Source organism: Methylocystis sp. WRRC1 (assembly GCF_020733155.1).
Classification (GTDB): domain Bacteria; phylum Pseudomonadota; class Alphaproteobacteria; order Rhizobiales; family Beijerinckiaceae; genus Methylocystis.
In genome coordinates this window covers 500046-554701 of the sequence record NZ_JAJFZJ010000001.1, presented here as the reverse complement: position 1 = coordinate 554701, position 54656 = coordinate 500046, and the positions used below count along the sequence as shown (strand labels likewise).

The window sequence follows — 54656 nt, the reverse complement described above, 5'->3', positions numbered from 1 at the left end:
TGAGTCGGGCGTTGAGGCCAGCGCATTGCGGTGGCGGCGGATCGCCGAAGAACAGGAATTGTTCGCGGTCGCAGCCCATGGCGCGCCCGCGCGCGGCGAGCCGGCCGTATTCCGCGCGCTGCTTCGCGGCGGCGGCGCGGTAGCGGGCGGCGGCGCCGTCCGCGGCCGCCCGTGCGATCTGCGTCCGCAGATCGGCGCAATAGGCGCTCTCGGCGCGCGCGCCGCCCGTCGGCGTTCCGGCGGCCGCCATCATGGTCGCAAGCCATGCGACGACTGAAAACCCGTGGGAAAACCTCGGCCCCAAGTTTGGCCTCATGAATTTCTCTGGCTTCTGAGGGATGGCGACCGGTTGGGGCCGGACCTCGCAGGACAGGGCCGTCCGGGTGACGCGCCCACCCGCCGCGCGAATCGCCAAATCGCTACGCTTTTGTTCATACTCGCCTAATCGCGCCTCGCATGATAGCGGCCATGATTGTCACGCGCATCATGTCCGCAAAAAGGCGAGGCTCGCGACAGGTTTCGTCACCCGTGTTCCTGCGGCGGCGCAACAATTTTTTTGTCTCCCCGAAGGTTCGGGCTCTTCCCTTGCCGCTCGAACTCGCCCATATCCGCGGCGTCGACTTGGAGGATTAACCTATGAAACGTTCCGGTTTCGCTGCAATTTTTTCGATCGCCGTCGCCGCGCTGGCAAGCGCAACCCATGCCGACGCGCAAAACGGGCCGGACCTCATCTTTCGCAAGTCGACCGATTTCAAGCTCCTGACCCCCAACGACAAACTCGCCACCTATGGCGTCGACGACCCCCTCGTCGAGGGCGTGGCCTGCTATTACACGGCGCATGAAAAGGGCGGCGTCGCGGGCATGTTCGGGGTCGCCGAGCAGACCTCGGAAGTCTCGCTCTCCTGCAGCCAGTATGCGCCGATCAAGTTCAAGGAAAAGTTTGGTCAGGGAGATTTGGTCTTCAGCGAGCGCCGGTCGTTGCTGTTCAAGCGCATGCAGATTGCGCGCGGCTGCGACGTGAAGCGCAACGTCCTTGTTTACATGGTCTATTCGGACAAGCTGGTAGAAGGCTCGCCCGAAAATTCCACGTCCACCATCGCGATCCAGCCGTGGGGCGGCCAGACCGACATTCCGAAATGCGCCGACTTCGTGAGGTGAGGGGCTGATCAGTCCGTGCAGGAGACGACCGCCGCGCCGGCCTGAGCCGGCGTGCGGGCCGTATCCGAATGAATGGCGGCGGTGACGTCCTCGGCGCGGCCATAGGCGCGCGCGGGGCCGTGGCCGTGGGACTCGCACCAGGCGTCGGCGACGATCTTGCCGCATTCGGACTGCTGCGTGAGACACTCCAGCACGCCATAGCCGTCCTGATCCGAAATCACATAGGTCGCCGCGGTCTCCGCCTGGGCGCCGGATTGATAGGCTGCGCTGACCAGCAGGCCGGCGAGCAGGGGCGCGAGCAGACGCGGCCAGACCGAACCTTCGAATTTTGACGGCATGAACATGGGGGGCCTACTTTAAGCCGCGAAAACAAGGGCGCGGACGGCCTCCAGAGTTAGCGGGACGCGGTAAAATATGCGTTAAGTCGCCACGATCTCGCCTTAATGCGGCGGCGGGTCGCGCTTGACGCGGATGCGCTCCGGGCGCATGGTCGCGTCATGACGCTCCGTTTCCGAATTTGTGGCCGGATTATTATCAGCTAGCGCCCACCGCTGGCCGGAGCCGTCACGTCTCATCAAACGACATGAAACGACGCCCCGGCCGGTATTGGCCTATTGGGGAATTGCATGTCGCAGACGCTCAGGATCTACAACACGCTCGCACGCGAGAAGCAGGAGTTTCGCCCGCTCGACGCGTCCAACGTGCGCATGTATGTCTGCGGGCCGACGGTCTATGACTATGCGCATATCGGAAATGCGCGTCCGCTGATCGTCTTCGACGTGCTTTACCGGCTGCTGCGCCATCACTACGGCGCCGATCACGTCACCTATGTCCGCAACATCACCGACGTCGACGACAAGATCAACGCGCGCGCCGCCGAGCGTGGGATTTCCATTCGGGAGCTGACCGAGGAGACCAACAGGGTCTTTCAGGAGGACGTTCGCGCGCTCGGCTGCCTCGAGCCCACGGTGCAGCCGCGCGCGACCGAGCACATTGCCGAGATGATTTCGATCATCGAGAGGCTGATCGCGTCTCGCCACGCCTATGCGGCCGACGGCCATGTGCTGTTCGACGTGCCGTCGATGAAGGATTACGGCCGGCTGTCGCGCCGTTCGCTCGACGAAATGCTCGCCGGCGCCCGCGTCGACGTTGCGCCCTACAAGCGCGGCGACATGGATTTCGTGCTGTGGAAGCCATCGAAGGAGAACGAGCCGGGCTGGGACAGCCCGTGGGGCAGGGGCCGTCCGGGCTGGCATATCGAATGCTCCGCAATGTCGTGGAAGCATCTCGGCGAAACATTCGACATCCACGGCGGCGGCATCGATCTCGTCTTTCCACATCATGAAAACGAGATCGCGCAATCACGCTGCGCCTTCGATCACGACGTGATGGCGAATTACTGGATGCATAACGGATTCCTGCAGGTCGAGGGCGAGAAAATGTCCAAGAGCCTGGGGAATTTCGTGACGATCCACGAGTTGCTGCACACGGAGAAATTCGGCGGGAGGAAATGGCCGGGCGAAGTACTGCGCCTCGCGATGCTGCGCACGCATTATCGGCAGCCGATCGACTGGACAGTGAAGGCGCTGGAGGAGGCGGAGACGAGTTTGCGGCGATGGGCGGAGTTTATTGAGGCTGGCGAGACTACTGGCGATAGTGGTGACTTCTTTGGTCAATTCGTCGGTGCTCTGAAGGATGACCTCAACACCCCTCTCGCCATGAGTTTCCTTCATAGTGTGTTCGACCCCCGCCTGCTTGATGACGCATTGATGCTCGTCGGCATTGACGCTCGAAGCTACGTGCAATGGATCGAACGCGAGACGCGACGGGGGGTGGACGCCGCCGCCATTGGCGCTCTTATAAATGCCCGCCTCGCCGCTCGCGCGGCAAAAGACTGGGCCGAGTCCGATCGCATCCGCGACGAACTCGCCGCCATGGGCATTGCGCTCAAGGACAACAAGGACGGCACGACGACATGGGAGGTGAAGCGGTGAAAGCTTCCTTCCATCAATTCTGCAAACGTACCAATGGAGCGTAGACATGTCCAATAACGACTGGAAAAAGACGCTGCCGTTCAAGCGCCATTGGCTCGTCTATCTTATTTTCAAACTTCTCGTGCTCGCCTTCGCGGCGTTCATCGCGTGGCATCTGCTGCGCGCATTTGATGTCGTCTGACAATGGCGCATAGTGCGACGACGCCCGGATTGCGGCCCTTTCTCCCCGCCGATGCGGCGCCGCTGGCGGCGCTGTTTCGCGCGAGCATAGAGACGCTTGCCGCCGACGATTATGACGACGATCAGCGCGAGGCCTGGGCGTCTGCGGCGGATGACGAAGCGGCGTTCGCCGCGCGTCTTGCGAGCGGTCTCACGATCATCGCGCTCGTCAACGGCGCCATCGCAGGCTTTGCGTCGCTCAAGGACAACAGGCTTTTCGACATGCTCTATGTGCGTCCGGATCTCGCGGGTCAGGGCGTCGGCTCGGCGCTTGCGGAAGCGATCGAAAAGCTCGCGGGCGCTCGGGGAGCGAAGAAACTGACGGTCGACGCCTCCGACGCCGCACGGGACTTTTTCGCCGCGCGCGGTTACGTCGCGCAGCAACGCAATACGGTGACGGTCGCCGGGCAATGGCTCGGCAACACCACCATGACCAAGGAACTGGCGGCGCCGGCCGCCGGGAGAGCGCATTGATGACGAAGCAACGCGTGACGCTTTACGACACGACGCTGCGCGACGGCGCGCAGACGACGGGCGTCGATTTCTCGCTCGACGACAAGCGGCAGATCGCCGCCATGCTCGACGAGCTCGGGATCGATTACGTCGAAGGCGGCTATCCCGGCGCCAATCCGCTGGACACGGAGTTCTTCGCGGCGCGGCCGAAGATGCGCGCCCGCTTTTCGGCCTTCGGCATGACGCGGCGACAGGGGCGCTCGGTCGAGAACGACCCCGGCGTCGCGGCGCTGCTGGACAGCTCCGCGGACGCCGTGACTTTTGTCGCCAAGAGCTGGGACTATCAGGTCAAGGTCGCGTTACGCTCCACGGAAGAGGACAACCTCGAGGGAATTACGCAATCCGTAAGAGCGGCGGTCGCGCGCAGTAAGGAGGCGGCGGTCGATTGCGAGCATTTTTTCGATGGTTTCAAGGACAATCCCGAATATGCGCTCGCCTGCGCCAGGGCGGCATATGACGCGGGCGCGCGCTGGGTTGTGCTTTGCGACACCAATGGCGGCACGCTGCCGCATGAGGTCGAACGCATCGTTACGGAAGTTGTAAAAGTCATTCCGGGCGAGCGCGTCGGCGTGCATTGCCACGACGACACGGGGCAGGCGGTTGCAAATTCTCTCGCCGCCGTGCGCGCCGGCGCACGGCAGATTCAGGGAACGCTCAACGGGCTCGGCGAACGCTGCGGCAACGCCAATCTCACGACGATCATCCCGACGCTGCTGCTGAAGGACGAGTTCGCTTCGCGCTTCGAGATCGGCGTGACGCGCGAGAAGCTGACACACCTCACCCGCATCAGCCACGCGCTCGACGAATTGCTGAACCGTGCGCCGAACCGCCATGCGCCCTATGTCGGCGCCAGCGCCTTCGCGACCAAAGCCGGCATTCACGCCTCGGCCGTGCTGACCGATCCGCGCACCTACGAGCATGTGCCGCCTGAGACGGTCGGCAATACGCGCCGCGTTCTGGTGTCGGATCAGGCGGGGCGCTCCAACATCATCTCGGAGCTGACGCGTCTCGGCGTCGCGCTCGACAAGGACGACCCGCGCCTGACGCGCCTTCTCGACGAGGTGAAGGAGAAGGAGGCGCAGGGCTATGCATATGAAGGCGCCGATGCTTCATTCTTCCTGCTCGCCAAGCGCGTGATGGGCGAGGCGCCGCATTATTTCGACATCGAGCGCTACAGCGTCGCGGTGGATCGCCGTTTCGCGCGCAACGGCTTCGAGGACAGGGGCGCCGAGGCGATCGTCAAGATCAATGTGCATGGGGAGACGCGCATCTCGGCGGCCGAGGGCAATGGTCCCGTCAATGCGCTCGACCTCGCATTGCGCAAGGACCTCGGGGCCTATCAGCGCTTCATCGACGACGTGCGGCTCGTCGATTATCGCGTGCGCGTCTTTCAGGGAGGCACGGACGCCGTGACGCGCGTTCTGGTGGAATGTGCGGATGACGAGGGCAATCGCTGGTCCACCGTCGGCGTATCGGCGAATGTCATCGACGCGTCTTTCGAGGCGCTGGTCGACGCGATCAATTACAAGCTGATGATGTCGGGCGCACGGCCCGACGAGCACAAATATACGGCGTCAAAGCACGATCCGCTCTGGGGAACGATCTAGCGAAAGTCCCGCCCTGTCCCGCGTCGGCGGGGAAGGGGCCCGATGACAGCCTACATCCTCTCGGTCACCGCCGTCGCAGCAATCTCCGGCGTTCGGCGCGCCGCCGCGAAGATCATCGGCAAGACGTCCTCGATGCGCTCCGCCACCATGTAATGGACGTCATATCCCTCGCGGATGAAAGCCGTATTGCGCATATGCGCGAGGAGCGACAGCAGCGGGCGCCAGAAGCCGCCGATGTCGGCGATGACGAGGGGCTTGGTGTGGCGGCCGAGCTGGATCCAGGTGAGCTGTTCGGCGAGTTCCTCCAACGTGCCGACGCCGCCAGGCAGGGCGACGAAAGCATCGGAGCGCTCGAACATCACACGCTTGCGCGTGTGCATGTCCTCCACGACAAGGAGCTCAGTGAGACCCTCCGCCGCGATTTCGCGGTCGTCGAGGAAATCCGGGATGACGCCGGTCACGCGGCCGCCGGCTTCGAGCGTCGCGCGCGCGGCGATGCCCATCAGGCCGCAATTGCCGCCGCCATAGACGAGGCCGACGCCCGCGCGCCCCAGCGCGGTCCCGAAAGCCTCAGCAGCGGCGGCGTAGCGGGGGTCGTCGCCCTCAGCTGAACCGCAATAAACGCAAATATTTTTTATGTCGTGCATGTCGTGTCTCATGTAGCGCCTTGTCGCGCGCTGAAGCCGAAGGCGTCAAGCGGGGTGCGAAACCGGCCCAAACGTCATATATGACACCCTAGGCCTCGACCGAGGCGTTTTCATCACCAGCACCGGAACCCGAATGCTCAGAATTGGCCAGCGCGACTCGAGCGCTCACGGCGCTCCCGCGGACGCGCCTCTGTCGGAAGCCTCGCTCTTCACGACCATCCGCCATTTGTGGCCCTATATATGGCCGCGCGGGCGGCGTGATCTGGAGCGACGCGTCGCGATCGTCTTCGTGCTGCTGTTCATCAGCAAGATGTTCAACGCGCTCACGCCCTACGCCTTCAAATGGGCGACGGACGCGCTGGCCGCTGGCGGCGATGGCGTGGTTGCGGCGGTGGGGCTCGGTGCGGTCGGCTTCACGCTTCTCATGGGCGGCATCCGCATCACCGCGGTCATTCTCATGCAGGCGCGCGACGGCATTTTTGCCGCGGTGGCGATGAACGCGGTACGTCGTCTGGCCACGGACCTGTTCGTGCATATGCACGAATTGTCCCTGCGCTTTCACATCAGCCGCAAGACCGGCGGGCTCACGCGCGTGCTGGAGCGCGGGCGCAACGCCATTGAAACGCTCTCACGGCTCATCATGTCCACCGGCGCGCCGACGCTGATCGAGATGCTGCTGGTGCTCGGCGTGTTTCTTTATCAGTTCGACTGGCGCTACGGCCTCGTGCTGATCACGACGCTTGCGGCTTATTTCGCCTATACGACGATGGCGACCAACTGGCGCATCGCCATCCGGCGCCAGATGAACGAGAGCGACACGGACGCCAACCAGAAGGCGATCGACAGTCTTCTCAACTACGAAACCGTGAAATATTTCGGCGCCGAGGCGCGCGAGGCCGCGCGCTACGACAAGTCGATGATCCACTACGAGAAGGCGAGCACACATTCCTATGTGTCGCTCGCGGTCCTAAACGCCGGACAGACGGTGATCTACATCATCGGCCTGACGATGATGATGGTGATGTGCGTCTACGGAATCCGCGACGGCCGCAACAGCATCGGCGACTTCGTGCTCATCAACGCCATGATGATCCAGCTTGCCCAGCCGCTGAATTTCATGGGCACATTCTATCGCGAGGTGCGGCAGGCGATCATCGACATCGAGACCATGTTCTCGATCCTCGCGCGCAGCCCGGAAATTTCCGACAAGCCTGACGCGCAGCCGCTCGTCGTGCGCGAGGGTCACATCGTCTTCGATAATGTGTTCTTCCACTATGACGCCAACCGCCCGATCCTGAAGGGCGTCAGCTTCGAGGCGGCGCCGGGCAAGACCATCGCCATCGTCGGCCCTTCAGGCGCCGGCAAGTCCACCATCTCGCGTTTGATGTTCCGTTTTTACGAACCGCAGGGCGGGCGGATCACCATCGACGGGCAGGACATTCTCGACGTGACGCAGGTCAGCCTGCGCGCGGCGATCGGCATGGTGCCGCAGGATACGGTGCTGTTCAACGACAGCATCGGCTACAACATCCGCTATGGCCGCTGGGACGCGACGGACGAGGAAGTGCGCGAGGCGGCGCGGCTGGCGCAGATCGACCGTTTCATCGAGAGCGTGCCGGGCGGCTATGACGCGCAGGTGGGCGAGCGCGGCTTGAAGCTCTCCGGCGGCGAGAAGCAGCGCGTCGCGATTGCGCGGACGATCCTCAAAGGTCCGCCGATCCTCATTCTCGACGAGGCGACCTCGGCGCTCGACAGTTTCACGGAGCATGAAATTCAGGAGGCGCTGCGCCGCGTCTCCAGAGGCCGCACTACGCTCGTCATCGCGCACCGCCTTTCGACCGTCGTGGACGCGGACGAAATCCTCTTCCTCGACCACGGCCGCATCATCGAGCGCGGGACGCATAGCGATCTGCTCGCGCTCGGCGGCCATTACGCGGGTATGTGGAATCGCCAGCGCGAGGCTGCGGAAGCCCGCGCGAAGCTCCTGGAGGCCGAGCGGGAGGAGGTCGACTGAGGCCGCGCGGCCTCCCGCCGACGCTCCATGTTGGCGGATTTGCGGCGGCTTTTGGCGAAAAACGCACTTTGATCGAAGTCAAGCGGCGCTGCACGCTGGTCATTCGCATCCTCGCCATGCGGGGATGTTGGATGCCTTGAATCGGGAGCGTCTGATGCTGAAAACACTTCTGTTCGCTTCGCTGGCGGCGCTCAGCGCCGTTTCCACGGGCGCCCAGGCCCAGATCAAGGCCGAGCATCCCCGTTTTTGCGTCATGAGCGTCGGGCCGACGCAAATGATGTTCAGCGCCTTTCAGGAGAACAAGAGCGACGAGATTTTCTGCCAGCATGTGCCCGGTACGGGACCGACCATGCTCATCCTCGACGCGCGGCAGCCGGAGCTGCGCGACATGAGGATCGAGGTCCGCGTGCTCCGTGACGTCGGGCAGAAGGACTGGCGAGACGATCTCGACGTTAATACCGTCGCTATGCTTCCGGCGGGCAAGCATCTCGCCAAAACGGGCACGGCGAGCTTCACGCATAACTTCGCCGAAGAGGGCGATTACATCACGCTCGTGCGCGCGACGAGCGAGGACGGGTTGAAGGAATATGTCGGCCAGTATCAGTTCTCGGTCGGCGAATCGACGGAATGGGTGATGGCTGGCGGAGCGCTCGTCGCATTTGCGGCCGCAGCCGGGTTTGGCGTCTGGCGGCGCGGCAATGCGACGAGGAAGCCGCCGCAGCCTAAAGCCCAACCGGAGGATTCAGAGGCCAAGCCCGAGACGTCACCCGTTCGTCAGTCGACGTAAGTTCCGCTTGACCCGTTTCTTGTAGACGGCCATCGCGCGGCCCGGCGCGCGATGCGCCTGCCCGGTCAGGACGCTCTGCGCAGCCTGCAGCGTCGCCTCCGCGGCGGCCTCCACTTTCTCGGTCACCATGAGCCTGCTTTCGCGCGTGGCGTCGACGCCGCCAAAGGCGATCTTGGTCAGACGCATGGCGATGACCGTATGGGCCGCCCAGCTCATCGCGACGGTCTCGGTGAAGAGATTGGTCAATTCGCTCTTGCCCTTGCGCATGTCGGTCGCTCTCTCGTCAGGCGGTCGATGACAAGTCTAGCGCGTGAGGGCGCTCAAAAGCAAAGTCTGTGGCGTCCGGCTTCCATCTCCGCGCCATAGGCCCCATATTGCGGCCATGTCCAAAGCTCCCAGGAAAGACGCTCCGAAGAAGGACCCCGCGCGGCCGACCCGCGCCAAGGCGGCGAAACCCGAGGTCGCGCCGCTCGCGCCACATCTGGCGCAGTTGCTCAATCCCGCGCTGGCGCCCGGTTTTGGGGACATTCCGCAGGCGAGTTACGACGCCACGAATCTCACGGGGCTCGACGACGAGGAAATACCGAAATGGGTTTTGGGCGACTCGCCGCCTCAGGGCGGGGGCGTGCAGGCGACGGCTGACAGTCTCGCCGACTTGCTTCGCCTCGGCGACCCGAATCTGCGCGACAAGAAGCCCTGGGTTCCGCACAGGCCGGAACGTCCCGAGAAGTCCGAGGGCGGCGTTAGGTTCGAGCTCGTGTCCGACTACACGCCAAAGGGCGACCAGCCGGCGGCGATCGCGGAGCTGGTGAAGGGTATCGAGGCGCAGGAGCGCGATCAGGTGCTTCTCGGCGTCACGGGCTCCGGCAAGACCTTCACCATGGCGAGCGTCATCGCCGCGACGCAGCGCCCGGCGCTGATCCTCGCGCCCAACAAGACGCTGGCGGCGCAGCTCTACGGCGAGTTCAAGAGCTTCTTCCCCAACAACGCCGTCGAATATTTCGTCTCCTATTACGACTACTACCAGCCCGAAGCCTATGTGCCGCGCTCGGACACCTACATCGAGAAAGAGTCCTCGGTGAACGAGCAGATCGACCGCATGCGCCACGCGGCGACGCGCGCGCTGCTGGAGCGCGACGACGTCATCATCGTGGCGTCCGTGTCCTGCATTTACGGCATCGGCTCGGTCGAAACCTATACGGCCATGACCTTCTCCGTGCAGCTCGGCGAGAAGCTGGAGCAGCGCCAGCTCGTGACTGATCTCGTCGCCCTGCATTACCGCCGCGTGCAGGCGGATTTCACGCGCGGAACCTTCCGCGTCCGGGGCGACACGGTCGATGTTTTCCCGGCCCACTATGAGGACCGCGCCTGGCGCGTCAGCTTCTTCGGCGACGAGGTGGAGTCGATCTGCGAATTCGACCCGCTCACGGGCAAGAAGACCGTCGATCTCGAATTCGTGAAGATTTACGCCAATTCGCACTATGTCACGCCGCGGCCGACGCTGCTGCAGTCGATCAAGGCGATCAAGGATGAATTGCGCGCGCGGCTCGACGAGCTGAATCGTTCCGGCCGCTTGCTCGAGGCGCAGCGGCTCGAACAGCGCACACGCTTCGATCTGGAGATGATGGAGGCGACGGGCGCCTGCGCAGGCATCGAGAATTATTCACGCTATCTCACCGGCCGCAAGCCCGGCGAGCCGCCGCCGACGCTCTTCGAATATCTGCCCGACAATGCTCTCGTCTTCGCGGACGAAAGCCATGTCTCCATCCCGCAGATCGGCGGCATGTATCGCGGCGACTTCCGCCGCAAGGCGACGCTGGCCGAATATGGTTTCCGCCTTCCGTCATGCATGGACAACCGCCCGCTGCGTTTCGAGGAATGGGACGCGATGCGCCCGCAGACCGTGTCCGTCTCGGCGACGCCGGGCAATTGGGAGCTGGAGCAGACCGGCGGCGTTTTCGTCGAGCAGGTCATTCGCCCGACGGGCCTCATCGATCCGCCCGTCGAGGTGCGTTCCGCCCGCACGCAGGTCGATGACCTTCTCGACGAAGTGCGCGCGACCTCGCAGATCGGCTATCGCACGCTCGTGACGGTGCTGACGAAACGCATGGCCGAGGACCTCACCGAATATCTGCACGAGAATGGCGTGCGCGTTCGCTACATGCACAGCGACATCGACACGCTGGAGCGCATCGAGATCATCCGCGACCTGCGACTCGGCGCCTTCGACGTGCTCGTGGGCATCAACCTGCTGCGCGAGGGGCTCGACATTCCCGAATGCGGGCTGGTCGCCATTCTCGACGCGGACAAGGAAGGCTTCCTGCGCAGCGAGACATCGCTGGTGCAGACTATCGGTCGCGCCGCGCGTAACGTCGACGGCCGCGTGATCTTGTACGCCGATCACATCACCGGCTCGATGAAGCGCGCGATGGACGAAACAGAACGCCGTCGCGCCAAGCAGCAGGCGTATAATATTGAAAACAACATCACGCCTGCGTCCATCAAGCGCGGCATCGCCGACATTCTCGGCAGCGTCGCCGAGCAGGACCATGTGACGGTCGACACCGGCTTCGACATCGCACCTGGCCACAATCTCGCGGCGACGATCGCCGATCTCGAAAAGCGCATGAAGGAGGCCGCCGCGATCTGGCCTTCGAGGAGGCGGCGCGGCTGCGCGACGAAATCCAGCGATTGCAGAAGGCGGAGCTGCTGGCCGAGGCGAGCCCGATGCTGCGCATCTCCCTGTCGCGTCAGGCGAGGGCGGGGGGCGACGGCCCCGCGGGCACCCGCGCGCGCAAGCCCACCGACGCCGACATGGGGCCCCACAATTTCGGCGGCGGCGAGGCGCGGCCATTGGGGCGGATAGCCCCGCCACGCCCGGCGGGGCGGTCGAGCGGGGGAAAGCCGGGAACGCGGACGGTGAAGGGGAAGCCGAAGTAGCGACGGCGCCTTGAAACTCTCCGGTTCACAAATCCTGCAATCTCGATTAGTTTCCGCGCCAAGTCCGCTCCCCGAATCCGGGGAAGCGGGTATTTGCGTTGATGCGCCCGTCGGCTGAACCGGTTTCCTTTTCAGCGGATTGCGCTCCAGAAGGAACCACATGGCCAAGGAAGAACTGCTCGAATTTCCCGGAATCGTCACCGAACTGTTGCCGAGCGCGATGTTTCGCGTGAAGCTCGAGAACGATCATGAGATCATCGCCCATACGGCCGGCAAGATGCGCAAGAACCGCATCCGCGTGCTCGAAGGCGACAAGGTCCTCGTGGAAATGACGCCCTACGATCTCACGAAGGGCCGCATCACTTATCGCTTCCGGTAATCCCTTTCGGCGGAGCCTCGACCCGTGACAGCCGAACCCGCCGCCCCCCGCGCAAAACTCGTCCTGGCCTCGGCCTCGCCGCGCCGCTTGGCGCTGTTGCAGCAGGCGGGGCTGGAGGCCGACGCGCTTTTGCCTGCCGACATCGACGAGACGCCGCATCGCGGCGAATCGCCCCGCGCGCTCGCGATTCGTCTGGCGAGCGAGAAAGCAGCCGCTGCGGCGAAGGTCAAGATTGCGCATCCCGACCTGAAGGACGCCTATCTCATCGCCGCCGACACGGTCGTCGCGGTCGGGCGGCGCATTCTGCCCAAGCCCGAGACGACGGAAGACGCGGACGAATGTCTCCAGCTGCTCTCCGGCCGCCAGCATCGCGTCTACACGGCGGTGAGCATGATCACGCCCAAGGGATACGAGCGTAAGCGCCTCGTCGAGGCGCGGCTGCGGTTCAAGCGATTGAGCGCCATGGAGGTCGACGCCTATCTCGCCTCCGGCGAATGGCGCGGCAAGGCCGGCGGCTACGCCATTCAGGGCCTCGCGGGCGTCTTCGTCGTCAAGCTCGTCGGCTCCTACACGGCGGTCGTCGGCCTGCCGCTTTACGAGACGGTGTCTCTGCTCGCGGGGGAGGGTTATCCCGTCCTCACGCCATGGTTCGAGAAGGCGTGAGGCGAGCCCGAGGGGCGCGCCGGACTACTCCCCGACGTAACGCCTCGCGTATCGCCGGCCAAGGCGCGTGAGCACTTCATAGCCGATGGTCCGCGCGCGGCCGGCCAATTCCTCTACGTCGATGGTTTCCCCGAGCAATTCCACCCACGCGCCGCGCTGCGCCGCCTCTCGCGGCGCGTCCGTCACATCGAGCACGATGTAATCCATCGACACGCGGCCGATGAAGGGGCACCGCACGCCGCCGACGATTGCCTCGCCGGCTGGTTTCTTTGGCGCGGCCGTCGCCGAGACCGGCAGTCCGTCGGCGTAGCCGGCGCCGATGGTCGCGACGCGGGACGGGCGGGCCGCGGTCCAGATACCGTCGTAGCCGACACAATCCCCGGGCGCGAGGTCGCGCATGGCGATGATGCGGGCGTGAAGGCTCACCACGGCGCGCATCGGATTGGCGGCGCCGGGCGTGGGATTGCCTCCGTAAAGCGCATAGCCGGGACGGGTGAGCTCGAAATGCGGCTTCTCGGGAAGAAACACGGCCGAGGAGTTGGCCATGGACGCGGCAAGACCGGGAAAATGCCGCCGGGTTTCCTCGAAGGCGGCGATCTGACGGGCGTTGACCGGGGCGTCCGGAATTTGCGAGGTCGAGAGGTGACTCATCACCACCGTCGGCGCGATGGCCTTCGCTCGCTCGGCCACATCCGTCGCGTCAGCGGGGGAGAAGCCCAGCCGGTTCATGCCCGTATCGAAATGGATGGCGGCCTCCAGCTTGCGGCCGAGCGTGCGGCCGGCGGCGGCCCATTCCTCGAGTTCCGCGAAGGAGCCAATCGCCGGGCGCAGACGAGCAGCCGCGAGCCGCAGCGCGCAGCCGGGCGCGACGCCGTCGAGCACATAGATGGTCGCCTCTGGGGCAAGGGCTCTGGCCGTCTCGCCCTCGACGACGGTGGCGACGAAAAACGTCCGGCAACCGGCGGCAAGCAGCGCGCGCATGACAGGGATCTGGCCGACCCCATAGCCGTCCGCCTTGACGACAGCCCCGCATTCCGCTTGGCCGCCGAGCGTCGACAGCGCCCGCCAATTGGAAACGAGCGCCGAAAGATCGACGGTGAGCAGCCCGGTCTCGACCGGATCGAGGCGGTCGACGCGGGTGAGGAGGCGCTCGGCGGGTGCGATGATTCCCATGGGCCGGCATCATAGGCGAAAAAACACGGCGGTCAGATGGCGGGAGGCTTTCGGGCCACGGCGCCGCTCCAACGTGACCTTCGCCTTTTTGCGCCGACCTTGTTTTATTCGCCGATCACGGGGCTTCGTCCCGCTTCCTGCAATCGTGCTAGAAGCCGCGCAAACACATCCGCGCGGGATAACGACATGAGCGGCGGCAAAACCTTCAGCCTCACACGGCTGCGGCAGATTCACTCCAGCGTCTGGGCGCTGGGCGTCGTGTCGCTGCTGATGGATTTCTCATCCGAGATGATTCATGCGCTGCTGCCGATATATCTCGTCGGCGCCATGGGGGCGAGCATGGCGGCGGTCGGCGCCATCGAGGGCGTGGCCGAGGCGACCGCTTCCATCGTCAAGATTTTCTCCGGGGCTGTTTCCGACTGGTTCGGCAGACGGAAGCTCCTCGCCGTCATCGGCTATGGACTAGCGGCGGCGACGAAGCCGATGTTTCCGCTCGCGCCCAATGTCGCATGGATAACGACTGCGCGCTTTCTCGACCGGGTGGGGAAAGGCGTGCGCGGGGCGCCGCGCGACGCTCTGGTCGCCGACGTGACGCCTCCGCATTTGCGGGGCGCCGCCTTCGGCCTGCGCCAGTCGCTCGACACAGTCGGCGCCTTTCTCGGTCCCGCCGTCGCGGTGCTGGCGATGTGGTGGACCTTCAACGACATCCGCATGGTCTTCTGGATCGCGGCGATTCCGGCCGTGCTCGCGGTTCTTGTGCTGGCGCTGGGCGTCAGCGAGCCCGTTGCGACCCGCCCCGCGCGGCCGGCGCGGTTTCCGCTTCATATTGCGGAGCTGCGCGGGCTGGGCGGCGCCTTCTGGCTCGTCGTGGCGGTCTCGACCGTGTTCAGTCTCGCGCGATTCTCCGAGGCATTTCTGATCCTGAAGGCGCAGGCGGTGGGTCTGCCGGACGCGCTGGCGCCGCTCGTGCTTGTCGCGATGAACGTCGTCTACGCGGCGGCGTCCTATCCCGTCGGCGCGTTTTCCGATCGCGGCGATCGAATCACGCCGCTGATCGCCGGTCTTGTCGCATTGATCGTCGCCGACGCGACTTTGGCTTTTTCAGAGACGCTGCCAGTTGTTTCGATTGGGGTTTTGCTCTGGGGCCTGCACATGGGGCTGACGCAGGGTCTGCTCGCGGCGCTCGTCGCCGATTCGGCTCCTGCGGCGCTTCGTGGCACGGCGTTCGGCGTTTTCAACCTGACCGGCGGCGTCGCTCTGCTCGTCGCGAGCCTCGCGGCGGGGGAGTTGTGGGACGCATATGGTCCCTGGGCGACGTTCACCGCTGGCGGAGTCTGTGCGGCCGGATCTTTGCTAGGCTTGTTGATAATTCAGAAAAAACGACACTTTAAGGCGCATTAGCCAAGCCCATGATTCATGTTGCTTTGATGCAACAAACAGGCGAAATCGAGCCGGGCGCAGGGTTAATTTGATAAATATCAATCCAAAAATCGGTTGTAGGCATTTAGTCTTCCTTCATCGCCGGATTGATCCGGCCCGGTCTGGATTGAATGCGACAGCAGCATTTACCCATGGAAGCGAGGTAGCTCCGATGAAATATGTTTCTTTGGCCATTGCGGCTGCAACCTTTTCCGCCGCTTCGGCTTTTGCGGCCGATCTGCCGTCGCGCAAGGAAGCCCCGGTTTACGTTCCGCCGCCGCCGGCCTTCTCCTGGACCGGATTTTATGGCGGTGTGAACATCGGCGGCTCGTGGCTGGACCGTTACAACTATGACGCCTGGGGTCCGGCGTGGACGGGCTTTGGCTGGATCAACGCGACCCAGATCGCCGCCACCAACTTCTCTAACGCCGGCGTCTCCGGCGGCGTTCAGGCGGGTTACAACTATCAGCTCTGGTCGTGGCTGGTCGCCGGCGTCGAGGCCGATTTCCAGGGCACCAGCATCGGCGCCAGCGGCGTCAACAATGGCTGGGGTCTCGGCTTCGCCGGCCTGCCGGTCCTCTGGGGCGGAGCCTCGCGCGGCGTCGATTACTTCGGCACGGTTCGCGGCCGCCTCGGCGTGACGCTCCCGGGCTGGCAGCAGTTCCTGGTCTACGGCACGGGCGGCTTCGCTTACGGCGAAATCCGCATCAACAACGGCTGGCTGGGCAATCTGCGCGCGGTCGGCACGGGCTGGACCGTTGGCGGCGGCGTCGAGTGGGCCTTCATGCCGAACTGGTCGACCAAGGTCGAGTATCTTTACACGAGCATCGGCGCCGATCAGTGGGGCGGCACCAACCTCGCGAGCCAGCGCGTGAATATGCACACGGTCCGCGCCGGCGTGAACTACCACCTCAACTGGGGCATGGCCGCTCCGGTGCTGGCCAGCTACTGATCGACGGGCGAGCTCCCGATCGAGCAATGACTACAAAAGCAAAAGCCTCGCAAAGCGAGGCTTTTGTCTTTTTTGGGCTTTGACGCTGGCGCTCGCGACGCATTTGCGCGAAGCATATGGTTGCGGCGCCGCAACAATTGAATTATCCAGTCTGGAGTCGTTCTCGGGTAGGAATTCCGAGAAACGCGAGAGGGATAGGACATGGCCAACGTCGAACTCGACAAGCTCGCCGCGAAGCGTCCGCTGTCGCCGCACCTCTCCGTCTACAAGCCGATGCTGACGATGATGATGTCCATCGCGCATCGCATTACGGGAGCCGGTCTTTATGTCGGCATGGCGCTGCTGGCGCTGTTCCTGCTCGGCGCGGCGATGGGCGGCTGGGTTTTTAGCGCTTTCTCATGGCTCGGATCGGGCTTCATCGGCGGGCTGATCGTATTTCTCGTCACCTGGGCGATCTTTCATCACCTGCTCGGCGGCGTACGACATGCGCTTTGGGACCGCGGGCTTTACATGGACCCCAAGGGTCGCGAATTTCTCGCTCAGGCGACGCTCGGCGGCGGCGTGGCGCTGACGCTGCTGGTCTGGGTTCTGAAATCTCTCGTCGGCTGAACGGAGGCGCATTCGATGTCGATTCCGACTCACTTCAAGAGCGGGCGCACCGGCCCCGGAGCCGCCTATGTCTCTGACCATGAAGGCTCCGCGCACGCCCGCTTCATGCGCCTGTCGGCCTATGCGCTGGCCCCGCTGGGCGCGCTTTCTGCCTGGTGGCTCGTCGGCGTCATCGGCAAGCCGCTGGAGGGCGTGCGCGCCGAGATCGGCCGGCCGGTTCCGGCGATCGTCCTGCTCGCTTTCGCGGTCATCGGCATGATCCATGCCTATCACGGCATGAACGAGATCATCGTCGACTATGTGCACGACGAGGCTTTGAAGGAGCGGGCGCACAAGGCGAACAAATGGGCGGCGATCGCGATCGCCGCTGCATGGACTCTGGCGATCCTGCTCATCGCCGCGCCGAAGTAAGCCGCGCGACAGCCGGGATAACGATAAGAACAAAGGTTTCGACAATGGTTGCGAATGGCGCTGCTTCTTCCGTGTCGGTCAGCGGCCGGGCCTATGAGGTCGTCGACCACACCTTTGACGTGGTGGTGGTCGGCGCGGGCGGAGCCGGCCTGCGCGCCGTCGTCGGCTGCGCCAAGGCGGGGCTCAACGTCGCCTGCGTGACCAAGGTTTTTCCGACCCGTTCGCACACGGTCGCGGCGCAGGGCGGCGTCGCCGCGGCGCTCGGCAACATGGGGCCGGACGACTGGAAATGGCACATGTACGACACCGTCAAGGGCTCCGACTGGCTCGGTGACCAGGACGCGATCGAATATCTGTGCCGCAACGCCCCGCAGGCCGTCTACGAACTCGAGCACTGGGGCGTGCCCTTCTCGCGCACGGAAGAGGGCAAGATCTATCAGCGCCCCTTCGGCGGCATGACCACCGACTTCGGCAAGGGCCCGCCCGCGCAACGTACCTGCGCCGCCGCCGACCGCACCGGCCACGCCATGCTGCACACCATGTATGGCCAGGCGCTGAAGCATGAGACGAAGTTCTTCATCGAGTATTTCGCCATCGACCTCATCATGGATTCCGATGGCGCCTGCCGCGGCGTCGTGTGCCTGAAGCTCGATGACGGCACGATCCACCGCTTCCGGGCCGGCCTGACCGTGCTCGCGACGGGCGGCTATGGTCGCGTCTATTTCTCAGCGACTTCCGCGCACACCTGCACGGGCGACGGCGGCGGCATGGTGCTGCGGGCCGGCCTGCCGCTGCAGGACATGGAGTTCGTGCAGTTCCACCCGACCGGCATTTACGGCGCGGGATGCCTCATCACCGAGGGGGCGCGCGGCGAGGGCGGATACCTCACCAACAGCGAGGGCGAGCGGTTCATGGAGCGCTACGCGCCGTCCGTGAAGGACCTTGCGCCGCGCGACATGGTCTCGCGCGCCATCACGATGGAGGTGCGAGAGGGCAGGGGCGTCGGCAAGCACAAGGACCACGCCTATCTGCATCTGGAGCATCTCGACCCGGCGATCCTTCACGAGCGCCTGCCGGGCATTTCGGAGAGCTCCAAGATTTTCGCGGGCGTCGACGTGACGCGCCAGCCGATCCCGATCATTCCGACCGCGCACTACAACATGGGCGGCATTCCGACGAATTATCACGGCGAAGTGCTGCGCAAGGTCGACGGCAATCCGGACGCGGTGGTGCCCGGCCTGATGGCCATTGGCGAGGCGGCCTGCGTTTCCGTGCATGGCGCGAACCGCCTCGGCTCAAATTCGCTCATCGACCTCGTCGTTTTCGGCCGCGCGGCGGGCCAGCGCGCCGCCGAGCTCGTGAAGCCCGGCGAGACCCAGCAGGAGCTGCCGGCCGATTCCCTGGAGCTGCCGCTCTCTCGTCTCGACGGTTTCCGTCACGCCAGCGGAGGCACGCCCACCGCGGAGCTGCGCGACAGGATGCAGCGCACGATGCAATCGCATTGCGCCGTCTATCGAACCGGCGAAGTGCTCGCGGAGGGCGTCGCCGGCATCAACGATGTCTGGCGCGCGGTCGCCGATGTGAAGGTTTCCGATCGCTCGCTGATCTGGAACTCCGACCTCGTCGAGACGCTGGAGTTCGACAATCTGATCGTCCAGGCGGTGACGACCATGGAGTCGGCGGCGAACCGCAAGGAATCGCGTGGCGCTCACGCCCGCGAGGATTTCCCAAACCGGGACGACGCGAACTGGATGAAACACACGCTCGCGACCATCGACCGCGATCAAAAAACGACGGCGATCGATTACCGTCCGGTGCACAGCTATACGATGACGAACGAAGTCGATTACATCGAGCCCAAGGCGCGCGTCTATTGACGCAGCAAAGCGCGCGTCCCCGGGCGCGGGCCGCATGACGCGAATGGAAGGGTAGGCAATGCGGGCATGGAGCGTGGCGGCGTCTCTCGCGGCGCCTTTCTCTCTCATCTTCGCCGCGCCCGCCGCCGCGCTGGATCTCTCGACCTGCGGGGCGGAGGGGCTGGAACGCTTCATCGGCAAGCCGGTGAAGGAACTGCAACGCATTCGCACGATCGACGTTCGCTATGTCTGCTCGACATGTCCGGCGACGATGGATTTCAGCGCGCAGCGATTGACGGTCGTCTACGACCGCTCGACGGGCCGCATAACAGAACTGAGCTGCAACTGAAGCAGACGAGGCGCAGGCAGGGATCACGATGGTCGAATTCACCCTTCCCAGGAACTCCGTCATCACCGAAGGCAAGGTCTGGCCTCGCCCGGAGGGCGCGGCGAACGTCCGCGAGTTCCGCATCTATCGCTACAATCCCGATAGCGACGCCAATCCGCGCATCGACACTTACTTCGTCGATACGGGCGACTGCGGGCCGATGGTTCTCGACGCGATCATCTGGATCAAGAACAAGATCGATCCGACGCTGACTTTCCGCCGCTCCTGCCGTGAAGGCATTTGCGGCTCCTGCTCGATGAACATTGACGGCACGAACACGCTCGCCTGCACCAAGGGCATGGACGAGATCGAGGGCGTCATAAAGCTCTATCCGCTGCCGCATATGGGCGTCGTGAAGGACCTCGTGCCGGATCTCACGATTTTCTACGAGCAGCACGCCGCGATCGAGCCCTGGCTGCAGGCCGGGCCCGATCCCGAGAAGGAGCGGCTGCAAACGCCCGCGCAACGCGCAAAGCTCGACGGGTTATACGAGTGCATTCTCTGCGCCTGCTGCTCGACGTCCTGCCCCAGCTACTGGTGGAACTCCGACCGTTATCTCGGCCCGGCGGCGCTGCTGCAGGCGCATCGCTGGATTTCGGACTCCCGCGACGAGGCGACAGACGAGCGGCTCGGCTATGTCGACGACGCCTTCCGCCTCTATCGCTGCCATACCATCATGAACTGCACGAAGGCCTGCCCGAAGCATCTGGAGCCCGCCAAGGCGATCGCGGAGCTGAAGAACATGGCGATCGCCCGCTCGGAGCAGTGACGGTCTGGCGCCTTGATCCCGCCCCTGAGCCGGTTTAGGACGGCTCAATCGTCCACGGAGATATGAGCCATGCGTCTTCGCGCGCGTCGTTTTCGCGGTCCGCTTCTCATCGCCGCCTTTGTGATCGGCGCCGGCGCGCAGGGTGCGCTTGCGCAAGAGCTCCAACTCGACCCCAAAGCGCTCGACGCCTCGGGCGCTGCCTCGGTGACCACCAAACGCAAGGGCAAGAAGGCCGCCGCGCCCGCTCCCACGCCGCAGGCCGCCGGCAAGCCGGGCGCGCAGCAGGGCGGCCCGAACCGCCAGTTCGGCGAGCTGGAGGGCTGGTCGCCCGGCAAGGCGCCGCCGAAGACCGACAAGGATCCGGCTCCGACGACCGCCGCCCCGCCGAAGGGTTCGGTGCCGGTCGGCGTCTCGCCCTCCGGCAATATGTCCGTGGGACTCCCCTTCTGATTTCTGCAGCGCCGGCGCTGGCCGGCTGGAGTTATGAATATGGCGTATAAAGTCGCCGTCGTCGGCGCCACGGGCAACGTGGGCCGCGAGATGCTCGATATTCTGGCCGAGCGCCGCTTTCCGGTGTCGGAAGTCGTGCCGCTCGCCTCCTCGCGCTCGATCGGCGCGGAAGTGTCCTTCGGCGACAAGACGCTCAAGTGCAAGCATCTCGACACCTACGACTTTTCCGATACGGACATCTGCCTGATGTCCGCGGGCGGCGCGGTGTCGAAGGAATGGTCGCCGAAGATCGGCGCTCAGGGCTGCGTCGTGATCGACAATTCGTCGGCCTGGCGCATGGACCCGGACGTGCCGCTGATCGTGCCGGAAGTGAATGCCGACGCGGCTGCGGGTTTCAGCAAGAAGAACATCATCGCCAATCCGAACTGCTCCACCGCGCAGCTCGTCGTGGCGCTGAAGCCGCTGCATGACGCGGCGAAAATCAAGCGGGTCGTCGTCTCGACCTATCAGTCCGTCTCCGGCGCCGGCAAGGAGGCGATGGACGAGCTATTTGCGCAGACCCGGTCGATTTTCGTCTCCGACCCGGTCGAGGCGAAGAAATTCCCCAAGCGCATCGCCTTCAACCTCATTCCGCAGATCGACGTCTTCATGGAGGACGGCTTCACCAAGGAAGAGTGGAAGATGGTCGCGGAGACGAAGAAGATCCTCGACCCCAAGATCAAGCTCGTCGCGACCTGCGTGCGCGTGCCGGTGTTCATCTCGCACTCAGAGGCGGTGAACATCGAATTCGAGAACCCGATCTCGGCGGACGAAGCGCGCGACATATTGCGCGAGGCGCCGGGCGTTCTGGTCATCGACAAGCGCGAACCCGGCGGCTACATCACGCCCCATGAGGCTGCGGGCGAGGACGCGACCTATATCTCGCGCATTCGTGAAGACCCGACGGTGGACAATGGCCTCGTGCTCTGGTGCGTCAGCGACAATCTGCGCAAGGGCGCAGCGCTGAACGCGATCCAGATCGCGGAAGTGCTGATGAACCGCAAGCTGCTCACGCCGAAGCAGAAGGCGGCGTAAGCAAGAGCTTTTTGCGCAGACAAAAGTGACCCGGCAATAGACCGGGTCGCTCTTTTTGCGTCTATACGCTCATATTCCGTCGTTGATTATTTGGCGATCTTGAACAGTCCCGGATCAGGCGTCTTCGTCTGGTCGATGTTGAACAGGGAGATCAGCGTCTCATAGCCCTGCGGGTCCTTCACCTGCCATTGCTTCAGCTTGAAGGACTTGGGGTCGAAAATCAGGCGCAGATGGGACGTGCCGCCGAAGGTCGCCTTGTCCTCGATGAAGATCGTCACGCCCGAGTCGTCGAAGGTGACGTCTTGAACGGTGACGTCCTTCTCGAGGTCGATCTTGTCCTTCATCAAGAATTTGAGCGGAGTCTGGGTGATGAAATAGAGGTCCTGCGTGCCGAGTTTCCGGTCGCGCACGGCGACCTGCGCGCCGTCGGCGACGACCTCCATGGTCGCGGGCTGAGCGTATTCGAAGCGCACGCGGCCGGCGCGCTGCACATGGAGCTTGCCCTCCGAGCGCTTGCCGTCGGCGCCGATCTGCACGAAGTCGGCGGTCATCACGGGCGAGGTGTTGAAAAAGGCGTTGGCGCGCTTGATCGCCTCCTCGCGATTGAGGGGCTTCGCCGGCTCGGCGGGCGCCGCAGGGTTCGTGAGCTGCACCGGCTCTCCGTTCTTGGCCGCGGGAGCGGATTTCGCCCCCTTCTTGCCCTTGGCGGGCTTGGTATCCGCCGGCTTGGTCTCTGCAGGCTTGGCTTCGGCGGGTTTCGCTTCGCCGGTCGGCGCGGGAGGCTTCGCCGCGTCCTCCGCGACAGCTGGCGCGGCGAGGGAGAGTGCGAGGACGAGGGCGGCGAGGGGCAATTGCTTCAAGGCGCGAATCCAGTTCCGGGTGGCTACGCCGTTTTCTTAGCATATGTTGGCGAATTTGGGGGCGGGACCGAAGGCTATCCCGCCGTCGCGAGGGCGCCGACATAGGCGACGTAGACGGCGAGCAGAGCGAATCCGCGCCAGCGCGGTATCAGGCCATCGGCCGGCGGCGACGTGAGAAGCGTTGCAACGACCGGGGCCGCCAGAGCGGGAGCGGCCTCGGCGAGCGTGACGCGAATCGGCGAAACGGCGCCCGCAATTCCGATCACCAGATAGCCGCTGACGATCGTGCTGCCGAGAATCATGCCGACGCCGACCTGATCGTGACGGCGCAGACGGGACACGAGGAACGTTGTGAGTTCCGGGGTCGCCGTGCCGAGAGCGACGACCGTCGCGCCGACGACGAAATCGCTGAAGCCGAGGTCACGCGCCAGATGTGACGCGCCATAAACGATCAGCTGGCCGGCGGCAACGAGCAGGGCGAGACCTCCGACCGCGTCGAGGAATGCGGTCCGGCGCGTCAGGGCTCCTTCCTCCTCGGGCTCCTCGAAGGCGCCGCGCATGGAGAAATAGAGCCAGGCGGCGAACATCGAAATGAGCAGGGCCGCGTCCAGCCGCGACAGCGTCCCGTCCGCGAGCATCGCCGCCAGCGCCAGCGGCTGGATGAGGGCGAAGAGATAGCTGGTTTTCAGCGACTGCGGATTGACCGCGACCGGCGAGAACGACAGGACGACGCCGAGAACGAGCGCGAGATTGACGATATTTCCGCCGAGATTGTTGCCGAGCGCAATTTCAGGCTCTCCCGCGACGCCCGCGGTAAAGGCGATGGAGATTTCGGGACTCGACGTCGCGAGGCCCGCTATGGCGCCGGTGACCGTTCGGGAAATGATTCCCCACGAGTGCGCCAGTCCCAGCGTGCCTCGAAGGAAAAGATCGCCACCGAAAAACGCGCAGACGACGCCGGCCGCGAGGGCGAGAAGATGAAGCTCTGCAAGCATATGGCATAGGATCGAGCGCCAACTGCGCAAGTCAAGCTTGGGCGGACCTTCACTCCGCCGCCTCTATGTCGAACGCCCCGCGGTCGATCCCGCCGCCGACCAGAATTTCGCGCTTGCCCGCATGATTTGGCGCGGAGACGACGCCTTCCTGCTCCATGCGCTCCACGAGCGATGCGGCCTTGTTGTAGCCGACCGACAGGCGGCGCTGGATGTAGCTCGTCGAACATTTCTTGTCGCGCAGCACGATGGCGACGGCGCGTTCGTAGAGGTCGCCGCCTTCCTCCGCGTCCATCGAGCCGGGCATGGGCGCCTCGCCGCCGTCCTCGCCGGGCTCGTCCTCGGAGGTGATGGCGTCGAGATATTGCGGCGCGCCCTGCGCCTTGAGATGCGCGACGACATGCTCGACTTCGGCGTCGGAGACGAAGGGGCCGTGCACGCGCGAGATGCGGCCGCCGCCGGCCATGTAGAGCATGTCGCCCTGGCCGAGCAGTTGCTCGGCGCCCTGTTCGCCGAGAATGGTGCGGCTGTCGATCTTCGATGTCACCTGGAAGGAGATGCGGGTCGGGAAGTTCGCCTTGATCGTGCCGGTGATGACGTCGACAGAGGGGCGCTGCGTCGCCATGATGAGATGGATTCCGGCGGCGCGGGCCATCTGCGCAAGGCGCTGGATCGCGCCCTCGATGTCCTTGCCGGCGACGAGCATGAGGTCCGCCATCTCGTCGACGATGACGACGATATAGGGCAGGGCGGAGAGGTCCATCTCCTCATGCTCGAAGATGGCTTCGCCCGTCTCGCGGTCGAAGCCGGTCTGCACGGTGCGGGTGATCGTCTCGCCGCGCGCCTGCGCTTCGATGACGCGCGCGTTGTAGCCGTCGATGTTGCGGACGCCGACCTTCGACATCTTCTTGTAGCGGTCCTCCATCTCGCGCACCGCCCATTTGAGCGCGACCACCGCCTTCTTGGGATCGGTGACGACGGGCGTGAGGAGATGGGGGATGTTGTCGTAGACGGAAAGCTCCAGCATCTTCGGGTCCACCATGATGAGGCGGCACTCCTCCGGCTTCAGCCGGTAGAGCAGCGACAGGATCATGGTGTTGATCGCAACCGACTTGCCCGAGCCGGTGGTGCCGGCGACGAGCAGATGCGGCATGCGGGCAAGATCGACGATCACCGGCTCGCCGCCGATGGTCTTGCCGAGCGCGATGGCGAGCTTGTGCTTCGACTGGGTAAAGTCCTCGCTGGCGATCAGCTCGCGCAGATAGACCATCTCGCGCCGCTGGTTGGGCAGTTCGATGCCGATGGCGTTGCGGCCGGGCACCACGGCGACGCGCGCCGAGATTGCCGACATGGAGCGGGCGATGTCGTCGGCGAGGCCGATCACGCGGGAGGATTTGATGCCGGGAGCGGGTTCGAGCTCGTAAAGCGTGACGACCGGGCCGGGACGGACGTTGATGATTTCGCCGCGCACCGAGAAATCGTCCAGCACGCCTTCGAGAAGGCGCGCGTTCTGCTCCAGCGCGTCCTCGGAAATCTTCACGCCGCCGGCCGGTTTCTTCGGCTCGGCGAGCAGCTCCACCGGCGGCTCCTCATAGGCGCCGTTGATGCTCCGCGCGGGCGCGCGCGCTGGCTGGCGCGTGACGGTAGGCGCGCGCTTCGCGGGCGGCGGGCTGACGCGCGCGGAGACGGGGCGCTCGTCATAATGTTCGTCCAGATCGCGCGCCGCCGGCGTAAAGGCCGGATAGGCGTCCATGTGGTCGAATGTCGGCTCCATGCGGGGATGCGCGGCCGGCGCCTCCTTCGCGGGCGTCGGGAGGCGGCGCGGAATCCTCGCGAGCTGCCGCGACGCCCAGGCCCTGAGAAACAGTCCGAGATGTATCAGCGCGCCGAGCGAGATCAGCGCGACGCCGGGCTCCCCGGCGGCGTCCTCGTCGTCATATCCATGCCGAACCTCCTCGTCCTCGAAAGACTCTTCGCGGATGTCGTTCTCCGTTTCGAAGCCCAGTCCCGCCGCGCCGCTGACCGACAGGATGGCGACGAAGGCGGACATGACGCCGAAGGCCGCCATGACGACCCCGGAGCCGGCGAAGATCGTGCGCGGAATGGCGAGGATGGCGTCGCCGGTCACGCCGCCGAGTCCGGTCGGCAGCGGCCAGCGGTCGGTGGCGGGAAGAAGCGAGGCGGTCGCCGCCGTGGCGAAAACGCCCGAAACCCAAAGGCCGAATCGCAGCGCGCCCCGTTCGATCCGGCGGCGCTTCATCAGGCGCATTCCCTGCATGGCGAGCGGCAGGATTGCGGCGATGGCTCCGAAACCGACGAGCTGCATGAGGAGATCGGCGACGACGGCGCCCGGAAGACCCAGGAGGTTGCGGACATGTCCGCCCGTCGCATGGTTGAGCGAAGGGTCGCGGGCCGACCAGCTCACCAGCGCCAGCGTCGTCGCGCCTGCGGCCAGCACCATCGACGCGCCCAGAATCTCCGCCGTCCGTCGCGCCGCGAATTCGCGAAGCTGCTCCGAGAAATGACCCATGGTGTGGCTGCGCATGTGAGAAAAAGCCCGCCGGTCTCGGGAGGCGCCGGATGTCCGGCGCGTCCGGGCGCGCCGCCGATGGCGCGCCGATAATTGTCGCGAGCGTAAAAAACCTCGGTTAAGGGCCGATTAACCCTGGCTTTGTCCGGGTGTGTCGCCGTTCGACGCGATAACCTGGTTCAACTCCGCGCCATAAATGAAAATCACCGCCAGCGAATAGAGAAAGACGAGCGCCATCATGATCGAGGCGAGCCCGGCGTAAGTCGAGACATAGCTGCCGGCGAATTCCGCCAGATAGGCGCCGAAAAGGGCGCCGCAGGCGAGCGAGGCGAGGAGCGTCAGGGCGAAGCCGGGGACGATCCTCGCGAGCGGCCGCTGTCCCGCCGGCAGGAAGACGTGCGCCGCGAGCAGCGCGACGCTGACGACGGCGGTCGTGACGCCATAGCGCACGGGCGCGTAGAGCGGCTCGAGCTCATGCATGAGCGCCGGCGCATGTTGCGTGGCGATGGCGCGGGCGAGGGGCGCCAGCACCAGCAGAAAGCCGATGGCGAGCAAGGACGCGGCGCCGATGAAGACGAAGACAATTGCCTCCAGCCGCAGCCACCACCAGGGCCGCTGGTCGCGCGCGTCATAGGCGCGGTTGAGCGCGACGCGAAGCGCCTCGACGCCGCTCGAAGCGAAATAAATGCCCAGCACGGCGCCGATGGTCGCCATGCCGTGGCGCGGCTCGGTGAGCACGCTCTGGACCTCGGCCGAAAGCGGCCCGGCGATGCGCGGCGGCCAAGCTTCGAAGATGATCTTCGCCGCCGCGTCGGCGACTTCCTGCCTTCCGAAGAAGCCGGCGAGCGCGGTGATGAAGATGAGGAAGGGAAAGAGCGCGGTGAGCGTCGACAGCGCGATGTGGCTGGCGATGGCCCAGCCGTCGTCGCGCTCGAATTTGAGATAGGCGTCGTAGAAGGGGCGAAGCAAGAACATGCGAAGATTACTTTAAATGGCGCGGGCAAACTCCGCCATAGAGCGCGCGGTCTTCGTCGGGACGCAGCTTGATTGTAGACGGCGACATTTCCCGGCGATCGGGATGTCCGTTATAGCTATAGTGGGATATTGGTCGGACCGGCGCCGTTGAGCGGCTATGCGCGGCTTCCTGAGCGCTTGCGAGCGAATTCGATGCATCTGTCCAGATTTTCACGAACCCGTATTGCGGTTTCCAGATCGAAATTGATGTAGTTCTTCGAGCTTCCTCCCGCTCTGATCCAATAATCCGGCATCATCTCCATGCCGACATAAACATATTTTTCATCTGCTGATGTTTTCACCCGCCATTCGAGCGACGAATTCGATCCCGCGCCCTCGGACGCTGGCGTTTGAAAAATCACATCGCCAAGCATGGTGTTCAGGGTTTTCGAGGCCGAGAAGAAGCTTTTGAGCTTGCGCCACATCGAGCATATTCCTCCGGGTTACACGGCTGAAGAAAAAGCTGTGTTTCATCGACAGCGAGGCGATGGCGCGCGAGCGCGGCGGGCGCCGCTCAATCCCCCCGCTGAAAATGATCGAATACGAGCCGCGCCGTCGCCTTGTTGATTCCCGGCGTCTTTTCGAGATCCGAGAGAGCCGCGCGCGAGACGCCCTTTGCGGAGCCGAACGCCAGAAGCAATGCCCGCTTGCGTGACGGCCCTATCCCGGGAATTTCATCCAGCGGGTTCTTGGTGAACTCTTTCTTGCGCCGCGCGCGATGCGTGCCGATGGCGAAACGATGCGCTTCGTCGCGCAGGCGCTGCACGAAATAGAGCGCGGGATCATGGGGTGGCAGGCGGAAGGGTTCGCGCCCCTCGACAAAGAATGTCTCGCGTCCCGCGTCGCGATCGCGGCCCTTGGCGATCGAGGCGAGCGCCACGCCCTCGACGCCAACCTCCTGCATCGCCGCGCGCGCGGCCTCGAACTGTCCGCGGCCGCCGTCGATCAGCACGAGATCGGGCTTCGATGGAAAGGCGTCCGGATCGCTGTCCTTCTCGGTCTCTTTCGAGAGGCGGGCGAAGCGGCGCGTGAGCACTTCGCGCATCATCGCATAGTCGTCGCCGGGCGTTATCTCCGAATTCCTGATGTTGAAGGTGCGGTAATGCGCCTTCATGAAGCCGCTCGGCCCCGCGACCACCATCGCGCCGATCGCCTGTGCGCCGCCCGTATGCGAGTTGTCGTAGACTTCGATGCGGCGCGGCGTCTCGGGCAGACGGAAGACCTGGCCAATCGCGGCAAGCAGGCGCTGCTGGCTTGCGTCCTCCGCAAGCTTGCGGCCGAGCGCCTGACGGGCGTTGGTGAGCGCATGATCCACGAGTTCACGCTTTTCGCCGCGTTGCGGCGCGATCACCTCGACGCGGCGGCGGGCCTTCGCGGTCAGCGCCTCCTCCAGAAGCGCGCTGTCCTCGATTGCATGGGAGATCAGAACAAGCGGCGCCGAGGGATGTTCGTCGTAGAATTGCGCAAGGAAAGCGTCGAGCACTTCCGCTTCCGTCAGGCTCGCGTCGGCGCGCGGGAAATAGGAGCGGTTGCCCCAGTTCTGAAAGGCGCGAAAGAAAAACGCCTCGATGCAGAAACGTCCCGCGTCCTTGGCGATTGCGAAGACGTCGGCCTCTTCGATCGTGCGCGGATTGACGCCTTGCGCGCCCTGCACGGCAGAAAGCGCGGAAATGCGGTCGCGCAGCCGAGCCGCGCGTTCGAATTCCAGACGTTCGGCGGCGTCCGTCATTTCGCGCGCGAGGTGCTCGCGCACGCTTCGGCTTTTGCCGGAGAGAAAATCGCAGGCCTCGCGAACGAGCTCCTTGTAATCCTCGATGGAGATCTCGCCCGTGCAGGGACCGGCGCAGCGCTTGATCTGATAGAGCAGGCAGGGCCTCGTACGGTTGTCGTAAAAGCTCTGCGAGCATGAGCGCAGCAGAAAGGCGCGCTCCAGGGCGTTGAGCGCGCGATTGACCGCCCAGACGCTTGCGAAAGGGCCGAAATACTGGCCCTTGCGAACGCGCGCGCCGCGATGCTTGGTGATCTGCGGCGCCTCATGGTCCTTCGCGATGAGGATATAGGGAAACGACTTGTCGTCCCGCATCAGCACGTTGAAGCGCGGCTTCAGCTGCTTGATGAGATTGGCCTCCAGCAGCAGCGCGTCCGTCTCGGTCTCGACCGAGATGAACATCATGGAGGCAGTGGCGGAGATCATCCGCGCGATGCGGTTCACATGGCCGGCGAGGCGCGTGTAGCTCGCTACGCGCTTGCGGACGTTCTTGGCCTTGCCGACATAAAGCACCTCGCCGTTCTCGGCGATCATGCGGTAGACGCCGGGGCTGTTCGGCGCGTGCTTCCAGTATTTCTTGATGACGGCCACGCCGCGCTTGACGCTCTCGGGCGTCTGCGGCGCATCCTCCTCCGGGCGCGCCTCGTCCAACGCGTCGCAGGCGGCGTCGGTCGTCTCGAAGGCGTCATCTTCCTCTGGCGGAAGATCGCTTTGCTGAGCGGGCGGGGGAGTCATGCGCCTAGATTTATGCGCCGCTTTCGGTAATGGAAAGGGGTGCGTTCCCGTGGTGTTGGCCAACAGCCGATTCGCCGTCGGGAAATGCCGCCGGCGGCGAAATTCTGGGGAGCAGGGGCTTCATGTCGGGAACGAGGGGCAGTCTTGGGGCGACGGTTTTTCCCGCGCTAGCCCTGCTGACGGCGGCCGTCTTCTCCTTTGGCGAGGACTGGCTTCTGCTTATCCCTCCGGGCCTGATGTATGCGCCCTATGTCGTCGCCGCGATTCTGGTCATCGGCTCGGTGTTCGCCACGCTCGAACATGCGGAGGTCGTCGGGGCGCGGGTGGGCGAGCCGTACGGCACGCTCGTGCTGACCATAGCCGTCACGATCATCGAAGTGGCGATCATGGCCTCGATGATCGAGCATGGCGCCGACGACCCGACGGAAGCGCGCGAGGCGGTGTTTTCCGCCATCATGATTGTCTGCAACGGGCTGGTCGGGCTCTGCCTGCTGCTGGGCGGATTCCGTCATGGCGAGCAGGAACTGCAGCAGATGGGCGCGAGCGCCTATCTCGCCGTCCTCATCGCCCTTTCCGTCCTCACGCTGATACTGCCGGATTATACGATCAGCTCGTCGGGGCCGACGCTGACCCACAGCCAGCTCTATTTCATCAGCACCCTTTCCGTGGTGCTTTATGGCGCGTTCCTGTTCATCCAGACCGTTCGACACCGTTCCTATTTTCTGGACGCAAGGACGGCGGCGCTGGGGCATCGGGAGTCGCGGCCGTCGGTTCGCAGCACGAGCATGGCGATGCTGGGCCTGTGCGCCAGCCTTCTTGGCGTCACCATTCTGGCGGAGCAGGTTGTGCCCGCCATGGAAGACGGACTTGCATTCCTCGGCGTGAAGAACAGCAACGCCGTGGCCGGCGCTGCGCTCGCGACGCTGGTTTTGCTTCCCGAATCGCTGAATTCGATCCGCGCGGCGGCGCGCAACGCGCTGCAGACGGCGCTCAACGGAGCGCTCGGCTCAGTCGTCGCAACCATCGGGCTGACCGTGCCGGCCATTTCGGTGCTGGCCGCTATCAAAGGTCACGACATCGTGTTCGGGCTGGAAAAGCGCGACTCCGTGATGCTGATGCTCACTCTCATGCTCAGCATCGTCAGCTTCGGCGCGGGACGCACGAATGTGCTGACCGGCCTCGTACATCTCGTCGTCTTTGCGACATACGCATTCCTGTTGATCGTGCCCTGAGGAACACGCCGAAAAATGAGCGACTCCGATCTCGTCTTCTATCACTCCCCGCAAACGCGCTCGTCGAGCGTGCTGATCCTGCTCGAAGAACTCGACGCGCCCTATGAGCTGCGCGACATCAATTTCAGGATCGGCGCGCAGCGGAAGCCCGAGTATCTGGCGGTCAATCCGCTCGGCAAGGTTCCCGCCATCGTTCACCATGGAGCGCTGGTCACGGAGCTTGGCGCGATCTTCATCTACCTCGCCGACGCTTTTCCGCAGAAAAAGCTCGCGCCGCCTATTGGCGATCCCCTGCGCGGACCCTACCTGCGCTGGCTCGTGTTTTACGGCTCGGCCTTCGAGCCCGCGGTCATCGATCGCCATCTGAAGCACGAACCGCCACAGAGCATGAGCCCCTATGGGGATTTCGACGGCGTGATGGCGCTGATCAACAAGCAGCTTGCCTCGGGGCCATATCTGCTTGGCGAGCGCTTCTCCGCCGCTGACATTCTGTGGGGAACGGCGCTGCGCTGGACGACCGGCTTCGGCCTCGTGCCGGCGACGCCCGAGATTGCCGCTTACATCGAGCGCGTGGGATCGCGTCCGTCGGTCAAGGACGTGGCCCAGACGGATGCGCAATTGCTGAAAATCCACGAGGCCACCGCGGCCAGCGCAAACGCGTGACGCACCGCCTCTCCCCGCAGGCGGGGAGAGGCTGTCACCACTCGATCGGCGTCTTCCCCTGCGCGGCGAGGTAATCATTCGCTCGGGAGAAGTGCTTGCAGCCGAAGAAGCCGTTATGCGCCGATAGCGGCGAGGGGTGCGCGCATTCCAGCACGAGATGTTTCTTTCGGTCGATGCCGGCGCCCTTGCGCCGCGCGTAAGAACCCCAAAGCATGAAGACGACTCCGTCGCGCTCGCGGGACAGCGTATGCACGGCGGCGTCGGTGAATTGCTCCCAACCCTTGTTCTGATGCGAACCCGCCTGCGCCGCGCGCACCGTGAGCGTCGCGTTCAGAAGAAGCACGCCCTGCCGCGCCCAGCGCGAAAGGTCGGGATCGCGCGAGACGGGATGGCCGAGGTCGGCCTCGATTTCCTTGAAGATGTTCTGCAGCGATGGCGGCGGCGGAACATTCGAATGAACTGCGAAACATAGGCCGTTCGCCTGACCCGGTCCGTGATAGGGGTCCTGCCCCAGGATGACGACCTTCACGCTGTCGAAGGGGCATTCGTCAAAGGCGCGGAAGATCTGCGCCGCCGGCGGATAAACCGCGCCGGAGGCGTATTCTCCGCGCACGAATTCGCGAAGCTCCGCGAAATAGGGCTTCTCGAATTCGCTCGCGAGATGCTTGTGCCAGCTTTCGTCGATGCGGACGGGTTTGGTCATGGTGCCGGAGCCTTCGCATCGTCGCAGTCGATGTCACAATCGTCGCGCATCTTCCATCGATAATCGATTGGGTTGAATTGTGGCTGTGACCTATCCCGGCAGTTAGACTGTCGCGCAGGTAACGCTCTCGCCGAGCCTGATGATATAGAATCATCATCCCAGCGGGGTGGAAGGCCCCCAGTCTGGCAGTGTTGCCGCTTCCATCCCATTTCTAAACGCAGAGCATTAAACTCAACCAGCCAGCTTCCCCTCGATTTCGGCTTGGATGAGGCATCTAAATTGTGAAAACGTCTCCTCCTGAAATATTTGAAGATCACCTCTTTTGGCTACAAGCGTTTCCAGTGGAGAGCAGCCCGGCGCTGTCGGTAAGCGGCCCAGTACCTTAATTATCGCCTCGCCTCTCATGATGGAGGCAAATACTATCAATATGCCAGCGTCCGGGATGTCGAGAATCCCAAGCTGGGCGCTACCTAGCTCATTCAACTCGAATTTACTTTGAATGCTTGTCTTATAATACCAGAAGAAGTCCGCCATGTCCTGTTTGGCCGCAGGTTGAAACCTTATTACGTTATTGGTGCTAAAGCCCTCCAAAACGCGCTCTTTAAGAGCTTGGACTGCCAGAGAAGGGGTGCCTTTTTGCATGTGCCCCGGTGAATAGGTTTCCACCACTTCAGGTCTTACATCATTCCATGCCTTTGTCTCGCCTGTCCCGGTGACAGGGAACGAAAGCTTCCAGCTGTCAAACTGTTCGTCGCGAGAGAAGGTGCCTTCATCGGATCGTGCATCGTTTATTGTGGGATGCGCAGAAATCCCTTGTGCGAGCATTGCAAAACCGTAAGCGCTTAGTCCGAACGGCAGAAACAGCAATGGTGGCGCAAATATCAAAATAAGAATAACTCCAAGCACCGAACCAAAACAGAATATTAACCAAGAAACGCCCGCGACCGCGCCGATAGCGATCCATGCAATTCCCCATAGAACTTGGAACAGTCTCATTTCCCGTCGCCTAGGTTCCTTTTTGTAGCTACTACTTTCGGAGCCTATCATTTAGAAATGATTGATAACGCGCCTCGAAGCAAATCAATCCCGTCAAGACCGGCGCGTGCCTTCCCGAAAGCGGCCGCCATGGCGCGGTCATCGTTTGGAACCAAGGGCACGGGGTTTCCTTCCCGCGGATGATGCGGAAAAAAGTAGAAGGCCGCGATCGCGACGAAGACGTGGGCGAGATAAAAGGGCTTCATGAGAGGTTTTCCCGCGATGCAAGCAAGCGCCGCGCAAAGTCCCCGCGCCCCGTTTGGAAGATGCTTTCGTAATGCCTTTTGCGCCAGCTTGCGCGAGCAATTGAGCAGGGAAAATGCTCAATCCTGCAGCGGTCCCCACGCCGGGTCAGACGCGTAACCCGGCGTCGGCACCTGCAACTCGGTGCGGCCGAACACGTCCACCATGTAGATTTTCGGCCCGCCGGCGCCGCCGCTTTCACGGAAGAACATCAGGAACAGGCCGTTCGGCGCCCATGTGGGGCCTTCATTGTGGAAGCCTTCGGTCAGGATGCGTTCGCCGGAGCCGTCCGTCTTCATCACGCCGATGGAGAAGTTGCCGCCGTTCTGCTTGGTGAAGGCGATGTAGTCTCCCTTGGGCGACCACACCGGCGTCGAATAGCGTCCGCCGCCAAAGGAGATGCGTTTGGCGTCGCCGCCATGCGCGCCCATCACGTAAATCTGCTGCGAGCCGCCGCGGTCGCTTTCGAAGGCGATCCGCGAGCCGTCCGGCGAATAGGAAGGCGCCGTGTCGATCGCGCTCGTGTCGGTGAGGCGCGTCGTCGTGCGTGACCGCAGATCCATCGTATAGAGATTTGTCGAGGAGCCCTGAGACAGCGACATGATGATTTTCTGGCCGTCGGGCGAGAAACGCGGCGAGAAGGTCATGCCGGGGAAGTTGCCGACGACCTCGCGCTGGCTGCTCTCGATGTTCATCAGCAGCACTTTCGGCTCGCCGTCGCTGTTGAAGGCCATATAGGTCACATCGAGCGACGAGGGCGAAAAGCGCGGCGTGACGACGAGGTCGTCGCCGCGGGTCAGATAGCGGACATTGGCGCCGTCCTGATCCATCATGGCGAGCCGCTTGCGGCGCTTGTCCTTGGAGCCCGACTCGTCCACGAACACGACGCGCGTGTCGAAAAAACCCTTCTCGCCGGTGACGCGCGTGAACACGGCGTCCGACAAAAGATGCGCGACGCGGCGCATGTTCGCGGATTCAGTCACATATTGCTGCCCCGCGACCTGCTCGCCGGTGGTGACGTCGAAGAGGCGGAACTCGGTCTTGAGCCGTCCGTCGCCGGTGCGCTGCGAGCGGCCGGTCAGAACGAATTGCGCGTTTATGCCCTTGTAGGCGTCGAGATTGGGCGTCTGGTCGGGCGAACCGTCCTCGCCGACCGTCGCTCCGTCGATCGGCTTCAGAAACACCGAGCGCTTGAAATTGTTCATCGTCACCGAAGTGATCGTGCGCGCCGCCTCGTCGCCGATGAAGGGCGCGACAGCGACGTTGATCGGCTGGAAGCCACCGCCCTTCAGTTCGATGATGCGGCCGGCGCTCGCTGGCGTGAAGGGCGCCATCGCGGTGCCGGCGATGAGTCCTGCGGCGGCGCGACGGGTGATGAGGCGTGTCATGCGAACTGTCTCTTTGAGCGTGAGTGGAATGCGAAGCGCACGGTCAGTTCGAATCCTGGAAACGGATCGTCACTTCATGCAGCGCTTCTTCGTAATAGGGCATGAATTCCGGCGGGATTTTCATCGGGCTGCAACGGCGCACGGCCTGCAACGCCTGTTCGCCGCGCGCTTTCTCGGTCGGGCTGGATGACGCGTTCATCAGGCGTGGGCGGCCCTCCAGAGCGCCGTCGCGCGACAGGTGAAATTCGACGACCGGCGCATAGGTCTCCCCACCGAGCGAGAGCGCCGACGCCCAGCAGGGGTGATAATGGTCGTGGATATAGGACGCGATGCGCGCCTCCATGGACGCGGACAGCTTTTGCGCGGCGCCTTCCGGCGCGCCGAGCGAGGCTGTGCGCACTTCCTTGCCGGTGGAGGCGGTCCGTTGCGGCGCCTCGCGGCTCAGGAGGTTTGCGATGCTCGACGCGTCGAACTTCGATTTCGGCGCGGCCTCGTCTCCTGATTTCGGCTTCGCGCCCTTCGCCTTTTTGTCGGACGCCTCGCCGTCCGGATTCTCCGCCTTTGCCGGCTTCTCCTCGTGCTTCTTGCTTTCGAGAAGTTTCGCGACCTCGTCGGTCTTCAGGCGCGGCTCGGTCTTCGCCTCCGTCTTCGGCTCCGTCCTGGGCTCGGCCTTCGGCTTTTCCGGCGGCCTGGGCGCCGGCGTTTCTTTGGCTTCCTTCTCGGGCTTGGGCCGCGTCGGCGGCTTCGGCTTCACGACCTCGGCCTCCTTCGGCTCGTCCTTTTCCTCCGGCGCGACGGCCTTCGGCTTCGCCGGGGGCGTGGGGGCGGGCTTGGCCTCCACCGGCTTCGGCTCGACAGGCTTCTCGATCTTCTTCTCCGGCTGAGGCCGCACGGGCGGCTCCGGCGCCGGGGGCAGCGCTGCGATGCGTTTGGGCGGCGTCGGCTCCGGCTTGTCGTCCACGCCGGGGTCAGCCTGCCGGCGCAGGGGCGGTGGCGGGGCGGGAACGTCCTTCTTCGCCTCGGCCTGAGGCGGGCGCGGCTTTGTCTGGCGCACCGGCGCGACCTTGTCGACGCGCGGACCGGGTTTGGTCTCGCGCGCCGTCTTCTCGCCCTTTGTGACCTGATTGAGCTGGCTGTCGGTGACGACCTCGACGGGGATCATCTCCTGCGCGTCTTCGAATTTCTTCGCGTCCGAGAACAGGACAAGCGCCGCTGTCAGCAGTCCCGCATGGACGACCGATGAAACAACGAAACCCGGTTCCGAGCGCGAAACTCTCACTTTCGCAAACTCACTTCTTCTCCTGCTCCGTCACTAGAGCAACCTTCTTGTATCCGGCGGTCGTGATGAGCGACATGACCTCTGCGACGCGGCCGTAGTTCACGGCCTTCGAGCCGCGCACATAGATGCGCTCGTCGAAGCCTTGCTTGGCGGCCTCCTTCAGCTTGTCGAGAAGCTGCGCGACCTCGACGGGCTGATCCATGAGGAACACCTGTCCCTTTTCGTCGATCGCGATGGAGACCGGCTTCTGGTCGATGTTGAGCGCGCCCGCCTTTGTTTGTGGCAAGTCGACCGCGACGCCGGTGGCGAGCAAAGGCGCGGCGACCATGAAGATGATGAGCAGCACCAGCATGACGTCGATGAAGGGCGTCATGTTGATCTCGGCCATGGCGCCGTAGCGCGGCACGCCGCGCCGCCGCCTGCCGCCCTTGCGCCCGGGAGTGGAGAGCGACGCGCCCATCGATCAGGCCGCCCGGTCGCGGTTGGACGAGGCCGCGTGCTGGTCGATCTGGCGCGACAGTATGGCGGAGAATTCGTCGGCGAAGCTTTCCATGCGCGCCTGCGCTTTCGCCACGTCGCCCTGCATCTTGTTGTAGGCGATGAGCGCGGGAATGGCGGCGAAAAGGCCGATGGCCGTGGCCAGCAGCGCCTCGGCGATGCCCGGCGCGACGACCGCGAGCGAGGTGTTCTTGGAGGCGGCGATTGAGCGGAAGGAGGTCATGATGCCCCAGACCGTGCCGAAGAGGCCGACAAAGGGGCCAGCGGAAGCGACGGTCGCCAGCACGAGCAGATTGGACTCGAGCTTCTCGACCTCGCGGGCGATGGAGACGTCCAGCACCTTCTCGATGCGCGCCTGAAGGCCCATGAAGGATGCGCTCGCGCCGCTCTGGAACGAGCGTTTCCATTCGCGCATGGCCGCGACGAAAAGCGTCGCCATGCCGGTCGTCGGGCGCTCTGAGAGCTTACCGTAAAGCTCCTCCAGCGAATTGCCCGACCAGAAGCTCTCCTCGAAACGGTCCATGGCGCGGCGCATGCGGCTGAAAAGCAGCGTTTTGTCGATGATGATCGCCCAGCACCAGACGGAGGCGAGCAGCAGGCCCACCATCACGAATTTCACTACGATATGCGCGCCCCAGAACATGCTCCAGATGGTGATGTCGGCGGCGGGAGCGGCGAGGGGGCTCGCGGCGATTTCGGCTGGATTCATGATTTGTCCTTGCAGCGGAATGCGGCGACGCAGTTCTCGAAATGGACGGCGTTTCCCCGCTCTATCGCCCGCAATTTCGCCCTTTCTGGGGCCGCGGTGCGCCGCACAATATTAACTAGCGGCAAGGTGTTAACAAGCAGTAAGGGTTAAGGATTGGTGAGAAGGTCTTTGACAAGCCCATGGGCCTGAAGAATCATGGCGTTCCGGGCAGGCGACGTTCCGCCCGCTTTTTGAACATTTATTGTGAGCGGGTCATGAATTCCGTATATTTCGACAGCCTCCCGGGCTTTTGCCGCCGGGAGGATGTCTCCAGCATCATCCGGGCCCTGATCGCCCCGATCCTGTTCCTTCTTCCCTTCGCGCGAGACTTCACGAATACTGAATTTTATTTATATGTAATTGTTTTGATTGCACTAATTGGTCGCGCAAACTATCTGATGCATTGGCATGTCCACCATCCCTTCACCACCGCGCCGGCCTTCAACCTGCTGCTCGATATGTGTCTGGGCGTGGCGACGGGAATGACGGCCTCCAATTGGCGCATCCAGCACGTCTACGGCCACCACTTTGGCGCGGACGAGCGGTTTCGCGCGCCGGTCGACATACGCCGTCCCTACACGCCGCGCGCCGCATTTTCATTTTGCTTGCGATCGCTGTGGCCGACCTTTTTCGCGCCGATCCGCGAGGCCTTCGAAAAGGGCGTAAGGGGCAATGAGAAATCGCCGGTGAATTATCGCTGGGCCTTCGTCGAGCAATGTCTGCTCATATTCCTGATCGCCGCGCTGCTGGTCTGGCGCCCGTGGCTTGCGATTTTCTACCTGCTGCCCTGGTACGTCTCGGTATTTTTCATTTCGAGATATGTGGATTACCTCAATCATTACGGATGCGATGAAAGCGGCGCGGATCTCCCTGCGCTCGCCAACAACACCTCACACCGCTGGTTCAATTTCCTCACCGGCAATTTCGGCTATCATACCGCGCATCATCTCCATCCGCGCGCGCACTGGACGCAGCTTCCCGAGCTGCATCGCGAAATCTCGAAAGATATTCCGCAGCGCCATCTCAAGAATTTCAGCTGGTCTTTCCTGCATCTCCCGCATCACTTCTATCTGGCGCGGCTCGGGCGGATGTAGGTCAGGGCGCGGTCAGGGCGTTCTCGAATTTCGTGCGCACGTCGGCCGGCAGACGCCTCGCGCGACCGTTTTCGACGCACACGACCTTCACTCTGGCGCCCACCAGCAGCTCGCCGTTGCGGATGACGCGCTGATCGAGATCGATGGATGCGCCGCCGATCTCCGTCACGCGCGTCTCCACGCTCAGGAGATCGTCCATGAGCGCGGGCTTCCTGAAATCGATATTCATCGCGCGCACGACGAAGAAGATCGGGCCGCCCGCCGCGCCCTCCAGCAGCGCGCGCTGATCCAGCTCCAGCGTGCGCAGAAGCTCGGTGCGTCCGCGCTCCATGAAGCGAATATAGGAGGTGTGATAGACGAGGCCGGAGGCGTCCGTGTCCTCCCAATAGATGCGGATGGGGATGCTGTGTTGTGCCTTCATGATTTCATTTCTGGATTCAGGTCTGGTTTGTCGTTTCTCTCGTGACGGCTTTCCTGCAACGCGTCTCTTAACTATCCGGGGCCAACCTCCTTCGGGAACACTGGAAATCCTCTCCGGCGCTCACATATCCACTATCGGAGGTGAGCTATGACAACGCCCACGTTGAATAGTTTCATGCAGTTCCTGGAGAGGGCCGGCGAAATTCTTGCCGTTATCCTGTTCGGCACGATGATGTATTTCGTGCTGGCGGCCTGAGATCGCCTATTCCTCTCCATCGAACAGCCCGAATTGACCTGAAGGCCTCGCCGGTTCGGCGAGGCCGAGGTGTTTGAAGGCTTGGGGAGTCAACAATCGCCCGCGTGGCGTGCGCTGCAGGAAGCCCTGTTGCAGGAGATAGGGTTCGATAATGTCCTCGATCGCGTCGCGGGGTTCGGAGAGCGCCGCCGCGATGGTTTCGATCCCCACAGGCCCGCCGCCGAAATTCAGCGCCACCATGTTCAGATAGCGCCGGTCCATGATGTCGAGGCCGATGCTGTCTACTTCCAGCAGCGACAATGAGCGGTCCGCCAGCTGGCGCGTGATCGTCGCGGCGCCTTCCACGATGGCGAAGTCGCGGACGCGGCGCAGCAGGCGGCCCGCGATGCGCGGCGTGCCGCGAGAACGCCGCGCGATCTCCCGCGCGCCTTCCTCATTCATGCCGACGCCCAGGACGCGCGCGCCGCGCCTGACGATCAGCTCCAGCTCCTCGGCCGTATAGAAATTCAGCCGCACCGGAATGCCGAAACGGTCGCGCAGCGGCGTCGTCAGCAGGCCGGCGCGGGTCGTGGCGCCGACCAGCGTGAATTTGGCGAGGTCGATCTTGACCGACCGCGCCGCCGGCCCCTCGCCGATGATGAGGTCGAGCTGGAAATCCTCCATGGCGGGATAGAGAATCTCCTCCACCGCCGGATTGAGTCGGTGGATTTCGTCGATGAACAGAACGTCGCGCGGCTCGAGATTGGTGAGCTGCGCCGCGAGGTCGCCCGCCTTGGCGATCACGGGGCCGGAGGTCGAGCGGAAATTCACGCCGAGCTCGCGGGCGACGATCTGGGCGAGCGTGGTTTTGCCCAATCCCGGCGGGCCGACGAGCAGCACATGGTCGAGCGCGTCGCCGCGCGTCTTGGCGGCCTCGATGAAAACCTTGAGATTGGCCCGCGCCGCCTCTTGCCCGGTGAAGTCGGCAAGCGTCAGCGGTCGGAAGCTCGTATCCGTGTCGTCGTCGCGCTGTTCGGGGCTGACGAGCCGCCGGGGAGGGGTGGTCAAACAATGCTCCAATGCGCCGGCGCGCGCGCTGTGCTATGATCTGCCAAACGGAGCCGCGCCGTGAATCGCCCGTCCTCGCAGTATGAGTATATGTCCCTCGATGATTTCGAGGAACTTCTGGCCGACAAGCCCGCCGACGAAAAGTGGGAGCTGATCGGCGGCCGCGTCGTGCGGATGATGGTCGGGGCGCGGTGGGAGCATCACTTCATCGCCCAGAATCTTGGCGCTTCGCTACGCCAACGCCTTCGAGAAAAAGGCGCTCAATGCTATGTTTTCGTCGAAACCTTTTACATGAAAAGGAAGTCGATCGAGTCTGCGACTTTGCCGGACGTCATGGTGAAATGCGGCTCGATGGAGCCGGGCGCGACCTCGGCGGACGATCCCGTCGTTCTCGTAGAAGTCATGTCGGAGGGCAGCAAAGCGCGTGACCGCTTCGAGAAATGGGCGGTGTATCAGCAGCTGCCGAGCCTGAGTCATTACGTCCTGGTCGAGCGCGATCGCGCGCATATCGAGACCTTCGACCGCGTTGGCGCGGAATGGTCGGGCGTGCGCATAATCGATGGCCTGCAGGCGACGCTGGAGCTGCCAGCGCTGGGCGTCAGCGTCCCGCTTGCGGAAATCTACCGGGACGTCATCTCCGCCTGAGCGTCAAACCCGCCGCCAGCCGAACCACCGCCGCACGCGCGCACAATAGGCGGCGAAGGTTTCCGGGTGCCGGCGGCGCAGCGCGGCCTCCTCATGGGGGATGATCAGCCGGTCCATGCCCCAGTAATGGCCGTAAAGCAGGGCCGCCGCCAGCGCATAGGACAGCCAGGCGTGCGGGCTCCCGGCGCCGAGACAGATCAGGATCAACGACCAGACGAAGCTCTGCACGAGTGAGAGCACATAGACCGGGTTACGCGAAAAGGCGTAGACGCCGCGCGTCACAAGTTGCTCGGAGCCGATAAATTCGCGCGCGTCGCCGCCCTGTTTCTCGAGATAAATGACGAGCAGGATTTTGATTGCATGCAGCACTGCATAGGTCGAGACGAGTTCGAGCAGCACGGGCGCCAATTGCGGCGACAGCCCGGCTCCGGCGAGAAAAAACAGCGTCGCCGCCGAATATGCGAGAGAGGCGGTGAAATCGACGCGAAAAATATTGGAGAATTGCAGGTCGCGCCGAACGCGCTCCGTGACAAACGCCAGCACGGCCGAGCGCCCACGGCCCTCAGACAAGCTCATTTTATCCCCACAGATCCAGGCGCCGTCGCTGGCGTGAAAATCCGGCCCGCCGACGGACGTTGCAACCCAATGTGGAAAGCCTAGCTGCAGCTGGTTAATCAATCCAGACTTCCCGGCGCAGGCAGCCGGCGGCCGAGAGTGCGGTTAAAAAACGGTTTCCCTCCCAGCTTCAAAGCGCCAGTTCGCGCAGCCCCTGCCGGATCAGCGCGCCGGTCTCCGCGCCTTCGCCGAGCGCCTTGACGCTCGCGGCGACGGCGGCGGCGGCCTGGGGGCGGCCGTATCCGAGGTTGACCAGCGCCGAAATCGCGTCGCGAACGGCGGAGGGGGCGCTGGCGTCGTCGTCTTCCCCGGCGAGCTTCGCCACCACCGGATCGACGGCGCCGAAGGCCGGCGCCTTGTCCTTCAGCTCCGCGACGATGCGGGCGGCGAGTTTCGGCCCGACTCCGGGCGCGCGCGCGACCATCGCCTTGTCCTGTGTCGCGATGGCGGAAGCGATCTCCGAGGAGGACAGGATCGAAAGAATGCCGAGCGCGACCTTGGCGCCGACGCCCTGCACGGTCTGAAGCAGGCGGAACCAGTCGCGCTCGACCTCGGCCTCGAAGCCGAAGAGCCGGATGGAGTCTTCCCGCACCTGCGTCTCGATGGCGAGCGCGACGGCCTCGCCGGCGCGCGGCAGTTTCTGCAAGGTGCGCGACGAGCAATGCACGACATAGCCGACGCCATTCACGTCGAGGATCACGAAATCCTCGCCATAACTGTCGATGAGGCCCTTCAGCTTGCCGATCATGCCGATTCCCGCAAAGCCCGCGCTCCGCGATGCTGGGCGTGGCAGATCGCCACCGCGAGGGCGTCGGCGGCGTCGGCGCTGGTCGCCTGGCTCGCGGGCAGGAGCACGCGCACCATCATCTGTATCTGAGCCTTGTCGGCGTGGCCGGCGCCGACCACGGTCTTCTTGACGAGGTTCGCCGCATATTCCGCGATGACAAGCCCGGCCAGCGCCGGCGCCATCAGGGCGATCCCGCGCGCCTGACCGAGCTTGAGGGTGGATTGCGGGTCGCGATTGACGAAGGTCTCCTCCACCGCAGCCTCATGCGGCCTGTAGTCGGCGATGACCTGCATCAACCCTTCGTGCAACTGCCGCAGCCGATTCCCCATGTCGAGCGCCCCATCCGACTTCACGCGCCCGCAGGCGACGAAGGAAAGTCGCGAGCCCTGCGACTCGATCACGCCCCAGCCGGTGTTTCTGAGGCCGGGGTCGATGCCAAGGATGCGAATCGGTGGGGAGATCATGCCGCAGTCTAGGCGAAGCGGAGCAGGGGAGGGTAGGGGCGGCCTGACGCCTCGGCAGTGTTTTGAAACCGGGCGGTCGCGTCTGGACGCTATTTGACCGCGGCCGGTTGCCCCTCCGCCTTCCCGACGGCGTCCACCACCGCGTCGAACGCCAGCATGGTCGACCCGTGCCGGGCCTTGTAATCCCGCACGGGCTCCAGCACGGCGAGGTCGGACCATTTGCCCTGCGGCGGCGGGCCGTTTTCCTTCAGCATCCGGCGCAACGCCTCTCGGGCCTCGCGCAGCTCTTCGGGGGTCGAGCCCACGACATTTCGCGCCATGATCGAGGCGGAGGCCTGGCCCAGCGCGCAGGCCTTCAACTCGTGCGCGTAGTCGGAAACCTTACCGTCGCGGATGTTTATATCCACGGTGATGGTCGAGCCGCAGAGCTTCGAATAGGCCGAGGCCGTGGCGTCGGGTCGCTCCAGGCGGCCAAGCCTCGGAATATCCGCGGCGAGTTCCAGAATTCGGGTGTTGTAGACCTTGTCGAGCATATCGTCGCAAGCTTGGGGGCGGGGCTTACCTTCGCCCCTTTCCCCCCTTATATAGAGCCCCGTGAGCGGGTGCGAAAGCGCCGCTCGGGCGCAACGCCGGGGCGCCGCAGATCTTGCATGACGCCGGCGAAATCTCGAATTCTCGCGTCGCTCAGGGAGAGGCGAAATTTGAGGGGATCGCCCGGCCGCCAATAGAGGCGGGGGGCAAACGGCGGCGCATGGCCTGCGTCGCGCATCATCTGGAGGCGCCACATGGATGACGTGGTTAAGACCTTTCCCGCTCGCCCCGAATTTGCCGACTCTACGATGGACGACGTAATCGACCGCGCTCCCTCCGGCCGCAAACCCGCAGCGGCCCCCGACGCCACACCCCAGCCGTCCGAGCGCCCCACGCGCGAGGAGGCCGAGGCCGCCGTCCGCACGCTGCTGCGCTGGGCCGGCGACGATCCCAACCGCGAGGGCCTGCTGGAAACGCCGCGGCGCGTCGTGAAGGCCTATGAGGAATTCTTCAAGGGCTATCAGGAATCCGCCGACGAGGTGCTGTCGCGCATCTTCGAAGAGGTGGAGGGCTACGAGGATCTCGTGCTGGTGCGCGACATCCCCTTCACCTCGCACTGCGAGCATCACGTCGTGCCCTTCGTCGGAAAGGCGCATATCGCCTATTATCCGACGGGCGGCGTCGTCGGCCTGTCGAAACTCGCGCGCCTCGTGGACGTCTTCGCACGCCGCCTGCAAACGCAGGAGGCCATGACCGCGCAGATCGCCACGGCGATCGAGGAGCATCTCAATCCGCGCGGCGTCGCCGTGCTGATCGAGGCTGAGCATATGTGCATGTCCATGCGCGGCGTGCTCAAGCAGGGCTCGTCGACCGTGACGGTGCAGTTCTCGGGCGTCTTCCGCGACGATCCCGGCCAGCAGGCGCATTTCTACACGCTGCTGCGCGGCGCGCGGTGATGTCTGCGCACAGCGACGAGCAGGCGCTGGAGGAGGGGTCCTCCTTCGCGCCTAAATTCGACGCGAACGGCCTCATCGTCTGCGTGACCGTCGAAGCCGCTACGCGTGAAGTTTTGATGGTCGCCTATATGAACCAGCTCGCGCTGGACAAGACGATCGAGACAGGCGTCGCGCACTACTGGTCGCGCTCACGCCAGTCGCTCTGGCGCAAGGGCGACACGTCGGGGCAGGTGCAGAAGGTCGTTTCGCTCAGCGTCGACTGCGATCAGGACGCGCTACTGCTCGCGGTCGAACCCGGCGGCGACGGCAAGGCGTGCCACACGGGCCGCAAATCCTGTTTCTATCGAACGCTGGAAACCGAAGACGGCGCGCGCAGGCTCGTCTTCCGGTCCTGAGCTTCGCCCCGTTCATTGATCGCGGAAAACCTCTTTTCCGGCTTTGGGCCGACGTGAGGCCGCCGTCTCGCAAGGCGGTCGCGCGTCTCGGCTCGCTGGCGAAAGACCGTCGCAATCTGGCCAAAGGTTAACCTATCGGCCATTTTCTGAGCGCAGGCTGGTTCCCATATAAGTCCCAACAACAATGGGACGAGGAAACGTCTGAGCAGGAAAACTAATATGTTATCGCTGCTTCGCAATTACGATTCGACCGTAGCCGAGGACGCGCAGAAGTCCATGTCGACGACTGAAACGCCTGGATCCGTGGCGACGCCGCAGCAACGCGTCGACGCGAGGGGCGGCAGGCCACGCCCGTCGGGGCAGCCGCTGATCGGTCTGGCTCTGGGCGCAGGCGCGGCGCGCGGTTGGTCGCATATCGGCGTGCTTCGCGAACTCGCGGATCAGGGCATTTATCCCGACGTCATCGCCGGCACCTCGATCGGCGCCGTGGTCGGCGGCTGCTATGCCGCCGGCCGGCTCGACCAGATCGAGGCCTTCGCGCGCTCTCTGACGCGCCGTCGCGTCTTCACGCTCATGGATCTGTCCTTCTCGGGGGCGAGCCTCATCACAGGCGAACGGCTGAAGGTGGCTCTGGAACAGGAACTGGACGGGTTCCAGATCGAGGAGCTTCCGATTCCCTTCGCCGCCGTGGCGACGGAAGTCGGCACCGGTCACGAAATCTGGCTTCAGCGCGGACCTCTTTCGCTTGCGATCCGCGCTTCCTACGCGCTCCCCGGCATTTTCGAGCCAGTGCGCGTCTGCGATCGCTGGCTGTTCGATGGAGCGCTGGTCAATCCCGTTCCCGTCACAGTCTGCCGAGCGCTCGGGGCGGAATTCGTCATCGCCGTGAACGTCACGGCGGACACGATGTATCGCGCGCGCGTGATCCGCGGCGATCAGGTCGCCGCCGGAAAGACGCCGGACTCGGGACCGTTCGGCGGGAAGCCCGACGCATCCTTCGTCGATCGCATCCTGCCGCGCTATTTCGATCGCCAACAGGGCGAGGCGCCGAATGTGGCCACGGCGATGATCGACGCATTCAATATCATTCAGGACCGCATCCTGCGCTCACGCCTCGCGGGCGACCCGCCCGACGCGACGATCACCGCGAGGATGGAGGACATCGGAATGTTCGATTTCCACAAGGCGTCGCAACTGATAGATATCGGGCGCTCGGCCGCAAAGCGAGCGCTGCCCAATATCTTCGCGCATATCCCGATACCCGGCGCCTCGGTCTGAGCGTCACGCCTGCGCAATATATTCGCGCATGGAGCGATGCTCTTCCTCGATCACGCGGATGCGATATTTCACGACGTCCCCGATCGAAATGAGCCCGGCCAGCCGCCCTTCCCGGAGCACGGGAAGATGGCGGCGGCGTTCGAGCGTCATCGTCTGCATCGTGGAGTCGACGGTGTCGTTTTCGTAAGCGCTGACCGGGTTCACTTGCATATGCAGGGAAACCGGCTCGTTGAGCGCGTCGACGCCGCCGGTGGCGATGGCGGAAACGAGGTCGCGCTCCCCGATCAACCCGATGACGGCGCCGTCGTCATTGACGATGACGAGCGCGCCAATGCCGTGGCGCATCAATTCCACGGCGATTTCCTGAAGCGTCGCGTTTGGCGACGTCGTCACGACATGGCGACCTTTTTCTGAGAGTATGGTAGCGACCGTCATTGGATCCTCCCACCGATTTCGGCTGGCGCACGAACAGGCATGTAGACCCTTCCGCGCGCGCGCCGTGTCGGCTTCAGGTGGAGGCGTTGACGCCGCTAGCTCGCGCTTCGCGCCGCCCGATCGAAGGCGTCAAAGGAAAGGAGTCCGAACAGGAACCCTCCGATATGCGCTTCCCACGCTATGGCTTCGCTCGCGCCCGCCGCCTGTGGAAATGCGCCCATAAGAAGATTTACAGCAAACCACGCGATGAGAAACATCATCGCCTGTCTGTTCTCGCCCAATTCCGAAAGCGGCGGCGCATGCGCCACCTTTCCGTCTTCGACTGCGCCCGCATATTCGCCCAGCCGCGCGCCGGGTCTGAATGCGAAACGCACAATGGCCGCCATGGTTCCGGAAATTGCTGCTGATGCGCCGACCATTGGCGTGAGATCGAATGGGTGCAGAGCAAAATGCATCAACGCGCCGGCAATCGCGCAGGCGGCCAGAAAGCCAAGAAAGACCCGGGTTCCGAAACGGCGCGCGACCGGCGCGCCGAAAGCGGCGAGAGTGAGCGCATTGATCAGGAAATGGGTCCAGTTTCCGTGGAGGAAAGCGTAACTGAGGAGCGTCAGCAAGGCCCCGGGCCCCGCGGCGAAAACAAGCGCGGCCTGCTCCATCGCGCCGGGCGAAAGCGCTTCCCGCGCAGCCAGGGCGTCTATCACGCTCTGTGGCGCAATAAGAAAGGACAGCCGGGCCGGTATGAAGGCGAGCGAGTCATACAAGGCGATGGCGAGCTGCTGCGGCCCATACTCGGTGACGCACTGGATTGCGGCGAGAAGCGCGATCAATCCCGTCACCGAACCCGGCAAGTTGAGAATCTTTTCCCGATTGGCGCTCACATCGTCCCCCATTCCCTAAGCGTCTTAAAATAGCGCAGGCGGGACGGCGCGTCTCAAAACGAGCCGACGAAAGTGAGGGGATGCGTCGATATGAGGGGGAGCGACGGCGGCTGGCTGGGCTTCGATCGCGATTGGCGCGAGGGGAGCGGGAACGCCGGAGCAAACGTTCCCGCTCTACCTTTCGTCGTACGTACAAACACGCGTTGACCGCATTAAATATTTGAAACTTTATACGGGACACAGCTTCTGGTTGAGCGGAGCGTCTCTTGCAGTTGGCCGTGAACTGATGACCGACAGTGTCACAACGCTGACTTAGCGGCAAGGACAGCATTGAGAAACGGTTAATGCCGGTCGCTTTGGCATGCGGGCTGCTGTCCGTATGCAGGCGCGGGCGCTCGTTGCGGCGTTCGTATCATTCCGGGGCAGGGGGCGCGCAGCGCGTCGGGAAAGATAATGCGACAGCAGGTGACGAAGGAATTGTACTCCTATTGGAACGGACTGAAGGGCGCGCGCTCGGCGCCCGACCGTTCCGACATCGATCCCGCCGCTATTCGCCAGATTCTGGCTGACACCTTCATCATTGAAGTCGACCATGCGTTCGACTTTCCGATCCGCCTGTCGGGCTCGCGCCTCGACGCGCTCTGGATGACCGAGCAGAAAGGCGCCTCCTTTATCGACCTTTGGCGAGGCGACGACCGGCGCAGCATCGCCGCGGCGCTGCTGACGGTGATCGACGGCGTGACGCCGATCGTCGCCGGCGTGCGCACGCATGCGCCGGGCTTCGCGCCGCTGGAACTGGAACTGCTGCTGCTGCCCCTGCGGCACTTCGGCAAGACACACTCGCGCGTGCTCGGGGCGTTGGCGCCGAACCACCAGCCGGATTGGCTGGGGCAGCGTTGCGCCGGGCCGCTGGAACTCCTGTCGTTGCGAGTGATCGGCCCCGAATCCCACAATGCGAATCTCTGCAAGCATGCGCCTTTCGAGGCTACGCGCGCAGCAGGCGAGCGTCCTCGGCTCGTCGTTCTCGAAGGCGGCAAAAGTTGAACTAACGTCTGAATATGTCTCGCATGTAAGCAATCGTTAAGCGGGGGTTGGTAAAGTCGCGCGACTTGAAAGCGGAATTTACGCGCATCCCATGGCCGCATCGAATCTTCGCCTGCAAAGCATTCTCGACGCGAATGAAAACCGCCGTTTTCAGCGCGTGCCGGTGAAGATGTTCGGGCGCTACATGCTCGAATCACGACGGGAGTATCCCTGTCAGACGGTCGAGATGTCGCCCGGCGACATGACGCTTTTTGCTCCCGTGAAGGCCGAAGTTGGCGAGAAAGTCGTCGTCTACCTGGACGAGATCGGCAGATTCGCCGGCGTCGCCGTGCGCGTCACCGACACGGGCTTCGCCATGGCCATGAACCTGCCGCCAATGAAGCGCGACAAGCTGGCCGATCAGCTCACCTGGTTCGCCAACCGTCACGCTTTCAATCTGCCGGAAGATCGCCGTCACGAACGCATCGTCCCGTTGATGCAGCGCACGCTGCTGCGTATGCCTGACGGTCAGGAGCTGATGGCCAAGATTCGCGACATCTCGCTTTCGGGCGTCGGTGTCGAGACGGACGCCAGGCCGCCGCTCGGCGCGCGCATTCTGGTCGGCTCGACCCCAGCTCTCGTCGTGCGCCACTTCGACAGCGGCATCGGCGGAGAATTCGAACGTCCCTTCGCCGTCGGCGAGATCGACGAATCGACCCGTCTCTAGGCGGGAAGGTCGCTTCTCTCCCGGGTGGGAATCACGGGCGCAAACCGCTCGCCTCGTCGCAAGGGTATATGACCCGATGCGCCAGGGCCGCTGGCGGGTCGCCGGCAAGACTGGCGCGGACCTTTATTTTCACGCCTTACCATTCAGCGTCATCAGCGCTTGGGCACAGTCAACGCTCATCTCTTCCTTATGTCCTTTGAGGCATTGCGGCAGGCGACCGCCGCCCGGTTCAATGCCGGCGCACAGGCGCTCCACGTCGGCCTTGCAATAGGAGAGCAGGAATTTGTCGACCGCTCCTGCCGAGGCCGAACTGAAAATCAGCGCGAGCTACATTAGCGCGAACATTATGCGGCGAGTAGACATTCGTGGCTTCTAAAGTTACGGCCTGCTTGCATTTCCAGCAGATTTGGCAGGCGCGGCCGAGCCTGTGATCGGCTCGGCTTCCGGTCAAATACGATTGTCTTCGTCAATGTCATGAGGCGAGACGTTTCGCCGTTTCGCGGAATTCATTCGCGCGCCGCCGACAATCCGTTCGTCAACGCCGACACTGGCGCGGCCGCAAAGGAAAACGCCCGGCTTGCTTGGGAGCCGGGCGTCTCATTTGTGCGACAAGCCTGAACATAAGGCGAAAGGGGAACGTCTCACCCGGCAAATGGTTCCGCTCGAGCGAACTCGAAGCAGTAGACGATTCAAAAAAGGAGCCCGACCAGAGTTGGCCGGGCCCCTCGGATTATCCCGACAGTCGCGAGGCGGCGGAGCCGCTACGCGAAGCTTCGGTTCGATCAGTACTTCGCGATGACCGGAGCGCCGGCGCCGAAGTTGAAGTGATAGTTCACGCCAGCGCGGATCGTGTTCCAGCGCGTGTGGTTGTTCGTGCTGTTCAGGCCGAGACCGGCGTTGTTCTGGAACCACCAGTTGTTGGTGCCGCCGCCGCTGACGTCCGTGTACAGGTATTCGGCCTTGGCCGACCAGTTCGGCATGAACATCCACTCGACGCCGCCGCCAGCGGTCCAGCCCGTCTGGGTGGCCGAGGTCTGGAAGCCGCCGTTGCGCTGAACGCCGGCGTAGGCGAAGCCGCCCGTGCCGTAGACGAGCAGGGTCGGGGTGATCGTGACGCCAGCGCGGCCGCGGACGGTGCCGAACCAGTCGAGGCTGGTGCCCTGGGCGCGGCCGTTCCAGCCCCACAGCCAGTTGTTGTTGTTCATGCCGCTTCCCATGGACGTGCCCTGGAAATCGGTCTCGACGCCGACGAGGAACATCGGGGTGATCTGATAGTTGTAGCCGACCTGACCACCGCCGACGACGCCGCCGGACATGTTGTTGGTCACGCCGCCGTTCGCGCCGAACAGGTTCCAGGCGTTACCGTTGCCGTTGCCGGCGTCCCAGCCGCCGCCAATGTTCACACCGGCGTAGAAGCCCGTCCACATCGGGGGCGGCGGCGGCGGCGGAACGTAAACGGGGGCTTCCTTGCGCGAGGGAAGGTCGGCGGCGAAAGCCGATCCGGCGGCCAGCACGGCCAGGGAAACGGCCGTCAACAATGTCTTCTTCATAGGCTTCTTACCTTGCTGCTTAGGGACCAGAAGTTCGCGCTAAAGTTGTAGTTAGCGTGATTGAGTCATGCTCAAATTTGCCGGATCATTCAACCGTCTAGTTGCTCTGGTTGCGTCATTTCCCGGCCAAGTTGCAAATATATCACAGAATGCCTCAGATGTGATTTGCAACATCTATAATGTTTTCAAACTCATAGAATGAGGGCATGCGCCGATCGCGAGATTAGTTAAAGAAGTTTCCCTTGTTTCTCTATATGTAAACCAGCAGCCGACCTTTGCCGATTTTGAGAGATTAATTTTTTATTACAATCGGATAGCCGCGCGTGTCGTGCCGATTCGAAATCGTCACGCGACGGAATTTCCGAAAAATTAAACTATAATTAGTGATCCCCGCTGGTCAGATTATTATAAACAACGATATCAAACGCTTCGCCGGTCACTTCCCGCCCGTCTTGCTGGGTTTGGCGCCGCCATTTCGATGCGTCCAACCGGCGGACCGCGCGGCGCTCTCGGAGGAATTTCGAGCGGCTCGTCGGGTGGAGTGTCCACGGCAGACGCCAGAACGCCAGCAAAGGAGAGACGCCATGGTGTTCAAATCGAGGATAAGCGGCGCGGCCGTCGTCAGCATGTTTTTCGCCCTCGCGTTCGCGCCTGAAGGCGCGCGGGCCGCAATGCCCGTTCCCTCGCAAGATAAGGCGAGCGGTACGGTTGTTCTCGTGTGGGGCGGTTGCGGTCCCTATGGCCATCGCGGACCGTGGGGCGGCTGCCGTCCCGGCGGTCAATGGGGCGGCTACGCCTGGCGCCGGCCTTACTACGGCCCGCGTCCTTACTATGGCCCGCGCTATTGGGCGCCGCGTCCTTATTATTGGTAACCGCCGGACGGGCCGGGACGCGCCGCCGTCCCGGCCAATCCGCCGCAGCGCTGATGTTCGCGCTTTCCGGTAATTGGCGGGGTCTCCATTCATGGCCATGGCTCGAAGCCGGCGCCTTATTCCCTTTCCCCGCGAACATTGGCCGCTGGACGCCGTGAAGCGTCCAATTCTGTCAGGCGGCCTCCGTGCGACTGTCGCCAATGGCGGAGCGGCGCAGGCGGCTGCAAGTCCCGCCTGTCTTATCTGTGGCAATTTGGGGTTTCTGAAGCCGCCGAGGCGTGTACATTGAAAGGAATTAAAATATTACAAAGCGTAAACAAATTTAGAACACAGCATAATTTTCCGCATGAGTAAGTATAATTACGTAAGTAGTTTTACGCAAGCAATTTATGCCATGGCTTTCGTCTGGTTATTCAACATGCAGGCGGGTTCGGCCACGCTCGATCTCTTGAGCTTCGGCATGAGTAACGCGCGCCAGCGCGGCCGGCGCCGCTCTCTACCTCGAGCGCGCGACAACATGTCGCAGATTTTGCTGGACAGCCATATGCGTCGTGGTAGCTTTTTCTTGCGTCTCAATGGCGTGCGTCCCCCTTCGGGGCGAGCCGGGCGGCTCACTTGCCGGTGTGTCGCAGCTCTCTGAAATCGAAAGAGGAGTGACGAAAATGGCTAGCAAAGAATTGGAAGCGACTTCGACCGTCTATATCATGGCGGGCGTTGGGGCGGTTATTCTTGGCGGATTGGCGGCTGCTGCGCTGGGCGGTCTCCAAAACACGATCGCGGCCGCTGTCGTGGGCGGTCTCGCGGGCGCCTGCCTGGGCCTGTTCCTCTAACCGCCTTCGTGTCGACGCTGGATAAGTTCCGGCGTCGGCCTCTCAAAGTCTCACCATCACTTTCCTCTGGAGTTCACTAGCGCCCAAGGTTTCCATGGGCGCTTTTTCGCTTACGTTCGGACGTCGCAGGGTACGGCGCCCGTTGATGCGGGCTTCCCAAAACGCTTGTCAGCTTAGGTGATCAACTTACGATTGCTTTGGAAAGATGGTCGGCAACCAATTATCTCCTATAACATTCGAAATATCATTTGGTAGATTCGTGAAAATTGTATTTTCATTCGAATAATTACAGAATTTTTATTTTTATTTATTTGCAAAGCAAGCTGGGTGAATATGCGGCGCAATAGCCAAATTGTTATATTTGTTTACTTTTTTAAGTCCAGCGTAGTTGTGGCTATACTGAATGTATACAAAGCATAAGCTACGCAAATGGAACATATATCTTCGGCCGGTGTTACTTAATAGTCGCTTTATTTGAGCGGCGATTTCCATAGGAGAGGGGAAAATGAAAAACATCATTTCGACGAGCCGCGTTTTGGCTGCCGTCAGCTTCGGAATTGCGCTTTTTGCCATTACCGATGCAGTCGTGGCCCAGCAGAATGAGCCCGCTTCTACGGCGCAGCGCGCGCAGGAAACGCAAGCCCCCAGAATTCCGGGCGTTCCCACCTACGATTCTCCTTATGCTCAGGCGATTGGGCTCTTTGGTCAGAATGGCGCCCCCATCAGGGCCAAGGGAATCAGCTCAATCACGCATCCGGCGGTTGGCGTCTACTGCATAACCGTCACGGATAACCCAACCAATAATTCCGCGCCGATCGTGACGGTGGAGTGGGGCCGGTCCCTCGGCGTCGCGCTCTTCGCACAATTTCGGGATTCCAAGGGCGATTGCGGGGGAAGTTCCGCGCCGCGGAACGTCTTCAATGTCCGCACATATAAGGGCGATAGCGGCGGCGTCGGGTCGTCGCTTCAGGTCCCTGTCCTGTCAAATCGCGTGGCGTTTCTGTTCGTGCTTCCCTGACGGCCAGATCATAACCTGAAGCTGTCCGGTCAAATCTGTTGACCGATAGCGCCTTGCGAATTTTGGGGGCGGAGAGGCTACTTTCCGCCCCTCTTTGTCAATTGCCGCCACTCAGGCTCCGGATCCGAAGCCCATTTCTCGGCGCCGACCATGGTGAAGAATTTGAAAACCGTGCGATGTCAACACGATTGCCAGACAATGGAACGGAAAACCGTCGCCGCCTTGGTGGTGACGGTCGAGAGGGCCGATCGCTCGTCCCTGCGCCAAGAGATCTCCGATAATCGTCAACGGCTAATTCCGGTAAATCCCCCTGGATTTAGGTGGATGGCGGTGACCAAACGTGATTAGCCGAGGTTGGTTGGATGAAATAATTGATTTTGTGGTGGTTTGCGCAGATCGACAAACGCCGGTGACGTGATTTTGGTCGGAGTGGCGGGGGAGCAATTCCCTAGCAAAATCAACGCGCTATCGTGTCAAACCGGGCAAGCGGCCTCTACTGATTTCAAAGGGCTTTCCGGGCCTTTGTCAAACCGGGCAAGCTCGCCCGATCCCCAAAAAGAAACCGCCGCGCTGGGGGTCGGAGCCCAACGCGGCGGCGAAATTCTGAAGGACCGAAAAAACCTTCGCAGACAATATACCGCGCCGGCGGGGCGGGGCGCAATTGGTTTGTCTTGGCGCGCGCTAAGTTATGACCAGCGAGAGCTTTGGTTAGGAACGGCTCTCGCAATCGAGCGTCCGGGCGGCCTTCCGTCCTGGGCGCACGAAACCGCGCGCGAAGTCTGGAAGGCAGGCGTCGACAACGATTTTTCGGCGGGCGTCATCTTCGCGCTCGATACGCTCCTGCGGCTCGTCACTATCGAGCTTGGGCTTGCGGGGATTGGCGGGGAGGGCGACCAATGAGCGCCCTCGAAACTGCGAAGAAGCTCGCGGCGGCTGGCGTCGCGACCTTCCCTTGCGGGCCGGATAAGCGCCCGCTCGTGCGATGGCGCGACGCGTCGACAGTCGACGCCGCGAGCCTCCCCGGAATGTGGCGCGCGAACGCCCTCCCGGCGATTGATCTGGGCAAGGCGGGGCTTGTCGCAATCGACTGCGACAGGCACGGCGGGCCGGACGGCGTTGCGGCCT

60 protein-coding genes and 1 pseudogene (2 of these 61 cut by a window edge) are annotated in these 54656 nt (G+C 63.4%); 33 read left to right on the top strand and 28 right to left on the bottom strand.

Features of this window, described 5'->3' with window-relative positions; genetic code table 11:
- Positions 1–316 carry the start of a DUF2865 domain-containing protein gene (locus LG047_RS02875; protein ID WP_227965247.1) on the bottom strand. The gene continues 821 nt to the left of window position 1, outside the view, so 316 of the gene's 1137 nt are visible here — the first part of the coding sequence; the start codon lies at positions 314–316; its stop codon lies off the left edge, out of view.
- A 320-nt stretch (positions 317–636) separates the two neighbouring features.
- On the opposite strand from LG047_RS02875, the gene LG047_RS02870 reads away from it, so the two are divergent.
- Positions 637–1158: a CreA family protein gene (locus LG047_RS02870; RefSeq protein WP_227965244.1), complete on the top strand. Its 522-nt coding sequence runs from the start codon at positions 637–639 to the stop codon at positions 1156–1158.
- An 8-nt stretch (positions 1159–1166) separates the two neighbouring features.
- Here the strand turns inward: LG047_RS02870 and LG047_RS02865 are convergent, their stop codons facing one another.
- A complete protein-coding gene (locus LG047_RS02865; RefSeq protein WP_051134072.1) occupies positions 1167–1502 on the bottom strand; it encodes a hypothetical protein in 336 nt (111 codons plus the stop codon).
- A gap of 282 nt (positions 1503–1784) precedes the next feature.
- Here LG047_RS02865 and cysS point away from each other — a divergent pair, with 282 nt between their 5' ends.
- From cysS to cimA, 4 genes are read left to right on the top strand one after another with little or no spacing between them, the layout of a single operon-like run.
- Positions 1785–3152, top strand: a complete 1368-nt coding sequence (cysS, locus tag LG047_RS02860) for a cysteine--tRNA ligase (protein WP_227965242.1) — start codon at positions 1785–1787, stop codon at positions 3150–3152.
- A gap of 46 nt (positions 3153–3198) precedes the next feature.
- Positions 3199–3333, top strand: a complete 135-nt coding sequence (locus LG047_RS19525) for a hypothetical protein (protein WP_255679528.1) — start codon at positions 3199–3201, stop codon at positions 3331–3333.
- Between the two features lie 2 nt (positions 3334–3335).
- Positions 3336–3845 (top strand): GNAT family N-acetyltransferase, encoded by a 510-nt coding sequence (locus LG047_RS02855; protein ID WP_227965240.1) that lies wholly within the window; start codon positions 3336–3338, stop codon positions 3843–3845.
- Positions 3845–5491 (top strand): citramalate synthase, encoded by a 1647-nt coding sequence (cimA, locus tag LG047_RS02850; protein ID WP_227965238.1) that lies wholly within the window; start codon positions 3845–3847, stop codon positions 5489–5491. The genes LG047_RS02855 and cimA overlap by 1 nt, the downstream gene beginning before the upstream one ends.
- 50 nt (positions 5492–5541) lie before the next feature.
- Here the strand turns inward: cimA and LG047_RS02845 are convergent, their stop codons facing one another.
- Positions 5542–6138, bottom strand: coding sequence for a TIGR00730 family Rossman fold protein (locus LG047_RS02845; RefSeq protein ID WP_227965236.1), 597 nt, complete (start codon positions 6136–6138; stop codon positions 5542–5544).
- Between the two features lie 133 nt (positions 6139–6271).
- Between LG047_RS02845 and LG047_RS02840 the strand changes: the two genes are divergently transcribed.
- On the top strand, positions 6272–8152 hold the full coding sequence (locus tag LG047_RS02840; RefSeq protein WP_227965235.1) for an ABC transporter ATP-binding protein/permease: 1881 nt from the start codon (positions 6272–6274) through the stop codon (positions 8150–8152).
- A gap of 154 nt (positions 8153–8306) precedes the next feature.
- A complete protein-coding gene (locus LG047_RS02835; RefSeq protein WP_227965233.1) occupies positions 8307–8939 on the top strand; it encodes a hypothetical protein in 633 nt (210 codons plus the stop codon).
- On the opposite strand, the gene LG047_RS02830 is transcribed toward LG047_RS02835, so the two are convergent.
- On the bottom strand, positions 8916–9206 hold the full coding sequence (locus LG047_RS02830) for a hypothetical protein (protein WP_227965231.1): 291 nt from the start codon (positions 9204–9206) through the stop codon (positions 8916–8918). The two genes, LG047_RS02835 and LG047_RS02830, sit on opposite strands and share 24 nt — an antisense overlap.
- 115 nt (positions 9207–9321) lie before the next feature.
- Between LG047_RS02830 and uvrB the strand changes: the two are divergent.
- The 3 genes and pseudogenes from uvrB (at position 9322) to LG047_RS02815 (ending at position 12921) form a co-directional block, all read left to right on the top strand.
- Positions 9322–11879 (top strand): annotated as a pseudogene (uvrB, locus tag LG047_RS02825) (excinuclease ABC subunit UvrB).
- A gap of 160 nt (positions 11880–12039) precedes the next feature.
- A complete protein-coding gene (gene infA / locus LG047_RS02820; RefSeq protein ID WP_016920926.1) occupies positions 12040–12258 on the top strand; it encodes a translation initiation factor IF-1 in 219 nt (72 codons plus the stop codon).
- A gap of 24 nt (positions 12259–12282) precedes the next feature.
- Entirely contained in the window at positions 12283–12921 is a 639-nt protein-coding gene (locus LG047_RS02815; protein WP_227965228.1) for a Maf-like protein, read from the top strand.
- 24 nt (positions 12922–12945) lie between these two features.
- Here the strand turns inward: LG047_RS02815 and alr are convergent, their stop codons facing one another.
- Positions 12946–14094: an alanine racemase gene (gene alr / locus LG047_RS02810; protein WP_227965227.1), complete on the bottom strand. Its 1149-nt coding sequence runs from the start codon at positions 14092–14094 to the stop codon at positions 12946–12948.
- 186 nt (positions 14095–14280) lie between these two features.
- Between alr and LG047_RS02805 the strand changes: the two genes are divergently transcribed.
- The 9 genes from LG047_RS02805 to LG047_RS02765 all read left to right on the top strand — a co-directional run bounded on the left by LG047_RS02805 (position 14281) and on the right by LG047_RS02765 (position 22022).
- The gene (locus LG047_RS02805) at positions 14281–15495 is read left to right on the top strand and encodes an MFS transporter (protein ID WP_227965225.1); all 1215 of its coding nucleotides are present in this window, start codon (positions 14281–14283) and stop codon (positions 15493–15495) included.
- Positions 15496–15685: 190 nt separating this feature from the next.
- Complete coding sequence (locus LG047_RS02800; protein WP_036281984.1) at positions 15686–16465, top strand: outer membrane protein; 780 nt, start codon at positions 15686–15688, stop codon at positions 16463–16465.
- Positions 16466–16666: 201 nt separating this feature from the next.
- Positions 16667–17074 (top strand): succinate dehydrogenase, cytochrome b556 subunit, encoded by a 408-nt coding sequence (sdhC, locus tag LG047_RS02795; RefSeq protein WP_227965223.1) that lies wholly within the window; start codon positions 16667–16669, stop codon positions 17072–17074.
- A gap of 15 nt (positions 17075–17089) precedes the next feature.
- A complete protein-coding gene (sdhD, locus tag LG047_RS02790) occupies positions 17090–17485 on the top strand; it encodes a succinate dehydrogenase, hydrophobic membrane anchor protein (protein WP_227965221.1) in 396 nt (131 codons plus the stop codon).
- Positions 17486–17529: 44 nt separating this feature from the next.
- A complete protein-coding gene (gene sdhA / locus LG047_RS02785) occupies positions 17530–19362 on the top strand; it encodes a succinate dehydrogenase flavoprotein subunit (RefSeq protein WP_227965219.1) in 1833 nt (610 codons plus the stop codon).
- Between the two features lie 58 nt (positions 19363–19420).
- Positions 19421–19690 (top strand): I78 family peptidase inhibitor, encoded by a 270-nt coding sequence (locus LG047_RS02780; protein WP_227965218.1) that lies wholly within the window; start codon positions 19421–19423, stop codon positions 19688–19690.
- Positions 19691–19718: 28 nt separating this feature from the next.
- Positions 19719–20498, top strand: coding sequence for a succinate dehydrogenase iron-sulfur subunit (locus LG047_RS02775; protein ID WP_227965217.1), 780 nt, complete (start codon positions 19719–19721; stop codon positions 20496–20498).
- A 69-nt stretch (positions 20499–20567) separates the two neighbouring features.
- Positions 20568–20948 carry a hypothetical protein gene (locus LG047_RS02770; protein WP_227965216.1) on the top strand — a complete coding sequence of 127 codons (381 nt, stop codon included), beginning with the start codon at positions 20568–20570 and terminating at the stop codon, positions 20946–20948.
- 39 nt (positions 20949–20987) lie between these two features.
- On the top strand, positions 20988–22022 hold the full coding sequence (locus LG047_RS02765) for an aspartate-semialdehyde dehydrogenase (RefSeq protein ID WP_227965215.1): 1035 nt from the start codon (positions 20988–20990) through the stop codon (positions 22020–22022).
- 86 nt (positions 22023–22108) lie between these two features.
- Here LG047_RS02765 and LG047_RS02760 read toward each other — a convergent pair whose 3' ends face one another.
- The 6 genes from LG047_RS02760 to uvrC form a co-directional block, all read right to left on the bottom strand.
- Positions 22109–22882 (bottom strand): outer-membrane lipoprotein carrier protein LolA, encoded by a 774-nt coding sequence (locus LG047_RS02760; RefSeq protein ID WP_227965214.1) that lies wholly within the window; start codon positions 22880–22882, stop codon positions 22109–22111.
- A gap of 74 nt (positions 22883–22956) precedes the next feature.
- Positions 22957–23877 (bottom strand): sodium:calcium antiporter, encoded by a 921-nt coding sequence (locus LG047_RS02755; RefSeq protein WP_227965212.1) that lies wholly within the window; start codon positions 23875–23877, stop codon positions 22957–22959.
- Between the two features lie 49 nt (positions 23878–23926).
- Positions 23927–26419: a DNA translocase FtsK gene (locus LG047_RS02750; RefSeq protein WP_227965210.1), complete on the bottom strand. Its 2493-nt coding sequence runs from the start codon at positions 26417–26419 to the stop codon at positions 23927–23929.
- A 114-nt stretch (positions 26420–26533) separates the two neighbouring features.
- Positions 26534–27379 carry a YihY/virulence factor BrkB family protein gene (locus LG047_RS02745; RefSeq protein ID WP_036281959.1) on the bottom strand — a complete coding sequence of 282 codons (846 nt, stop codon included), beginning with the start codon at positions 27377–27379 and terminating at the stop codon, positions 26534–26536.
- A gap of 155 nt (positions 27380–27534) precedes the next feature.
- Positions 27535–27843: a hypothetical protein gene (locus LG047_RS02740; RefSeq protein WP_036281957.1), complete on the bottom strand. Its 309-nt coding sequence runs from the start codon at positions 27841–27843 to the stop codon at positions 27535–27537.
- An 89-nt stretch (positions 27844–27932) separates the two neighbouring features.
- Entirely contained in the window at positions 27933–29921 is a 1989-nt protein-coding gene (gene uvrC / locus LG047_RS02735; protein WP_227965208.1) for an excinuclease ABC subunit UvrC, read from the bottom strand.
- Between the two features lie 122 nt (positions 29922–30043).
- On the opposite strand from uvrC, the gene LG047_RS02730 reads away from it, so the two are divergent.
- Both LG047_RS02730 and LG047_RS02725 read left to right on the top strand, forming a co-directional pair.
- Entirely contained in the window at positions 30044–31153 is a 1110-nt protein-coding gene (locus tag LG047_RS02730) for a calcium:proton antiporter (RefSeq protein WP_227965206.1), read from the top strand.
- Positions 31154–31168: 15 nt separating this feature from the next.
- Entirely contained in the window at positions 31169–31816 is a 648-nt protein-coding gene (locus LG047_RS02725) for a glutathione S-transferase family protein (RefSeq protein ID WP_227965205.1), read from the top strand.
- A gap of 34 nt (positions 31817–31850) precedes the next feature.
- Here LG047_RS02725 and ung read toward each other — a convergent pair whose 3' ends face one another.
- From ung to tolQ, 7 genes are all read right to left on the bottom strand, one after another.
- Positions 31851–32519 (bottom strand): uracil-DNA glycosylase, encoded by a 669-nt coding sequence (gene ung / locus LG047_RS02720; protein ID WP_227965204.1) that lies wholly within the window; start codon positions 32517–32519, stop codon positions 31851–31853.
- A 231-nt stretch (positions 32520–32750) separates the two neighbouring features.
- Positions 32751–33515, bottom strand: coding sequence for a hypothetical protein (locus LG047_RS02715; RefSeq protein WP_227965203.1), 765 nt, complete (start codon positions 33513–33515; stop codon positions 32751–32753).
- 47 nt (positions 33516–33562) lie between these two features.
- Entirely contained in the window at positions 33563–33760 is a 198-nt protein-coding gene (locus tag LG047_RS02710; protein WP_227965202.1) for a hypothetical protein, read from the bottom strand.
- 117 nt (positions 33761–33877) lie between these two features.
- The gene (tolB, locus tag LG047_RS02705) at positions 33878–35185 is read right to left on the bottom strand and encodes a Tol-Pal system beta propeller repeat protein TolB (RefSeq protein WP_227965201.1); all 1308 of its coding nucleotides are present in this window, start codon (positions 35183–35185) and stop codon (positions 33878–33880) included.
- 43 nt (positions 35186–35228) lie between these two features.
- Positions 35229–36464, bottom strand: coding sequence for a cell envelope integrity protein TolA (locus LG047_RS02700; protein ID WP_227965200.1), 1236 nt, complete (start codon positions 36462–36464; stop codon positions 35229–35231).
- A 10-nt stretch (positions 36465–36474) separates the two neighbouring features.
- Positions 36475–36924, bottom strand: coding sequence for a biopolymer transporter ExbD (locus LG047_RS02695; protein WP_227965198.1), 450 nt, complete (start codon positions 36922–36924; stop codon positions 36475–36477).
- Positions 36925–36927: 3 nt separating this feature from the next.
- Positions 36928–37671 (bottom strand): protein TolQ, encoded by a 744-nt coding sequence (gene tolQ / locus LG047_RS02690; RefSeq protein ID WP_036281941.1) that lies wholly within the window; start codon positions 37669–37671, stop codon positions 36928–36930.
- A gap of 254 nt (positions 37672–37925) precedes the next feature.
- On the opposite strand from tolQ, the gene LG047_RS02685 reads away from it, so the two are divergent.
- Complete coding sequence (locus tag LG047_RS02685) at positions 37926–38804, top strand: fatty acid desaturase (RefSeq protein ID WP_227965196.1); 879 nt, start codon at positions 37926–37928, stop codon at positions 38802–38804.
- Between the two features lies 1 nt (position 38805).
- Here the strand turns inward: LG047_RS02685 and ybgC are convergent, their stop codons facing one another.
- Both ybgC and ruvB read right to left on the bottom strand, forming a co-directional pair.
- Entirely contained in the window at positions 38806–39225 is a 420-nt protein-coding gene (gene ybgC / locus LG047_RS02680; protein ID WP_227965194.1) for a tol-pal system-associated acyl-CoA thioesterase, read from the bottom strand.
- 261 nt (positions 39226–39486) lie between these two features.
- Positions 39487–40527, bottom strand: a complete 1041-nt coding sequence (gene ruvB / locus LG047_RS02675; protein WP_227965193.1) for a Holliday junction branch migration DNA helicase RuvB — start codon at positions 40525–40527, stop codon at positions 39487–39489.
- 60 nt (positions 40528–40587) lie between these two features.
- Between ruvB and LG047_RS02670 the strand changes: the two genes are divergently transcribed.
- On the top strand, positions 40588–41172 hold the full coding sequence (locus tag LG047_RS02670; RefSeq protein WP_227965188.1) for a Uma2 family endonuclease: 585 nt from the start codon (positions 40588–40590) through the stop codon (positions 41170–41172).
- A gap of 3 nt (positions 41173–41175) precedes the next feature.
- Here LG047_RS02670 and LG047_RS02665 read toward each other — a convergent pair whose 3' ends face one another.
- From LG047_RS02665 to LG047_RS02650, 4 genes are all read right to left on the bottom strand, one after another.
- Positions 41176–41742, bottom strand: coding sequence for an isoprenylcysteine carboxylmethyltransferase family protein (locus tag LG047_RS02665; protein ID WP_227965187.1), 567 nt, complete (start codon positions 41740–41742; stop codon positions 41176–41178).
- A 175-nt stretch (positions 41743–41917) separates the two neighbouring features.
- Entirely contained in the window at positions 41918–42535 is a 618-nt protein-coding gene (gene ruvA, locus LG047_RS02660) for a Holliday junction branch migration protein RuvA (RefSeq protein WP_227965186.1), read from the bottom strand.
- On the bottom strand, positions 42532–43038 hold the full coding sequence (gene ruvC / locus LG047_RS02655; RefSeq protein WP_227965185.1) for a crossover junction endodeoxyribonuclease RuvC: 507 nt from the start codon (positions 43036–43038) through the stop codon (positions 42532–42534). Before ruvC ends, ruvA begins: the two co-directional genes overlap by 4 nt.
- 89 nt (positions 43039–43127) lie before the next feature.
- Entirely contained in the window at positions 43128–43571 is a 444-nt protein-coding gene (locus LG047_RS02650) for an iron-sulfur cluster assembly scaffold protein (RefSeq protein WP_036281925.1), read from the bottom strand.
- A gap of 252 nt (positions 43572–43823) precedes the next feature.
- Between LG047_RS02650 and folE the strand changes: the two genes are divergently transcribed.
- From folE to LG047_RS02635, 3 genes are all read left to right on the top strand, one after another.
- The gene (folE, locus tag LG047_RS02645) at positions 43824–44525 is read left to right on the top strand and encodes a GTP cyclohydrolase I FolE (protein ID WP_227965184.1); all 702 of its coding nucleotides are present in this window, start codon (positions 43824–43826) and stop codon (positions 44523–44525) included.
- On the top strand, positions 44525–44920 hold the full coding sequence (hisI, locus tag LG047_RS02640; RefSeq protein ID WP_227965183.1) for a phosphoribosyl-AMP cyclohydrolase: 396 nt from the start codon (positions 44525–44527) through the stop codon (positions 44918–44920). Before folE ends, hisI begins: the two co-directional genes overlap by 1 nt.
- Positions 44921–45139: 219 nt before the next feature.
- Positions 45140–46198, top strand: a complete 1059-nt coding sequence (locus LG047_RS02635; protein WP_084678928.1) for a patatin-like phospholipase family protein — start codon at positions 45140–45142, stop codon at positions 46196–46198.
- 3 nt (positions 46199–46201) lie between these two features.
- Here LG047_RS02635 and LG047_RS02630 read toward each other — a convergent pair whose 3' ends face one another.
- The gene (locus tag LG047_RS02630; RefSeq protein WP_036281919.1) at positions 46202–46633 is read right to left on the bottom strand and encodes a CBS domain-containing protein; all 432 of its coding nucleotides are present in this window, start codon (positions 46631–46633) and stop codon (positions 46202–46204) included.
- 95 nt (positions 46634–46728) lie between these two features.
- Positions 46729–47523 carry a rhomboid family intramembrane serine protease gene (locus tag LG047_RS02625; RefSeq protein ID WP_227965181.1) on the bottom strand — a complete coding sequence of 265 codons (795 nt, stop codon included), beginning with the start codon at positions 47521–47523 and terminating at the stop codon, positions 46729–46731.
- A gap of 441 nt (positions 47524–47964) precedes the next feature.
- Between LG047_RS02625 and LG047_RS02620 the strand changes: the two genes are divergently transcribed.
- A complete protein-coding gene (locus LG047_RS02620; protein WP_227965179.1) occupies positions 47965–48555 on the top strand; it encodes a PAS domain-containing protein in 591 nt (196 codons plus the stop codon).
- Positions 48556–48646: 91 nt separating this feature from the next.
- On the top strand, positions 48647–49261 hold the full coding sequence (locus LG047_RS02615; protein ID WP_051134068.1) for a PilZ domain-containing protein: 615 nt from the start codon (positions 48647–48649) through the stop codon (positions 49259–49261).
- A gap of 129 nt (positions 49262–49390) precedes the next feature.
- On the opposite strand, the gene LG047_RS02610 is transcribed toward LG047_RS02615, so the two are convergent.
- Both LG047_RS02610 and LG047_RS02605 read right to left on the bottom strand, forming a co-directional pair.
- The gene (locus LG047_RS02610; protein WP_227968415.1) at positions 49391–49540 is read right to left on the bottom strand and encodes a cysteine rich repeat-containing protein; all 150 of its coding nucleotides are present in this window, start codon (positions 49538–49540) and stop codon (positions 49391–49393) included.
- Positions 49541–50043: 503 nt separating this feature from the next.
- Positions 50044–50811 (bottom strand): outer membrane protein, encoded by a 768-nt coding sequence (locus tag LG047_RS02605; protein ID WP_036281911.1) that lies wholly within the window; start codon positions 50809–50811, stop codon positions 50044–50046.
- A gap of 671 nt (positions 50812–51482) precedes the next feature.
- On the opposite strand from LG047_RS02605, the gene LG047_RS02600 reads away from it, so the two are divergent.
- From LG047_RS02600 to LG047_RS02580, 5 genes are all read left to right on the top strand, one after another.
- On the top strand, positions 51483–51683 hold the full coding sequence (locus LG047_RS02600; RefSeq protein ID WP_227968414.1) for a GCG_CRPN prefix-to-repeats domain-containing protein: 201 nt from the start codon (positions 51483–51485) through the stop codon (positions 51681–51683).
- 662 nt (positions 51684–52345) lie between these two features.
- Positions 52346–52513: a hypothetical protein gene (locus LG047_RS02595; protein WP_192815583.1), complete on the top strand. Its 168-nt coding sequence runs from the start codon at positions 52346–52348 to the stop codon at positions 52511–52513.
- A 505-nt stretch (positions 52514–53018) separates the two neighbouring features.
- On the top strand, positions 53019–53531 hold the full coding sequence (locus tag LG047_RS02590) for a hypothetical protein (protein ID WP_227965177.1): 513 nt from the start codon (positions 53019–53021) through the stop codon (positions 53529–53531).
- Positions 53532–53945: 414 nt separating this feature from the next.
- Positions 53946–54431: a hypothetical protein gene (locus LG047_RS02585; protein WP_227965175.1), complete on the top strand. Its 486-nt coding sequence runs from the start codon at positions 53946–53948 to the stop codon at positions 54429–54431.
- Positions 54428–54656, top strand: the beginning of a protein-coding gene (locus LG047_RS02580) for an AAA family ATPase (protein WP_227965173.1). It continues 1832 nt past the right edge of the window; the window shows 229 of its 2061 coding nt (coding positions 1–229); its start codon is at positions 54428–54430; its stop codon lies beyond the right edge, outside the window. The genes LG047_RS02585 and LG047_RS02580 overlap by 4 nt, the downstream gene beginning before the upstream one ends.

What these genes read in the sequence shown, in the direction of transcription:
- LG047_RS02870 (WP_227965244.1), top strand. Translation starts at nt 637, where the DNA reads ATGAAACGTTCCGGTTTCGCTGCAATTTTTTCGATCGCCGTCGCCGCG.
- LG047_RS02865 (WP_051134072.1), bottom strand. Translation starts at nt 1,502, where the DNA reads ATGTTCATGCCGTCAAAATTCGAAGGTTCGGTCTGGCCGCGTCTGCTC.
- cysS (WP_227965242.1), top strand. Translation starts at nt 1,785, where the DNA reads ATGTCGCAGACGCTCAGGATCTACAACACGCTCGCACGCGAGAAGCAG.
- LG047_RS19525 (WP_255679528.1), top strand. Translation starts at nt 3,199, where the DNA reads ATGTCCAATAACGACTGGAAAAAGACGCTGCCGTTCAAGCGCCATTGG.
- LG047_RS02855 (WP_227965240.1), top strand. Translation starts at nt 3,336, where the DNA reads ATGGCGCATAGTGCGACGACGCCCGGATTGCGGCCCTTTCTCCCCGCC.
- cimA (WP_227965238.1), top strand. Translation starts at nt 3,845, where the DNA reads ATGACGAAGCAACGCGTGACGCTTTACGACACGACGCTGCGCGACGGC.
- LG047_RS02845 (WP_227965236.1), bottom strand. Translation starts at nt 6,138, where the DNA reads ATGCACGACATAAAAAATATTTGCGTTTATTGCGGTTCAGCTGAGGGC.
- LG047_RS02840 (WP_227965235.1), top strand. Translation starts at nt 6,272, where the DNA reads ATGCTCAGAATTGGCCAGCGCGACTCGAGCGCTCACGGCGCTCCCGCG.
- LG047_RS02835 (WP_227965233.1), top strand. Translation starts at nt 8,307, where the DNA reads ATGCTGAAAACACTTCTGTTCGCTTCGCTGGCGGCGCTCAGCGCCGTT.
- LG047_RS02830 (WP_227965231.1), bottom strand. Translation starts at nt 9,206, where the DNA reads ATGCGCAAGGGCAAGAGCGAATTGACCAATCTCTTCACCGAGACCGTC.
- infA (WP_016920926.1), top strand. Translation starts at nt 12,040, where the DNA reads ATGGCCAAGGAAGAACTGCTCGAATTTCCCGGAATCGTCACCGAACTG.
- alr (WP_227965227.1), bottom strand. Translation starts at nt 14,094, where the DNA reads ATGGGAATCATCGCACCCGCCGAGCGCCTCCTCACCCGCGTCGACCGC.
- LG047_RS02805 (WP_227965225.1), top strand. Translation starts at nt 14,281, where the DNA reads ATGAGCGGCGGCAAAACCTTCAGCCTCACACGGCTGCGGCAGATTCAC.
- LG047_RS02800 (WP_036281984.1), top strand. Translation starts at nt 15,686, where the DNA reads ATGAAATATGTTTCTTTGGCCATTGCGGCTGCAACCTTTTCCGCCGCT.
- sdhC (WP_227965223.1), top strand. Translation starts at nt 16,667, where the DNA reads ATGGCCAACGTCGAACTCGACAAGCTCGCCGCGAAGCGTCCGCTGTCG.
- sdhD (WP_227965221.1), top strand. Translation starts at nt 17,090, where the DNA reads ATGTCGATTCCGACTCACTTCAAGAGCGGGCGCACCGGCCCCGGAGCC.
- sdhA (WP_227965219.1), top strand. Translation starts at nt 17,530, where the DNA reads ATGGTTGCGAATGGCGCTGCTTCTTCCGTGTCGGTCAGCGGCCGGGCC.
- LG047_RS02780 (WP_227965218.1), top strand. Translation starts at nt 19,421, where the DNA reads ATGCGGGCATGGAGCGTGGCGGCGTCTCTCGCGGCGCCTTTCTCTCTC.
- LG047_RS02775 (WP_227965217.1), top strand. Translation starts at nt 19,719, where the DNA reads ATGGTCGAATTCACCCTTCCCAGGAACTCCGTCATCACCGAAGGCAAG.
- LG047_RS02770 (WP_227965216.1), top strand. Translation starts at nt 20,568, where the DNA reads ATGCGTCTTCGCGCGCGTCGTTTTCGCGGTCCGCTTCTCATCGCCGCC.
- LG047_RS02765 (WP_227965215.1), top strand. Translation starts at nt 20,988, where the DNA reads ATGGCGTATAAAGTCGCCGTCGTCGGCGCCACGGGCAACGTGGGCCGC.
- LG047_RS02755 (WP_227965212.1), bottom strand. Translation starts at nt 23,877, where the DNA reads ATGCTTGCAGAGCTTCATCTTCTCGCCCTCGCGGCCGGCGTCGTCTGC.
- LG047_RS02750 (WP_227965210.1), bottom strand. Translation starts at nt 26,419, where the DNA reads ATGCGCAGCCACACCATGGGTCATTTCTCGGAGCAGCTTCGCGAATTC.
- LG047_RS02745 (WP_036281959.1), bottom strand. Translation starts at nt 27,379, where the DNA reads ATGTTCTTGCTTCGCCCCTTCTACGACGCCTATCTCAAATTCGAGCGC.
- LG047_RS02740 (WP_036281957.1), bottom strand. Translation starts at nt 27,843, where the DNA reads ATGTGGCGCAAGCTCAAAAGCTTCTTCTCGGCCTCGAAAACCCTGAAC.
- uvrC (WP_227965208.1), bottom strand. Translation starts at nt 29,921, where the DNA reads ATGACTCCCCCGCCCGCTCAGCAAAGCGATCTTCCGCCAGAGGAAGAT.
- LG047_RS02730 (WP_227965206.1), top strand. Translation starts at nt 30,044, where the DNA reads ATGTCGGGAACGAGGGGCAGTCTTGGGGCGACGGTTTTTCCCGCGCTA.
- LG047_RS02725 (WP_227965205.1), top strand. Translation starts at nt 31,169, where the DNA reads ATGAGCGACTCCGATCTCGTCTTCTATCACTCCCCGCAAACGCGCTCG.
- ung (WP_227965204.1), bottom strand. Translation starts at nt 32,519, where the DNA reads ATGACCAAACCCGTCCGCATCGACGAAAGCTGGCACAAGCATCTCGCG.
- LG047_RS02715 (WP_227965203.1), bottom strand. Translation starts at nt 33,515, where the DNA reads ATGAGACTGTTCCAAGTTCTATGGGGAATTGCATGGATCGCTATCGGC.
- LG047_RS02710 (WP_227965202.1), bottom strand. Translation starts at nt 33,760, where the DNA reads ATGAAGCCCTTTTATCTCGCCCACGTCTTCGTCGCGATCGCGGCCTTC.
- tolB (WP_227965201.1), bottom strand. Translation starts at nt 35,185, where the DNA reads ATGACACGCCTCATCACCCGTCGCGCCGCCGCAGGACTCATCGCCGGC.
- LG047_RS02695 (WP_227965198.1), bottom strand. Translation starts at nt 36,924, where the DNA reads ATGGGCGCGTCGCTCTCCACTCCCGGGCGCAAGGGCGGCAGGCGGCGG.
- tolQ (WP_036281941.1), bottom strand. Translation starts at nt 37,671, where the DNA reads ATGAATCCAGCCGAAATCGCCGCGAGCCCCCTCGCCGCTCCCGCCGCC.
- LG047_RS02685 (WP_227965196.1), top strand. Translation starts at nt 37,926, where the DNA reads ATGAATTCCGTATATTTCGACAGCCTCCCGGGCTTTTGCCGCCGGGAG.
- ybgC (WP_227965194.1), bottom strand. Translation starts at nt 39,225, where the DNA reads ATGAAGGCACAACACAGCATCCCCATCCGCATCTATTGGGAGGACACG.
- ruvA (WP_227965186.1), bottom strand. Translation starts at nt 42,535, where the DNA reads ATGATCGGCAAGCTGAAGGGCCTCATCGACAGTTATGGCGAGGATTTC.
- ruvC (WP_227965185.1), bottom strand. Translation starts at nt 43,038, where the DNA reads ATGATCTCCCCACCGATTCGCATCCTTGGCATCGACCCCGGCCTCAGA.
- LG047_RS02650 (WP_036281925.1), bottom strand. Translation starts at nt 43,571, where the DNA reads ATGCTCGACAAGGTCTACAACACCCGAATTCTGGAACTCGCCGCGGAT.
- folE (WP_227965184.1), top strand. Translation starts at nt 43,824, where the DNA reads ATGGATGACGTGGTTAAGACCTTTCCCGCTCGCCCCGAATTTGCCGAC.
- hisI (WP_227965183.1), top strand. Translation starts at nt 44,525, where the DNA reads ATGTCTGCGCACAGCGACGAGCAGGCGCTGGAGGAGGGGTCCTCCTTC.
- LG047_RS02635 (WP_084678928.1), top strand. Translation starts at nt 45,140, where the DNA reads ATGTTATCGCTGCTTCGCAATTACGATTCGACCGTAGCCGAGGACGCG.
- LG047_RS02630 (WP_036281919.1), bottom strand. Translation starts at nt 46,633, where the DNA reads ATGACGGTCGCTACCATACTCTCAGAAAAAGGTCGCCATGTCGTGACG.
- LG047_RS02625 (WP_227965181.1), bottom strand. Translation starts at nt 47,523, where the DNA reads ATGGGGGACGATGTGAGCGCCAATCGGGAAAAGATTCTCAACTTGCCG.
- LG047_RS02620 (WP_227965179.1), top strand. Translation starts at nt 47,965, where the DNA reads ATGCGACAGCAGGTGACGAAGGAATTGTACTCCTATTGGAACGGACTG.
- LG047_RS02615 (WP_051134068.1), top strand. Translation starts at nt 48,647, where the DNA reads ATGGCCGCATCGAATCTTCGCCTGCAAAGCATTCTCGACGCGAATGAA.
- LG047_RS02605 (WP_036281911.1), bottom strand. Translation starts at nt 50,811, where the DNA reads ATGAAGAAGACATTGTTGACGGCCGTTTCCCTGGCCGTGCTGGCCGCC.
- LG047_RS02600 (WP_227968414.1), top strand. Translation starts at nt 51,483, where the DNA reads ATGCCCGTTCCCTCGCAAGATAAGGCGAGCGGTACGGTTGTTCTCGTG.
- LG047_RS02595 (WP_192815583.1), top strand. Translation starts at nt 52,346, where the DNA reads ATGGCTAGCAAAGAATTGGAAGCGACTTCGACCGTCTATATCATGGCG.
- LG047_RS02590 (WP_227965177.1), top strand. Translation starts at nt 53,019, where the DNA reads ATGAAAAACATCATTTCGACGAGCCGCGTTTTGGCTGCCGTCAGCTTC.